This window comes from Nitratireductor pacificus pht-3B, assembly GCF_000300335.1.
Lineage (GTDB): Bacteria > Pseudomonadota > Alphaproteobacteria > Rhizobiales > Rhizobiaceae > Nitratireductor > Nitratireductor pacificus.
In genome coordinates this window covers 1-55854 of sequence record NZ_AMRM01000004.1, presented here as the reverse complement: position 1 = coordinate 55854, position 55854 = coordinate 1, and the positions used below count along the sequence as shown (strand labels likewise).

The following is a 55854-nucleotide window of genomic DNA, read 5'->3' as shown; positions in this document are numbered from 1 at the left end:
ATCGCCCTCGTGCTCGGCGCCGCGGCGCTCAGCCTGACGGCACCGGCGACCGCCCAGGAGAAGGGCGGCGTCATCAAGGTGGCGACCATCGGCGAACCGCCGACGCTCGACCCCATGACGTCCACCGCCGACCTGGTCGGCATCATCACGCAGCACATGTACGAGACGCTCTACACGTTCGACGCCAACTGGGCAGCGACGCCGCTGCTCGCCGCGGAACTGCCGGAAGTCTCCGGTGACGGGCTCGTCTACACGATCCCGCTGCGCCAGGGCATCACCTTCCACGACGGGTCCGACATGACCGCCGAGGACGTGGTCGCCTCGCTCGAGCGCTGGATGAAGATCGCCACGCGCGGCAAGCAGACGGCGGAGCGCATCGCCGGCATCGAGGCGGCGGACGACCACACCGTGCGCATCACGCTGAAGGAACCCTACGCGCCGCTGGTCTCGCTGCTTTCGCTGAACAACTCGGCGGCCATCGTCCTGCCGTCCGAGATCGCCGGCGAGGACGAGATCAAGGAACCCGTAGGCACGGGCCCCTACAAGATGAAGGAACGCAAGCCCGACCAGTACATCGATCTGGTGCGCTTCGACGAGTACAAGAGCCGCGACGGCGAGCCGAACGGCTATGGCGGCGGGCGCATGCAGTATGCGGACGGGATCGTCTTCACGCCGGTGCCCGATCCGAACACGCGCGTCGAAGGCGCAGTGGCGGGCCAGTACGACTACATCGATTCCATACCGGTCGAATCCCACCAGCGGATCGTCGACGGGCGTACCGAACCGGTCATGCTGGCGCCGTTCGGCTGGCCGGTGTTCGTCATGAACACCAAGGAAGGCGTCAATTCCGACCTCAAGGTCCGCAAGGCGATCCAGGCGGCGCTTGCCCCGCAGGACATGCTGATGGCCGCCTTCGGCACGGAGGATTTCTTCAAGGCCGAGGGCGCCATGTATCCGGACAGCTATGTCTGGCATACGGAAGCGGGGACCGACGCCTACAAGCCGGGCGGCGACACCGAGGCGGCCAAGGCACTGCTCGCGGAATCGAGCTATGACGGCTCGCCTCTGCGCATCCTCACCTCGCGCCAGTACGAGTTCCACTACACGATGGCGCAGGTGGCGGCCGAGTATCTGAAAGCCGCCGGCTTCGACGTGCAGCTCGACGTGGTCGAGTGGGCGACGCTGACCCAGCGGCGCACGGATCCGGCGCTGTGGGACATCTACATCACCCATTCGCCCTTCCTGCCCGAGCCGTCGCTGACCGGCATCATGTCCGACTCCTCGCCGGGCTGGTGGGTTTCCGACAACAAGCACAAGGTGCTCGCCGCCTTCAACTCGGAAGCCGACCCGGCGAAGCGCGCCGAACTGTGGGCGGACGTGCAGCAGGCCGTCTACGACGAGGTTCCGGCCTACAAGGTCGGCAACTTCAACGCCGTCGGCGCCCAGTCGCCGAAGCTGAAGGGCATGCGCCCCGCGCCGTGGCCCTATTTCTGGAACGCCTGGCTGGAGAAGTGACCACAAATGGCTGGCGCTCGCCCCTCAGCCTTACCCTCTCCCCGCGTGCGGGGAGAGGGAGACCTCCACGTCAAAGTCATCCTCCTTCTCCCCGTTTGCGGGGAGAAGGTCCCGGCAGGGGGATGAGGGGCGAAAGCGACGCTAACTGATACAATGTGCGGCGGAAGACGCCGCCAACAAGAAAAGAAACCGATTGAAACGCCCATGATACGCGCCGCACTCAACCGCCTGATCGGCATGCTCACGGTGATGCTCCTCGTGGTCACCATCGTCTTCGTGATCGTGCGCGTCACGCCGGGCGACCCAGCCGCCGTCATGCTCGGACCGGAAGCGACCGCGCAGGACATCGAGGATCTTCGCGCGCGCCTCGGCCTCGACGGCTCGCTGATCGAGCAGTTCGGCTCGTATGTGGCGGGCATCGCCCAGGGCGACCTCGGGCAGTCGATCTTCCTCGGCCAGTCGGTCGGAACCGCGCTCTGGCAGCGCGCCGAGCCGACCTTCTTCCTGACCGTCTTCTCGCTGCTGATCGCCATGGTCATCGCCCTGCCGGTCGGCATCGCCTCGGCCTACTGGCGCGGCTCGCTGTTCGACCAGACGATGACGACGCTCGCCATGCTGGCCGCCAGCGTGCCGAGCTTCTGGCTCGGCCTGCTCCTGATCCAGTCCTTCGCCGTCAGCTTCGGCTGGTTCCCGGCGTCGGGCTATGGCGGCCCCGGCACGACCCTGCTGGAACGCCTGCACCACCTGGTGCTGCCGGCGGTTACGCTGGGCGTGGTCAGCTCGGCGCTGATCATGCGCTTCACGCGCGCCTCGATGCTCGACGTGCTCAATGACGACTATGTGCGCACGGCCCGCTCCAAGGGCATGACCGAGTGGCGGGTGGTGTTGAAACACGCGCTCAAGAACGCCCTGATCCCGATCCTCACCGTCATCGGCCTGACCGCGGCGCTGCTCATCTCCGGCGCCATCGTCACCGAGACCGTGTTCGGTCTCCCCGGCGTCGGAAACCTCATCGTGTCGGCGGTGCTGAGGCGCGACTATCCTGTTATCCAGGGGGCGCTGCTGATCGTCGCCGGGCTCTACGTCCTGGTGAACTTCCTGATCGACATGCTGTATCTCCTCGTCGACCCAAGGGTGCGTTACTGATGGCCGGAACCGTTTCCATAGCGGGCCAGGAGCCCAATCTCATGATGCGGCTCGTGTCGCGGCCGACGGCGCTCGCCGGCCTCGTGGTGCTGGTCGTCGTCAGTCTGGCGGCCCTTCTTGCCCCATGGCTCAGCACCCATGCGCCGGGACAGCTCTCCATCGTCAACCGCCTCACGCCGCCGGGCAGCGCCTATCTGATGGGCACGGACGATCTCGGCCGCGACATCTTCTCGCGCGTGCTCTATTCGGGGCGCACCTCGCTGATGGTCGGCTTCCTGGTGGTCGGCGTCGCGTCGGTCATCGGCATCTTCCTCGGCCTGATCGCCGGCTTCTTCCGCAAGGCGGACGCGCCCGTCTCGCGCCTGATCGATGCCATGATGGCGTTTCCCGACATCCTGCTCGCCATCGCCCTGGTGGCCGCACTCGGTCCCTCGGCGGCCAATGTCGTGCTGGCGCTCGGCATCGTCTACGCGCCGCGGCTGGCGCGCGTTGTGCGCGCCTCGACGCTGGTGATCCGCGAACTGCCCTATGTGGAGGCCGCCCGCGCGCTCGCCGTGCCGACGCCGGTCATCCTCGTCCGGCACGTGCTGCGCAACGTCACCTCGCCGCTCCTGGTGCAGGCGACCTTCATCTTCGCCAACGCGATCCTCGCCGAGGCGGGGCTCTCCTTCCTCGGGGTCGGCATCTCGCCCGACATTCCCACCTGGGGAACGATGATCTCCACCGGGCGGCAATTCATGAGCACGGCGGGCTGGATCATGCTCTTCCCCGGCCTCGCCATCGTCGTCACCGTGCTGGCGCTGCAGCTTCTCGGCGACGGCCTGCGCGACCTGCTCGACCCACGCCTTGCAAAGGACATCTGATGATCGGCAACCAGTTCAAGACCGCATCCTCCCCCCTCCTCGTCCGCAAGGCGAAGATGATCGGTTTCGGCATCGCGGAAGGCGAGACGCTCGACATCATGATCGGCGCCGACGGACGCATCGCCGAGATCGCCGCCTCCATCGCGGCCGGCCCGGAGGTCCGCACCGTGGACGCCGGAGGCGCCTACCTGTCGCCGGGCTGGATGGATCTGCACGCCCATGTCTGGTACGGCGGCACGGACATCTCCATCAAGCCGGCGCAGGCGGGCGCGGAACGCGGCGTCACCACCATCGTCGATGCCGGTTCGGCGGGAGAGGCCAATTTCCACGGCCTGCGCGAGCTGATCATCGAGCCGGCGCGCGAGAACATCTACGCCTTCCTCAATCTCGGCTCGATCGGCCTCGTCGCCTGCAACCGCGTGTCGGAGCTGATGGACATGCGCTCCATCGACATCGACCGCATCGCCCATTGCATCGAAGCGAACCGCGACGTGATCGTCGGCCTCAAGGTGCGCGCCAGCGCCGTCATCACCGGCGGCTGGGACCTGACACCCGTGCGCATCGCCAAGAAGATCGGCCGCGTGCTGAAGCTGCCGCTGATGGTGCATGTGGGCGAGCCGCCGCCGCTCTATGACGACATCCTGGCGCTGCTCACCGAGGGTGACATCGTCACCCATTGCTTCAACGGCAAGTTCGGCGGGTCGATCCTCGAGGACGAGGACCTCTACACGCTGGTCGAGCAGGCGGCGGCGCGCGGCGTCGTGCTCGATGTCGGCCATGGCGGCGCATCCTTCTCCTTCGACGTGGCGACCGCGGCGCTGTCGCGCGGCCTGCCGCCGCACACCATCTCGACCGACCTGCACAACCGCTCGATGGACGGCTCGGTCTGGGACATGGCCACGACCATGTCCAAGCTCCTGTCGCTCGGCATGAAGCTGGAGGATGTCGTCACCGCCTCCACCACGCGGCCGCGCCAGGCGATCCGCCTGCCGCATGAGGGGCTGCTCGCCGTCGGCAAGCCGGCGGAGTTCACCGTCTTCGAGATGGAGAAATCGACGCTGGAGGTGAAGGATTCGAAGGGTGCCGTCAGCCGCCTGAACGAGCTCTTTGCGCCGCGCCACGCCATCCTCGGCGCCGAGGCGGTGGCCGCCAGCCGCTACCAGCCGGCCGAGGGCGCCGCCATCCATTCCTGTCCGCATTGCGGATGGGCGCTATGACCACGCTGCCAGCCGATACGATCCTCTCGGTACGCGACCTGCGCACCTGGTTTACCACCAAGCGTTTCACCGCCAAGGCGGTGGACGGGGTGACCTTCGACCTGAAGCGCGGCGAGACGCTGGCCGTCGTCGGCGAAAGCGGGTCGGGCAAATCCGTCACTTCGCTGTCGATCATGGGGCTGGTGTCGAAGCCGGGCGGCATCGCCGGCGGCGAGATCCTGTTCCGCGACCGCAAGGAGCGGGTGCACGATCTGGCGCGGCTTACCCCGAAGGCGTTCCGCGCCATGCGCGGGCGGGAGATCGCGATGATCTTCCAGGAGCCGATGACCAGCCTCAACCCGCTCTACACGGTCGGCGACCAGATCGGCGAGATGATCGCCCTGCATGAACCGGTGTCGCGCCAGGAAAAGCGCAGGCGGGCGCTGGAGATGCTCCAGCATGTGGAGATTCCCGACGCGGCGAACCGTCTCGACGACTATCCGCACCAGATGTCCGGCGGCATGCGCCAGCGCGTCATGATCGCCATGGCGCTGTCCTGCAACCCGTCGCGATGATCTTCCAGGAGCCGATGACCAGCCTCAACCCGCTCTACACGGTCGGCGACCAGATCGGCGAGATGATCGCCCTGCATGAACCGGTGTCGCGCCAGGAAAAGCGCAGGCGGGCGCTGGAGATGCTCCAGCATGTGGAGATTCCCGACGCGGCGAACCGTCTCGACGACTATCCGCACCAGATGTCCGGCGGCATGCGCCAGCGCGTCATGATCGCCATGGCGCTGTCCTGCAACCCGTCGCTCCTGATCGCCGACGAGCCGACCACGGCGCTCGACGTCACCATCCAGGCGCAGATCCTCGACCTCCTGCGCCGGCTGCAGAAGCAGTTCGGCATGTCGATCCTGTTCATCACGCACAATCTCGGCGTCGTCGCGGAGATCGCGCACGAAGTGGTGGTGATGTATGCCGGCCGCGTGGTCGAGCAGGCGCCGGTGGGCGACCTGTTCGCCCACCAGAAGCATCCCTACACCAGGGGCCTGCTCGCCTGCACGCCGCATGCCAAGCGCGATATCGGCGAAAGCGGCGAGCGCAAGGCGCTCTATTCCATCTCCGGTTCCGTGCCGCCGATCACCGCCCTGCCGCCCGGCTGCGCCTTCGCGCCGCGCTGCGACTACGCGGTCGAGGCCTGCAGCGTCGTCCCGCCGGGACTGATGGACGCCGGGCCGGACCGCCTGTCGCGCTGCCTGAGGAGTAACGAACTGTGAGTGTCGAGACCGTGCTGAACGACAAGGACACCGAGGCTCCCCTGCTCCGCATCGAGGGCCTGACCAAGCGCTTCACCGGGCGCGGCGGGCGCACCGTCCATGCGGTCGAGGATGTCAGCTTCGCGATCCGACGCGGCACCACGATCGGGCTGGTCGGCGAATCGGGCTCCGGCAAGACCACCGCCGGACGCGCCATCCTGCGTCTGATCGAGCCGACCGCCGGCAAGGCGGTGTTCGACGGGGTGGACCTCTTCGCCCTGCCGGAGCGCGAGCTGCGCGCCTATCGCCAGCGGCTGCAGATCATCTTCCAGGATCCCTTCTCGAGCCTCAACCCGCGCATGCGCATCGATGCGATCATCGGCGAGGCGCTCGACGCGCGCGGCTTTCCGCGCGGCGCGAAACGGCGCGAGCGCGTCGCCGAGCTTTTGACCCTTGTCGGCCTCTCGCCCGACCATGCGCGGCGTTTCCCGCACGAGTTCTCCGGCGGGCAGCGCCAGCGCATCGGCATCGCCCGGGCGCTGGCCGTCGAGCCGGACTTCGTGGTCGCCGACGAACCGGTCTCCGCGCTCGACGTGTCGGTGCAGGCGCAGGTGCTCAATCTCCTGAGCGACCTCCAGAAGCGGCTTGGCCTGACCCTGCTCTTCATTTCGCACGACCTGTCCGTGGTCGAATATCTCTGCGACGAGGTGGTGGTGATGTATCTCGGCCGCGTCATGGAGCGCGGGCCGGCGCGCCAAGTCTACGCCGAACCGCGCCATCCCTACACGAAGGCGCTGCTCGCCACGGCGCCGGTGCCCGACCCCACGGTCCGGCGCGTCCATGTGCCGCTTGCCGGCGACATTCCAAGCCCGCTCGACCCGCCTTCCGGCTGCGTCTTCCGCACGCGCTGCCCGCATGCGATCGAGGATTGCGCCAAAGCAGTGCCGCCGGCCGAAACCGTGGGCGAGAACCATGCCGTGGCCTGTATCCGCCACAGCGAACTCGCCGCCGCCTGACAGAACAAAGACAGATGATCATTGGAGTTTCCGCATGAGTTTTTCCGAGCTGGCCAAACGCCCGGAAACGACCCCCTACGACCGGCTCGAGGCGCTGGGCATCGTTTTGCCGCCGCCGCCCACGCCGATCGCCAATTTCGTCACGCATGTGCGGGAGGGCAATCTCGTCTTCCTGTCCGGCCAGGGACCGACCGAACCGGACGGCCGCCAGCACACCGGCAAGGTGGGCGGCGACGTGTCGGTGGCCGACGCCTATGACCACGCGCGCCTGACCGGCATCAACCTCATCTCCGTCATGCACGATGCGCTGGGCGACCTTGCGCGCGTCAGGCGGATCGTCAAACTGCTCGGCATGGTCAACGCCACGCCTGAGTTCACGGAGCATCCGGCCGTCATGAACGGCTGCTCGGACCTGTTCATCGACGTCTTCGGCGCGCGCGGCGTGCATGCGCGCTCGGCCGTCGGCTTCGGCTCCCTGCCGGGGCAGATCACCGTCGAGATCGAAGCCGTCATCGCGATAGAGGACTGAACCCATGATCCCCAACGACGACATCCGCGCCCGGCTCGGCCTGCGCCCGGCGATCAATGTGTCGGGCACAATGACCTCGCTCGGCGCGTCCATCGTCGTGCCGCAGGCGATCGAGACCGTCGCCGCCGTCCTCAGCCAGTGGACCGAGATGTCGGACCTGCAGCGTACGGCGAGCCGGACCATCGCGCGGCTGACGGGCGCCGAGGCCGGATGCATCACCGCCTCCTGTTCGGCGGGCATCACGCTCGCGGTCGCCGCCGCCATGACGGGCGCGGATCTCGCCGCCATCGAGCGGCTCCCCGATGCGACGGGCCTGAAGGACGAGGTGGTCATCCAGGCGGGCCACATGGTCAGCTACGGCGCGCCGGTGGAGCAGGCGATCCGCCTCGCCGGCGCCAAGGTCGTGCCGGTCGGGCAGGCGACGAGCGCCCATGCCTACCAGCTCGACGGGGCGATCACCGAGAAGACCGCCGCCGCCGTCTATGTCGTCTCGCATCACGTGGTCGAGTACGGGCAGATCCCGCTCGCCAACTTCATCGCCACGGCGCATGCCAAGGGTGTGCCGGTGATCGTCGACGCCGCCTCGGAATACGACCTCAGGATGTTCATCGCCGCCGGCGCCGACATCGTCCTCTACTCCGGCCACAAATTCCTCGGCGGACCGACCACCGGCATCATCGCCGGGTCGAAGGCGCTGGTCCGCGCCTCCTATCTTCAGAACCGCGGCATCGGGCGCGGCATGAAGGTCGGCAAGGAGGGCATCGCCGGCGTCATCGCGGCGCTGGAGGCATGGGAGAACCGCGACCATGCCGGTATCCGCGCCCGCGAGCGCAAGGCGCTCGACCTCTGGGTGAAGGCGCTTGCCGGACGGCCGGGCGTCACCGCGCGCATCACGCCGGACCCGACGAACAATCCGCTCGACCGGCTGCGCATCGACATCGATCCGGAAGCGGCGCGCATTACCGCCTGGGACCTTGCAGACGCGATGGCCTCGGGCGACCGGCCGGTCATCGTGCGCGACCACGAGGCCGAGCATGGCTATTTCTTCCTCGACCCGTGCAACCTGCACCCCGACGAGGAGGCCATCGTCGCCGAAAGGATCGCCGGCGAGCTGGACAAGGCCGCCGACGCCCCGCGGCCCATCGTGACGTCCTTCGCAGAACGCGCCATGCGGCTCGAGGCCGGGCTTCTGAATTGGCCGGATTGAGCGCAAATGCTATAGAGCCAGAGCCTTAAGCCGGATGGATGGAACCGTGGACGCACAAACGATGACGGAAGAGACGACGCAGAAGCGCACCCGCACCAGCGCGCTCGACCGTATTCTGCAGATTCTCGATTTCCTGCAGGATTCCGACCAGCCGGCCACCGCCTACGAGATCGCCCGTGCCGTCGGCGCGCCGCTGTCGACGGTCTACGGCATCGTCGAGGACATGGTGACCAAGGAACTGCTCGACCGGCAAGAGAACGGGGCGCTGTGGTTCGGGCCGCGCCTCTACCATTACGGCCTCACCTATGCGCGCCGGCTCGACCTGATCTCGGCCGCCACGCAGGAGATGACCGACCTGGCGCTCGGCTCGCGCGAGACGGTGCAGATCTGCGGCCGCGACGGCGACCACATGGTGGTGCTCGCCATGGTCGACGGGCCGGATCACTTCCACGTCTCCTCGCGTGTCGGCTCGCGCACGCCGCTCAACTGGTCGGCCTCCGGCCGCCTGCTGATCGGCCACCTGCCCGACGAGGAACGCCGGGCGATCCTTTCGCACGCTGCGAGGCCGTCGCCCACCGGCAATGCGGAGACCGACGTCGCCACGCTATCGGAAGCGGCGCGCACGGCGTTCGAGGAACGGTTGTCGATCCAGGCGGGCGAGTCCGACTTTTCAGTCGCCTGCATCGCCGCGCCGATCCTGGACGCCGAGGGCGCCTGCCGGGCCACGGTGTCGATCGTCGTGCCGGACCACAAGGTCGAGCAGAAGAACCCGGATCTGAAAGCGCTGGTGCAACAAAGCGCCCGCCGCATCGAGGAACGCCTCGGCTGGTCCCGGCGCGGGTGAGCAGCGGGGTGGCGCGCGCGCCTCATCCGCCTGCCGGCACCTTCTCCCCGTAAACGGGGAGAAGGAAGATGGCCGCAACGCCGACGCCCCCATCTCCCCGCAGGCGGGGGTCCGAAGGACGGGTCGAGACCCGTGGCTCGACCCCGGTCGGGTAAGGGTGAGGGGCGAGCGCCAACCAGGATCTGAAAAATCTACCCCAGCGCGCGGCTCGCCAGATAAGCCGCCTTCGCCGGCACTGAGAGCCAGGCCTTCGCCAGCGCCACGCGTTCGGGCGTGTAGTGATGCTCGACATCGAGCATGTTGACCGTGCCGACCAGCGTGTCGCCGAGCACCACCGGCAGGTTGATGACCGAGCCGCAGCCCAGCCGGCCGATCAGCTCCGCATCGGGAAACACCGTGTCGATGTCGACCAGCGTGTTGGCGACGAAGCATTCGCGGCGCTTGTGCACCGTGTCGAACCAGCGGTCGTAATGGATCGGCTTGGTGCCGGAAACGGGATATTCCACCGGATGCGAGGTGTAGGAGCGGCTGGCCGTCTCCGTCTTCATGTCCGCCGTCATGAAGGTGAAGAGTTTTGTGCCGACCACGGCGCGGGTCAGTTCGAGCAGCGCGTCGAAGGGCGCGTCGGGCGTGGCGGCAAGCGAGAGCGCGCGGTCGAAATCGGCCAGCGGGCCGGTGAAGTCGGTCATGATGCTGTCTCTGGTCAGGCGGGTTGCAGGGTGCCGCCGCTGGCGGCGTAGAGTTCGCGCGAATAGGGATCGGCAAGGCGTCCCGTCTTCAGCGCCTCGGCGTCGGCGATCTCCACTACGCGGCCATGGCGCATCACCGCCAGCCGGTCGCAGAGGAAGGAGACCACCGGCAGATTGTGGGTCACCATCAGATAGGTCAGCCCCTGCTCGCGGCGCAGCTTCTTGAGCAGGTTGAGGATTTCCGCCTGCACCGAGACATCGAGCGCCGAGGTCGGCTCGTCGAGCAGCATCACGCGCGGCTCCAGCATCAGCGCCCGGGCGATCGCCACGCGCTGGCGCTGACCGCCGGAAAGCTGATGCGGAAAGCGGAAGCGGAAACGCTGGTCGAGGCCGACGGCGGCGAGCATGTCCCTGACGCGCTGGTCGCGCCCACCGATGCCGTGCACCGCCAGCGGTTCGGCCAGGCAGTCGTCCACCGTCTTGCGCGGATGGATCGAGCCATAGGGATCCTGAAACACCATCTGGCAGGTCTTGGCAAAGGCACGGTCCGGCGCATGGCCGCGCGGCGCGCCGAGGACGGCGATCCGGCCGGTCCAGTCCGGTGCGAGACCTGTGATGGCGCGCAGGATGGTCGACTTGCCCGACCCGCTCTCGCCGACCAGCGCAAAGCTCTCGCCCTCAGCCACGGAGAAGGTCACGTCATGCACGACGGGCGTCTTGCCGTAGCTGATGGACAGGTTCTCGAGTTCGATCGCGGCCTGGGTCATGTGCCGGCTCCCGTCGTCCAGGCGCTGTGGTCGAGCACCGGCAGTTCCTCGCGGTCCTCGTCCATGCGCGGCATGGCGGCGATGAGCCCGCGCGTGTAGGGATGCGTCGCATTGTGCAGATCGCCGGCCTTGCACGATTCGACGATCTCGCCGCTGTTCATCACCAGGATGCGGTCGCAGTAGCGCGCGACCAGGTTGAGGTCGTGGCTGATCAGGATCAGCCCCATGCCCTTGCCGGTGACCAGGTCGTCGATGATGTCGAGCACCTGCGCCTGCACGGACACGTCGAGCGCCGAGGTCGGCTCGTCGGCGATCAGCAGGTCCGGCTCGGGGATCAGCATCATGGCGATCATGATGCGCTGGCCCATGCCGCCCGAGACCTCGTGCGGATAGAGCTTCGCCACGCGTTCCGGCTCGTTGATGCGCACGGCCTCGAGCATGGAGAGCACGCGCGCCCGCAGTTCGCGGCGCGGCAGCTTCTTGTGCGTCACCAGCGCCTCGGCGATCTGCTCGCCGACCGTCATCACCGGGTTGAGCGAGAATTTCGGGTCCTGCATGACCATCGAGATGCGCGCGCCGCGCAGCCGGCGCATGTCCCTCTCGCTCTGCGCGGTCAGGTCGATGCCGTCGAACACCATCTCGTCGGCGGTGACGCGGCCCGGCTTGCGGATCAGCTTCAGGATGGCGCGGCCGGTCATCGACTTGCCGGACCCCGATTCGCCGACGATGCCGAGCCGTTCGCGCCCCAGCGAGAAGGAGATGCCCTTCACCACGTCGACCGGCCCCGATGCGGTCGGGAAGGTCACGGTGAGGTTTTCCACGTCGAGCAGCGGAACGCTCATTGCTTGCCTCCCTGCTTGGGATCGAGAACGTCGCGCAGGCCGTCGCCGAGGAAGCAGAAGCCGAGCGAGACGAGGATGATGGCGAAGCCCGGCATGGTGGCGACCCACCACTGGTCGAGGATGAAGTTGCGCCCGCGCGCGATCATCGCGCCCCATTCGGGCAGGGGCGGCTGCGCGCCGAGGCCGAGAAAGCCGAGGCCGGCCGCCGTCAGGATGATGCCGGCCATGTCGAGCGTCACGCGGATGATGGTCGAGGAGGCGCAGAGCGGCAGAACGTGGCGCAGGATGACCCGCGCCGCCGACGCGCCCTGCAGCCTGACCGCCGCGATGAACTCGGAATCGCGGAAGGTGATGGTCTCCGCCCGGGCGATGCGCGCATAGACCGGCCATGCGGTGATGGCGATGGCGATGATGGCGTTCTCGATGCCCGGCCCGAGCGCTGCGACGAAGGCCAGCGCCAGGATCAGCTTGGGCATCGACAGGAAGATGTCGGTGACGCCCATCAGGATGCGGTCGGTCCAGCCGCCGAAATAGCCCGACACGGCGCCGATGACGAGGCCGACGGGCGCCGCGATCACCGCCACCATGGTGACGATCAGGAGCGTGATGCGCGCGCCGTAGACGACGCGCGAATAGATGTCGCGGCCCAGCTCGTCCGTGCCCATCCAGTGCGCCGCCGACGGCGGCGTCAGGCGGTTGGCGAGGTCCTGCCCGATCGGCGAATAGGGGGCGATCAGCGGCGCGAAGACCGCCATGACGACCAGCACAAGGATGATCAGCCCGCCGACCACGGCGAGCGGATTGCGCAGCAGCGCGCTCCAGACCCGCCAGGCGCGACCGAGATTGGCCTGCAGGCGCGAGGCCGGGGAATCGTCGAGAAGCCAGGTGCGCAGCGCGGTCATCGGCGGGCCCTCGGGTCAAGGATGCGGTACAGCACGTCGGAGACCTTGTTGATCATGATGAAGACGGCGCCGATCACCAGCGTCGCGCCGAGAACGGCGTTCATGTCGGCGTTGAGCAGCGCCGTGGTGAGGTAGTTGCCGATGCCCGGCCAGGAGAACACGGTCTCGATCATCACGGAACCCTCGAGCAGCGCCGCATAGGACAGGCCGATGACGGTGATCAGCTGGATGCGGATCGGATAGAAGGCGTGCCGCCAGATCACCCGCCGCTCGGAAACGCCCTTCACCCGCGCCGTGGTCACGTATTCCTGCCCGAGCTGGTCGAGCATGAAGGAGCGCGTCATGCGGGCGATGTAGGCGAGCGAGAAGAAGCCGAGGATCGAGGCCGGCAGCGCCAGATGATCGGCGGCGTTCCAGAAGATGTCCCATTCGCCGGCGAGCGCGCTGTCGATCAGGTAGAGGCCGGTGACCGGTTCGAGCAGACCGTCATAGAAGATGTCGACGCGCCCGGGTCCAGCCACCCAGCCGAGGCCGGCATAGAAGACCGCGAGGCCGACGAGGCCCAGCCAGAAGGCGGGGACGGAATAGCCGAGGAGGCCGAGGACGCGGATGAGCTGGTCGATCCAGCTTCCCTGCCGCGTCGCCGCCAGCACGCCCATCGGCACGCCGAGGAGGACGCCGATGATGATGCCGATCGTCGCCATTTCCAGCGTCGCGGGAAAGACGCGCGCCAGATCATCGACGACCGGCCTGCCGGTGGAGACCGAATTGCCGAGATCGCCGGTCAGCACGTCGCCGACATAGGAGAAGAACTGCACGATCAGCGGCCGGTCGAGGCCCATGGCCTGCCGCGCCGCCTCGTAGACTTCCTTGGTCGCCCGGTCGCCCACCACGGACAGAACCGGGTCGATCGGCACGACGCGACCGATGAAGAAGGTGATCGCGAGCAGGCCGAGGAAGGTGCCGGCCAGAACCACGGCGAAGGAGGCAAGGCTCAAGGCGCTGTCGCGCGCCCGCCCGATCAGCGCCGGGCCGGAGATTTTCTTGTTAACGGAGGGTTCAAACGCCATGCCGCACCCCGCGGCATGCGTCCGTCTTGCCAATGGTTCTTTTCAACCGACTGCCCCTGCAATGGTGGAGCTGTCGTCGCCGCGCGCGGCCCCATTGCTCCAAGTTCTTGTTTTCATGCGTCTTTGGCCAACCGGAAGCCGTTAGAGCTTCGCCGCGCCGCGCAAAATAGTTCTTGGATCATACAAAAAAATCTGATTACATCAAAAAAATTTTTGTGGGGGAATAATCTTTGAGCAGCCAGACGGCACGCGCCGGCGCAGAACCCGAGACCCGTATCGGCGTGCTCATCCGCGCGCGCCGGCGGCAGCTCGGGTTGACGCTGCAGCAGTTGGGCGACGCGGCGAACCTGTCGGTCGGCTATCTCAGCCAGGTGGAACGCGACAACGCGACCCCGACGCTCGGCACCCTCGCAGGGATTGCGCGGGCGCTCGGCGTCGGCCTCGACTATTTCGTCGCGCAGCCCCGCGCCGAGGATGCGCTGACCCGGGAGGAAGCGCGGCCGCGCTTCTCGATCGCCGGCTCATCCCTCATCTATGAGCGCCTCGGCACGGAGTTTCCCGGCAACCAGCTCTCCTCATTCATCCTCACCGTGCCGCCCGGCTATGTCTCGGAGACGGTGAGCCATGAGGGCGAGGAGCTGATCTACATCCTCGAAGGATCGATCATCCAGTCTCTCGACGGCCAGGAAATGGTGATGAAGGCAGGCGACAGCCTGCACTATCGCGGCAACACCCCGCACGCCTGGAAAAACCCGAACGACACGCCGGCGCGCCTTCTGTGGGCCGGCACGCTGACCCTGTTCAACGCAGCCGGGCAGCCGGCGAGCCACATCACGCTGGTCTCGCGGGACAAGGCCGGCAAGCCCGCAAGCCCATCCAGCAAGCGCAAACCCGGATCCACATCCAGAACCAAGGAGGAGAAGACATGAAGCTCTTCAAAACGGCACTGCTCGCGGCCGCACTCGCGATGCCCCTGTCGCAGCAGGCACTGGCGGCGACGCCGGACAACCTGCTCGTCGTGGCGCAGAACATCGACGACATCGTCGCCATCGACCCGGCGCAGGCCTACGAATTCTCGTCTGGCGAGCTGGTGTCCAACGTCTATGACCGCCTGGTGCAGTACGACGCCGAGGACACGACCGTGCTGGCGCCCGGCCTCGCCTCCGAGTGGCAGGCGGACGCCGACGCCAAGACGATCACCTTCACCATGCGCGAGGGCGCGACCTTCCATTCGGGCAATCCGGTGCGCGCCGAGGACGTGGTCTTCTCCTTCTCGCGCGTCATCAAGCTCAACCTGACGCCGGCCTTCATCCTGACCCAGCTCGGCTGGACGCCGGAGAATATCGCCGACATGGTCACCGCCGACGGCAACAAGGTGGTCCTGAAGTATGAGGGCGATTTCTCGCCGGCCTTCGTGCTCAACGTCCTCGCCGCGCGTCCCGCCTCCATCGTCGACGAGAAGACGGTGATGGAGCACGAGGCCGATGGCGACATGGGCAACAAGTGGCTCAACGCCAACTCCGCCGGCTCCGGCCCCTTTGCGCTGTCGGCCTACCGGCCGGGCGAGCTGGTCCGCCTGACCGCCAACCAGGACTATTTCAAGGGCGCGCCGAAGGTCGAGGGCGTCATCATCCGTCACGTCGCCGAAGCCGCGACGCAGCAGCTCCTGCTGCAGTCGGGCGATGTGGACATGGCGCGCAACCTGACGCCGGACCAGATCGGCGGCATCACCGCCGACAACATCAAGGTCGAGACCTATCCGCAGGCGGCCGTGCACTTCCTCTCCTTCAACCAGAAGACCGAGGCGCTCCAGCCGGAAGCCGTCTGGGAGGCCGCCCGCTATCTCGTCAACTACAAGGGCATGACCGACAGCTTCCTGAAGGGGCAGATGGAAATCCACCAGGCGTTCTGGCCGAAGGGCTTCCCCGGCTCCTATGACGAGACGCCCTACACCTACGACCCGGAGAAGGCGAAGCAGATCCTGGCCGATGCGGGCATCGAGACGCCGATCAACGTGACGCTCGACGTGATCAACTCGACACCGTTCACCGACATGGCGCAGTCGCTGCAGGCGGGCTTTGCCGAAGGCGGCATCAACTTCGACATCATCCCCGGCACCGGCTCGCAGGTCATCACCAAGTATCGCGAGCGCAGCCATCAGGCGATGCTGCTTTACTGGGGTCCCGACTTCATGGACCCGCACTCCAACGCCAAGGCCTTCGCCTACAACCGCGACAATTCGGACGGCAACTACCAGGCCACCACCACCTGGCGGAACGCCTGGGCCGTACCGGCCGAGATGAACGACAAGACCTCGGCGGCGCTCTCTGAATCCGATCCCGAGAAGCGCAACGCGATCTATGTCGAATTGCAGAAGGAGGTGCAGGCGAAGTCGCCCATCGTCATCATGTTCCAGGCGACCTACCAGGTGGCGATGGACAAGAAGGTCGAGGGCTATGTCAACGGCGCCACGTCGGACTTCGTCTACTACCGCCTCGTGACCAAGAACTGACGCTTCTCCAACATCCCAAGGCCGCCCTCTCCGGGCGGCCTTTTCACGTATCGGTCAATCTCCCGGGAGTTTCCTGATGTCCAACACTTCCGCCCAGCGCCTTGCAGCCCTGCGCGAGCGCATGCGCGAAACCGGCACCGATCTCGTGGCGATCGGTCCGTCCAGCCACATGATGTACATGTCGGGCCTCGACCCGCATGGCGACGAACGGCCGGTGATGCTGCTCGTGGCGGCCGATCATGCCGGCCTCCTCATGCCGGCGCTGAATGTCGACAGCTCACGGCAGAAGACGGGCCTGCCGTTCTTCGCCTGGCGCGACGATGACGGGCCAGGCGAGGCGCTCGCCGCGCTTCTGAAGGCCTCCAGCCTGCCGGAAGGCCCGAGCGTGGTGCTCGACGAGACGATGCGCGCGGATTTCGCGCTGCTCCTGCTCGACGCCCTGCCCGGCGCGAGGCGCCGCTTCACCGACGACACGGTCGGCCATCTGCGCGCCCGCAAGGACGAGGACGAGTACAGGCGCCTTAAGGCAAGCGCCGTGCTCAACGACAGGGCGGCCATGGCCGGGTTCGACGCGCTGCGGCCGGGGATCAGCGAGCTGGAGGTCGCCGCCGCGATCCGCGACGTCTACAAGGCGGCGGGCGCCGTGCCGGTCTTCACCAGCGTCTGCTTCGGCGGCAACGGCGCCTTCCCGCATCACCACACCGGCGAGACCCGGCTGAAGGAAGGCGACGCCGTGCTGATCGACACGGGCGGGCGGCTCGCCGGATACCCCTCCGACATGACCCGCGTCGGCTTCTTCGGCGCTCCTTCAGAGGAATTCGGGAAGGTGCACGCCGTGGTCGACCGGGCGGTCGAGGCAGCCCTCGCGGCAGCGAGACCCGGCGTCGCGGCGAAGGCGGTGGACAAGGCGGCGCGTGATGTCATCGTCGAGGCCGGCTATGGTGCGTATTTCACCCACCGCACCGGCCACGGGCTCGGTATCGACATCCACGAGCCGCCCTATCTGACGGCCACCTCGGAGACGGTGCTGGACGAGGGCATGGTGTTCTCCATCGAACCCGGCATCTACCTGCAGGGCAAGTTCGGCCTCAGGCTGGAGGAGATCGTCATCCTGCGCGCCGACGGGCCGGAGATCCTGTCCGACATGCCGCGCACGGCACAGATCAGGACATAGGCGGGTTCTCTTTCCGCCAGGCATGAAGGCGGCGACCGGGGGCAATCCCGATCGCCGCTTTTCTTTGGGCTGAAGGTTTGATAGGTCCTCAGCCGCCGGGCATCGCCCGGCACCGGTCGCAGCCTACCCGGTCAATAAAACAAGGATCACACCATGAAGACACTCGTCGTCTGCTCCGGCGGACTCGATTCCGTTACCCTTGCCGACAAGGTGGCGCGAGAGAACACGCTCGTCGGCCTGATCTCCTTCGACTACGGCCAAAGGCACCGCACGGAACTAAACCGCGCGCGGCGCGCCGCGGAGCGGCTTTCCGTACCCTTCGACCTCATCGACATCAGCGCCTTCGGCAGGCATCTCGCCGGCTCGGCCCTGACCGACGAGATCGACGTGCCGGACGGCCACTACGCCGAAGAGACCATGCGCATCACGGTCGTGCCCAACCGCAACGCCATCATGCTGACGGTCGCCTTCGGCATCGCCTCGGCGCGCAAGGCCGACGCGGTGGCCGCCGCCTTTCACGGCGGCGACCACTTCATCTATCCCGATTGCCGCCCGGCCTTCACCGACGCTTTCCAGGCCATGCAGAACGCGGCGCTCGACGGCCTCGGCAGGATCGAGCTCTACACGCCGTTCGTCGATCGCAGCAAGGCGGAGATCGTCGCCGAGGGCGCGCGTCTCGGCACGCCCTTCGCCGAGACCTGGTCCTGCTACAAGGGCGGCGCGCGGCATTGCGGGCGCTGCGGCACCTGCGTCGAGCGGCGCGAGGCGTTCCATCTGGCGGATGTTGCTGACCCGACCGGCTATGACGACGCGGATTTCTGGCGCGCGGCGACGCGGGGAAAGGCAAACCATGTACCGGGTTAGCAAGGAGTTCCATTTCTCCGCCTCGCACCGCCTCGCCAACCTGCCCGACGATCATCCCTGCGCCCGCCTGCACGGGCACAACTACATCGTCGTCGTCGAGCTCGCCGGCGCGCAGCTCGACAATCAGGGTTTTGTGCGCGACTACCGCGAGCTGGCCCCGCTGAAGCAGCATATCGACACGGTGCTCGACCACCGCCACCTGAACGAGGTGTTCGGCCATGACGGCGTGACGGCGGAGTTTCTCGCCAGGGCGCTCTACGACTGGTGCAAAGCGCGCTGGCGCGAGGTGTCGGCGGTGCGGGTCAGCGAGACGCCGAAGACCTGGGCGGAATACCGCCCGTGAGCACGCTGCGCATCGCCGAGATCTTCGGCCCGACGATCCAGGGCGAAGGCGCCCTGATCGGCCTGCCGACCGTGTTCGTTCGGGCCGGCGGCTGCGACTTCCGCTGCTCGTGGTGCGACAGCCTGCACGCGGTCGACAACGCCTACCGGCACGACTGGATCCCGATGCAGACCGCCGAGGTCTGGGAGCGCGTGCGCGCATTGTCGGGCGGCCAGCCACTCACCGTCTCCCTGTCGGGCGGCAATCCGGCGATCCAGCCTTTCGGCTTGCTGGTCCGCACCGGCCGGGCGCAGGGCTATCGCTTCGCCATGGAGACGCAGGGGTCGGTGCCGCGCGAATGGTTCGCCGCGCTCGACACGCTCGTACTCAGCCCCAAACCGCCCTCTTCCGGCGAGACGATGGACTGGCAGCGCTTCGAGGAATGCATCGCGGCCGCCCGCGATGCCGCGGTCGTTCTGAAGATCGTGGTGTTCGACGACGATGACTACGCCTGGGCGCGCCTTGTGGCGCAGCGCTATGCATCGCTGCCGCTCTACCTGCAGCCCGGCAATCACACGCCGCCGCCGCCCGATGCGGAGGATGCGGCGATCGACATGGATGGCGTCCTCGACCGCATGCGCTGGCTGGTCAAACGCGCCGCCGCCGACCGCTGGTTCACCCCGCACATCCTGCCGCAGTTGCATGTCCTCCTGTGGGGCAACAGGCGCGGCGTCTGAGACAATGGAGGCCTCGATGACGAGAGATGCCCTGTACGACACGCTCACCCTGCTCGGCGGCAAGACCGAGCTGCCGCAATCGCCCGAAGAGGCCGTACTCGAGCGGGTCGCCAATCCGCAGGCGGATGCGCGCTATGCGGTCAGGTTCACCGCGCCGGAATTCACCTCGCTGTGCCCGCTGACCGGCCAGCCCGATTTCGCCCATCTGGTGATCGACTACGTGCCGGGCGGCTGGCTGGTGGAGAGCAAGTCGCTGAAACTCTATCTCGGCGCCTTCCGCAATCACGGCGCCTTTCACGAGGACTGCACCGTCGGCATCGGCCGGCGGCTCGCAACGCTCCTGGAACCCGAATGGCTGCGCATCGGCGGCTACTGGTATCCGCGCGGCGGCATGCCAATCGACGTGTTCTACCAGACCGGCGAGGCGCCGCGCGACGTGTGGCTGCCCGACCAGGGCGTGCCGCCCTATCGCGGGCGCGGCTGAGGCCGCTAAAGCATTTTGCAGTCGGGTGGAATCACCTGACGTCCGCATAAATGCGGAAAACAACGAGATAGAGCAGTTCATCGTTTTCATGGAACGATGAACTGCTCTAGTCGCTGAATTCGGCGATGCCCTGACGCCGCCGGTCGACCACCAGGCGGGTGATGTCCGGTCGCGAATAATGGCCGGCGACATCGAAGTTCTGCCGCTCGCCGCGCACGCGGGCATGGTCGAGCGTGGCAACCACCAGCGCCTCCCGCCCGACCACCGGCTCGACGACGAATTTTCCGTCGGGACCGACGATCGTGCTGCCGCCATTGGCGTAGAACTCCGCCCCGTCCGCCAAAATCTCGGAGCGCAGCGGCGTGTCCTCGGGAAAATCTTCCGGGCGCATCAGGCTGGAGCAGGCGAGCACATAGCCGCGCAGTTCCCTGGCGATGAACAGCGGGATGTCGCAGGTGTTGTGCAGCCCGCCCGGCCAGACACTGACATGCAGGTCCTCGCCCTGTGCGTAGAGCGCGGCGCGCGACAGCGGCATCCAGTTCTCGTAGCAGTTCAGCCCGCCGACGCGGAAGCGGTGCAGATCGTGGACGCGCAGGCCGTGCCCGTCGCCCGGCGCCCAGGCGAGGCGCTCCTCGAAGGTGGGCTGGAGCTTGCGGTGCACCGAGCCGATGCGGCCCTCGGCATCGATATAGACCAGCGTGCAGTAGAGGCTGGCGCCGCTGCGGTCGGGCGCCCGCTCCATGATGCCGAGATAGATGGCGATGGCATGGTCGCGCGCGAGGCCGCACAGCGCGGCAAGATCGCCGCGTTCGATCACCACGCCCTGGTCGAGATACTCGGCGAAGATCGCCTTCTGCCGCGGATCGTTGAAGCGCGCGCCGTCGGTGCGCTCGATCCAGAAGGGATAGCCCGGCACCAGCGCCTCGCCGAAGACGACGAGCTGGGCGCCCTGCGCAGCGGTAGCCTCGACGGCGGCCTCCACCCTCGCCAGCGTTTCGGCGCGGCGCAGCCAGACCGGCGCGATCTGCGCCAGCGCCACGGTCAGTGCATCCCGTTCGCTGATGGTGCCCGTTTGCGGCGCGACAACAACGTCCATTCGTCCCTCCTCCCAAGCCATCCGGCAGGGGCGCAACAAGCGGCTTCGCAGGCGAGAAAGTCAAGCCTGCACGACCGGGTTCAGGCGATCGACGCGGCAGGCGGGAGACTATCGTTCTGTTCGGCGTGCGGCGTGCCGCGGATCGCCGCCAGGGCCTGCTTCATGAACAGCTCGGCGGCCGGCGAAAGAACCCTTCCCCGGCGTCGGATGAGATAGATCGTGCGCGCCATGTCAGGCTTGCGCAATGCGCGGACGACCAGCTGCCGGCGGATGTCGCGCGGCAGGATGACCGGCGTCACCGCCGTCACGCCGATCCCCTCGCGCACCATCGCGGCGACGATGTCGGCCTTGTTCGCGCGGTAGCGCGTCTCCAGCAGCGTGTCGGAGAGTGACGGCACCTTCTCCAGCACGGCACGGATGCAGTCGTCGTTGCCGGCGTGGATGAAGACGCTGCCCTTCAGGTCCGCCCAGCAGACCGGGTCGGGCTTGCCGGCAAGCGGATGGTCGGGCGGGCAAACCAGCGCCACCGGCTGCGACACCACTTTCTGGTGGCTGATGTCCGCGTCGGGCAGGATCTGGCCGACGATGCCGAAATCGATCTCCTTGGAGGCGACGCGGCGGTGAATGCCGTGCGAGTTCTCGCTGATCACCTCGACATTGATGCCGGGATAGTCGCGCGAGAACTGCGCCACGATGGCCGGCAGCCACTCGGCGGAGACGGAGGGAAGCGCCGCGACGCCGACCCGCCCGCGCCGCAGATGCACCATCGCCTGCATGTCGGCGATGGCCGCATGGAAGTCACGCAGAAGCCGCCTCGCGGTCGGGAAGAACTCGACGCCGGCTTCGGTCAGAGTCACGCGCCTGGTGGTGCGATGGAACAGGGTCAGCCCGACATCGTCCTCGAGCTGGCGGACGGAGACGGTGAGTGCCGATTGCGAGATGGAAAGCGCGTTCGCCGCGCGGGTGAAGCTGCCCAGCTCGGCAACCGAGACGAAGGCCCTGATATGGCGGAGATTGATGTTCGTCCGCGGCTCCAAAGTCCTGCTTTCCATCCCCTCAGCCGCCGGCGGCATGCACGCGGTGGAGCCTTGCTGCCGTGCGGCGTGTCGCGGGCCGGAGGATCGGCCTTCGCGTCGTGGCCGAAGGATCGGCCCTGGCGGGGCGGGCGTCAATCCTTGACGATCGCCTGGGCGACGATTTCGATCAGCACGCCCGGCCCGAGATCGGCCACGCCCAGCGTGGCGCGCGCAGGCAATGCGCCGGCTTCGAAGAAGGCCAGCCATGCCTTGTTCATCTCGTCCTTCAGCGTCATGTCGGTGATGTACACCGTGGCGTGCAGCACATGCGCGCGGTCGGAGCCGTGCGCCAGAAGCAGCGCGTCGATGCGAGCCAGCGCCGCCGCCGTCTGCGTTGCCATGTCGTCGGTCGGCCGGCCGCCGGTGACGCCGGCCAGAAGCAGCGTTCCATTGTGCTCGACGACGCGGTGGAAGGTGGGAGTGGGTTCGGCCCGCTTGATCATGATGGGCAATGCTCCTTGCGTGAAAGAATGGTTCGGTTCAGGCGTTCTGGAGACGCGGCGGGGCCTGCGTCCAGCCGTCGACGGCGAAGGTGTTGAGCTTCAGCACGCGCTTGCGCGAAAGCAGGGCGTCGATATCCTCGTGGACCTTGGAATGGCCAGGCTTCATGCGGTGCCTGTCGATGCAGGACTGGTCGCGCCACAGCTCCGTCAGGACATAGGACCCGTCCTCGCCGGAGACGGGCTGACACAGCTCCATGCGCTCGCAGCCGTCATCCGCGATGGTGTCGATGCAGCTCTCGGCCATCAGCTTCATGAACTGCGGCCGGTTTTCCGCCGCCACTTCATATTCGATGATCAGGACGATCTGCGGCGTCAGTTCTGTCGATGTCACGTTCGGTCTCCATTCTGGTTGAGAGAGTCTGGCTGGTTGAAAATTCGGTTGAGCGAAGGGGAACCGGCGCCGCGCGCCAGTCTGGGCCGGTTCCGCGATGTGGTGGTTGTCAGTTGGCGTTCAGGCCCTTCGCCGCTTCGGCGGCATAGTCGTTGGTCCATGAGGCGGCCACGTGCTCCGGCAGGACCGGGTCGGCGTTCTCCACCTTGGCGGCGAGTTCGTTGACGCGGTCGACCATCTCGCCGTTGATCTCGATGGACGCTGGGAAGGCGCTGGCGTAATCCGCCCAGGCGTCGGCGTAGAGGGCATCGTCGATCCTGGCGTGGTACTTGGCATGCACCTTGTCGCGCACCGCTTCGGCCGTCGCCGGGTCGCGGATCGCCTTGTGGGCCTTCTGCATCGCCCGCAGGAAGCGGACCGTCTGGTCCTCGTGTTCCTTGATCCAGCTCTCGAGGCCGGTATAGGTCAGGTAGAGGAAGCCGTTGTAGGCAGGCACCTGGCCGCCCGACATGTGGAACAGCATCACCCCGTCATGCTCGCGGATCGCCTGGACGGCGACGGGCGAGGAATGGGTGATGGCGTCGACGCGGCGGCGGGCGAAGGCGGCAAGCGTCGTGTCGCCGACACCGAGAACGGTCAGCGTCATGTCGCGTTCGGGATCGACGCCCGCCTCGCCGGCGAGAAACCGCACCAGCTGCGCGCTGCCGCCGGCCGCCGAGGCGACGGCGATGGTGATACCCTTCAACGCCTTCAGGCGTTCCTCGTAGGTGCTGTCCCTGGTCAGGCCGGTCTTCTCGAACCATTGGCGCGTGGCGACGATGTTGGAGGCGTGCTGGTCCATCGCAGCGCCGAGCATGGTCATGTCGGTGCCACCGGCCCGGCCGCGCAAGATGGAGACGGAGGACGAGATGCTGAACTCGACCTCGCCGCTGACCAGCGCCGCATAGACCTTGGTCGCGCCGCCGAGAATGGTCAGCTCGACGTCGAGGCCCTCCTCCTCGTAATAGCCCATCACATCGGCGACGAAGGCCGGTACGAACAGTAGGCCGTCGCTCGACAGACCGACGCGGATCTTGTCATTCGCCAGCGCAGCGCTCGCGCAAAGAGCCATTGCGCCGGCAAACACCCCCGCGACGGCTAGGCGTATCCTGTTGTAGTCCATTGTCATTCCTCCCGTTGGGTTGTTCCCGCCTGTCTTCAGACAGCTCCCTCGAGCTCCTGTTCGGCGGATTTCCATGGCATCAGGCGGCGTTCCAGCAGCCTGACGGCCGTGTTGAAGATCACTGCCAGCACCATGATCGCCACCAGCGCGGCGAACACGCCGGCGGTGTCGAACTCGCCTTGGGCGCGCACCAGAAGCGCGCCCAGTCCCTTGTTCGACGCCATCAGCTCCCCGACGATGGCGCCGATCAGTGAATAGGGCACGGAGATACGCAGGCCGGCGAAGACCCAGGTGATCGCCGAGGGCAGCACCACGCGCCGCAGCACCTGCATCTCGTTGGCGCCCATCAGATAGAGGATCGAGATCAGCTCGCGGCTGACATTGCGCACGCCCGTATAGGTGTTGAGGAACACCAGAAAGAAGACGATCGCCGCCGTGAAGGTGATCTTCATGTCCATGCCGATGCCGATCCAGAGGATGAACAGGGGCGCCAGCGCCACTTTCGGCAGGCTGTAGAAGGTGGTGATGATCGGATCGAGCAGCCTGGCAAGGAAAGGCCGGCGGCCGAGGATCGTGCCGACCACGATGCCGAAGACGCTCCCCAGCAAAAGGCCGGCGCAGGCCTCCGTCGCGGTGATGCCCATGTGGTAGAAGATGTCGCCGCTCCATATCCACCCGCCGAGGCGGCGGAAGATGGCGCTCGGCGCGGAGATGAAGAAGGGCGCGATCAGCCGCCCGGAGGCGAATTCCCACAGGGCGAAGAAGCCGCCGATCATCAGGAGCCGGATGAGGTTCAGCTTGACCCGCTCGCGCGTGCGCGCCTGGCGCGCCTTGTCCATGCGCCGCTTGCGGTCCTCCGCCACCTTCTCGTCGCTCGCCGGCGCGTAGCCGATCTCGGCATTGGTCATGATGCCTCTCCCCGGGTTTCTTGCAGCGTGGGCATGATGAGATCCCAGAGCTCGGCGGTCATTCTCGTGTAGAGCGGATCGTGGCGCAGCGTCGTCAGGTTGCGGTCGCGCGGCAGCGGCGTGTCAGCAATGTGCCGGATGTGACCGGGCCGCGGCGAGAACACCACGGAACGGTCCGACAGGGCGACCGCCTCGTCGAGATCGTGCGTCACGAACAGGATGGTCTTGTTCAGCGAGCGGCTGATGCGCAGCAGCTCGATCTGCATGTTGAGCCTGAGCTGCGCGTCGAGGGCGGCGAAGGGCTCGTCGAGAAGCAGCGTCTCCGGGTCGTAGGCCAGGAGACGCGCCAGAGCGGTGCGCTTGCGCATGCCGCCCGAGAGCTGGGAGGGATAGGACCGCTCGAAACCCTGCAGGCCGACCAGATCGATCAGCTGCTCGACCCGCGCCTCGCGCGTCCCCCGGGCAAGGCCGCGGATTTCGAGCGGCGTGGAAATGTTGCCGACCACGTCGCGCCAGGGCAGGAGATGATCGTTCTGCGTCATGTAGCCGGTCTTCAGATTGTAGCCGTCGACCAGGCTCCCATTGTAGTAGACCTCGCCCGAGGTAGGGTGGAACAGGCCGGCGGCCATGTTCAGAAGCGTGGATTTGCCACAGCCGGACGGCCCGACCAGCACCACGAACTCGCCCCTGGCGACGCTGAGATTCACATTCTCCACCGCACGCACCGTGCGGTCGGAAAGTTCGAACGTCTTCGAGACGTTCTCGAAGCGGATCAGCTCATGACGCGTGTCATGCCCGAACCCCGCAGGCTGCGCAGAAACCAATGTCATTCCTCCCTGGTCGGCGCTCCGGGCGGGGAAGCCGCCACGGCGCCGGTTTGCCGAGAAACGGCTCGACGGGAGGAAGTCTACGGACAGCGCGTCCGATAAGACAAATACAATCTGGATGGAAATTAATAAGCCAAACCGAATAATCGCCAAGCCGGAAAGGAACGGCTAATTCTTTGTTATCTCTACAACTTTCATTTCCCAAGCACCACTTTACCGGATCAAACCTTGAGAACTGCTACGGACGCCTCGCTGTTGTGAACATACTCGTTGGCGTCCGGCTGGCGCTGAACCAGCAGGATGAACAGGAGGTCCGTGACGGCGAGCTGCGCGTCGCGCGCGGTGATCGCCGACGAGCGTGCCCGCTCCTCGTCCGCGACCGTGTGCAGGCGGATGTCGGCCAGCCGCATCAGCGGATTGTCCTGCAACCCCGTCACGGAGATCACGGCCGCGCCGCGCGCCTTGGCGAGTTCGGCGATGCGCAGGGTCTCGATGCTCGTCCCCGAATAGGACAGGGCGAAAACGACGTCATCGCTCCCCAGCGTCGAGACATTCGCCATCTGTACATGGCTGTCACTGACGTGCAGCGCATAACGGCCGAGCTTCTGCAGCTTGTAGGAGAAATCGCGGGCGACCAGCGACGATGCACCGACGCCGGCGATGTGGATGCGGCGCGCGCCGTCCAGCATTGCCAGCGCCTGCGCCATCGCATCCTCGCCGTTGGCGGCGATGGTTTCCTGCATGGACAGAAGCTTGCTGCCGATCAGCTTCTGCAGCACCGTCGCATAATTGTCGTCCACCTCGATGGTGCTGTGAATCATGCCGGGCGGCACCTGCCATTCCTGCGCCTTCGCGCGGCTGACGGCGAGCTTGAGATCCTGATAGCCAGCGAAGCCGAGCTTCTGGCTGAACTTGACGACGCTCGACTGGCTGCGCCCGGTTTCCTCCGCCAGCGCCGCGGAGGAGAGGCGCAGCATGCCATCCGGATTGTCGATGATGAACTGACCGATCTGCTGGTCGGCGGGCGCCATGGTTTCCAGCTTCGCGGCGATGATCTTGAGAATTGACATCCGTTTCCTTCGGAGCTTCGCGCCGGCAACCGGCGACTGGACACGGCCGATGAAATCAGCGAAGGAATAATATATTCCGCCGACCGTCGATACAATGGAATACTCTGGGGAACGGTCGCGACGGTTCCGGCATCCCATTCCGAGAGGCCCAGCCATGGACAGACTGCGGATCATTGGTGGACGAAGGCTGCAGGGCGCCGTCGCGGTATCGGGCGCCAAGAATGCGGCGCTGCCGCAGATCGCCGCCGCCCTGATCAGCCCGCATCCGGTGGAACTGACCAACCTGCCCGCCGTTTCGGACGTGGACAACATGCTGGGCGTGGCGCAGCTCTACGGCGCCCGGATCGAGCGCGACGCGCATGCGACGACGATCGACGCCGGCGCGCTGGTCCCGCGCGAGGTGGCCTACGACACGGTGCGTCGGATGCGCGCGACGGTGCTGTTCCTCGCGCCGCTTCTGGCGCGGTTCGGCGCGGCGCGCGTGTCGCTGCCCGGCGGCTGCGCCATCGGCGCGCGGCCCGTCGACCTGCATCTCAAGGCGCTGACCGCGCTCGGCGCGGAGGTCGCCGTCGAGAATGGCGTGATCGTGGCATCGGCCGCAGGCGAACTCCCGGGCGGCCGCGTGGTGCTCGGGTCGCCTTCCGTTGGCGCGACGCAGACCGCCATGATGGCGGCCACCGCCGCAGCCGGCGAGAGCGAGATCGTCAACGCGGCGCGCGAGCCGGAAGTGGCGGACCTCGCCGCCTGCCTCGTCGCTATGGGCGCCAGGATCGAGGGTGCGGGCACACACCGCATTCTGGTTCAGGGGCGCACGGAATGGCGGCCGGCGAAGCATCACGGCATTCCCGATCGCATCGAGGCGGGAACCTACGCTGTCGCGGCGGCGATCACCGGCGGCCAGCTCGAGCTGACCAATGCACGGATGGAACATCTGGCAGCGGTGATCCAGGTTCTGGAGACGATGGGCGCCAGCGTCTGGCCGAGCAATCGCGGCCTGGTCGTCACCGGCGACGGGGCGTTGCGCACGGCCGACATCACGACGGAGCCCTATCCGGGCTTCCCGACCGATCTGCAGGCGCAGTTCATGGCGCTTGCCTGCTGCGCGCCGGGCACCTCGCTGATCCGCGAAACCATCTTCGAGAACCGCTTCATGCATGTGCCGGAACTGATGCGGCTCGGCGCGGACATCACCCTGCAGGGCACCACGGCCGCCGTGCGCGGCGGCACACCTCTCAAGGGCGCGCAGGTGATGGCGACGGATCTGCGCGCCTCCGTGTCGCTGGTCCTGGCCGCGCTGGCGGCGGAAGGCGAGACGGTGATCAACCGGGTCTACCATCTCGACCGGGGCTATGAGCAGCTCGACAGGAAGCTGGCGCAGTGCGGCGCCGAGATCGAACGGTTGCGCGGCTGACATCATGGGCAAGACCACGGAAAACACGCAGTATTTCCTCGGCGTCGACGGCGGCGGGACGGGCTGTCGCGCCCGCATCGAGAACGAGGCCGGCTCCGTGCTCGGCCAGGGGCTTTCCGGGCCGGCCACGACGCGGCTCGGCATCGAGGAAGCCTGGGCCTCCGTCTCTCGGGCCTTCTCCGCGGCCATCGCGGAAGCGGGACTGGATGACGCCGGCATCGCCCGCATTCATGCCGGCATCGGGCTTGCCGGCATGAGCCGCAAGGGATCGCTGGAGGCCCTCAACGCGCTCGACCATCCGTTCGCCAGCATCGCCTTCGTCAGCGACGGCATCGGCGCCTGCCTCGGCGCGCATTCGGGCCGAGACGGGGCGATCGTCATCGCCGGGACCGGTTCCGTCGGGCTGGGCTTCGTCGATGGGCGCGACCTGCGCCTCGGCGGCTACGGCTTCCCGATCTCGGACGAAGGCAGCGGCGCGGATATCGGGCTGATGGCGCTGCGGCTCGCCCTGCAGGCGCATGACGAACGCATCGAGCGCGGCGCGCTGCTGGCTGAGGTGATGCAGCGCTTTGGCGGCGACCCCGCCGAGGTCGTTCACTGGATGGACCGCGCGACCGCGACCGACTACGCCACCTTCGCGCCGATGGTGCTGCGCCACGCCGACCAGGGCGACGCCGCAGCGCGGCGCATCGTCCAGACCGCCGCCGGGCAGATCGACATGCTGGTGCGCGCGCTGTTCGACAAGGGCGCGCCGCGCGTGACCCTGCTGGGCGGCCTCTCCGGGCCGCTGGAGCCATGGCTTTCCCCCGATGTCCGCCGGCGGCTGAAACCGGCCGACGGGGACGCCGTTTCCGGGGCGATCATCCTGGCCCGGAGGGCGGCGGGACCGTCTGTCGGATAGGAATACATTATTCCTTAATATGATTGACAGTTGGAATTTTCAATTATAACCCTTTGAGGCAGGACAACAGGGAAGGCGCGAAGAAAAACACGGCGCCGCAGTCGATGCCCTGCCGCCGCACAAGCGGCGGCTCTTAGGCATGCCGCTTGCCGGCGCGGTCTTCTCCTCCCTGCTGGAAATGCCAATTCCGGTCGCCCGCGATCCGGCCGGTGTCTTTCGAGAAGAAGTCATGCACGAGCAAGCGTTGATGTCCGAACTGGACAAACTGGTGTCGGAGGGCCGCAACCCGAAGACCATGCAGATAGACCTGCAGTCGACTTCCGACATTCTCGGGCTGATCAATGACGAGGACGGCAATGTCCCGCTGGCCGTCAGGAAGGTGATCCCCGAGATCGCCGCCGCGGTCGACAGGATCGTTGCATCCTTCCAGAAGGGCGGCCGCCTGATCTATATGGGCGCCGGCACCAGCGGGCGGCTCGGCATTCTCGACGCATCCGAATGCCCCCCCACCTTCAGCGTTCCCGAAGACATGGTGTTCGGCCTGATCGCCGGCGGCCCCGAGGCCATGACCCGCGCCATCGAAGGCGCCGAGGACGATCCGGAGCAGGGCCGGCAGGCATTGGCCGATGTGGGTCTGACCGCGCGCGACGTGGTTGTCGGCATCGCCGTCAGCGGGCGCACCCCCTTCGTCATCGGCGGCCTCACCTATGCCAGGGAGATCGGTGCGGCGACCGTCGCGCTCTCCTGCAATCCCGATTCCGTCATCGGCGGCATCGCGGAACTGGCCATTGCGCCGGTCGTCGGCCCCGAGATCCTGACCGGCTCGACGCGCATGAAATCGGGCACGGCGCAGAAGCTCATTCTCAACATGCTTTCCACGGCAAGCATGATCCGCATGGGCAAGATCTACCAGAACCTGATGGTCGACCTGACGGTGAGCAACCAGAAGCTGCTGGCCCGCGCGGTGCGCATCGTCGTCGAGGCGACGGGCTGCAGCGTCGCGGAGGCGGGCGCCTGCCTCAAGGCCACCGGCAACGATGTGAAGCTGGCCATCCTCATCGTCATCACCGGCATGGAGGTGAACGAGGCGCGCGCCGCGCTGGCGCGTGCCGGCGGCTTCCTGCGCCAGGCAATAAACGAGAGACAGCGGGAAGCTGCGGAGCTTAATAATGGTAATGGCTAAGGCGACCGGCTGACCGGCCGCAGGGCAATCATCTTTCTCAGAGGGAGAAGCACCATGGGACTGCCGTTTTTCCAGACAGGGGCCGCCAGAAGGATCGCCTCCGGCGTCGCGCTCGCCGCGATGCTCGGCGCCGCCACGCTCACCGCGCCTGTCGCCGCCGCGACGCTGCGCATGGCATGGTCGCAGGACGCGACGGGCCTCGACCCGCACAAGCAGACGGCGTTTTCCTCGATCCGCCTGCTTGAACTGATCTACGAGCCGCTGGTGCGCCTCGACAGCGATCTGACCATCATTCCGGCGCTCGCCCAGTCCTGGGAATTCGCCGAGGACGGCAAGACGCTGACCTTCAAGCTCGATCCCGACGCGAAATTCCAGAACGGCGAGAAGGTCACCTCGGCCGACGTCAAGGCCTCGTTCGAGCGCCTGATGGCGGAGGAGACGGGTGCTGCCGCGCGCGCGAACTTCCTCTCCATCGCGAGCATCGACACGCCCGACGAGACCACCGCCGTGTTCAACCTGTCGCAGCCGGACGTGCCGATCCTGACCGCAATGACCAGCATCAACGCCGCCGTCGTTCCGGCCAGCGAGATCGCGTCCGGCGGCATCGGCACCAAGGCGATCGGCTCCGGCCCCTTCAAGCTGGAATCATGGGAGCCGAACGCCAAGGAAGTCCTCAGCGCCAACAAGGACTGGGCCGGCGGCACGGTCTCCGTCGACGGCATCGACATCAGCGTCCTGCCCGACGAGACGGCGATCCTCGCGGCGCTGCGCACGAAACAGGTGGATTTCGCCCTGATAAACGATCCGCTGGTGGCCACGCTGGTTCCCAACGAGGCGAGCCTGACGCTCGACCGCACGCCGGTGCTCAACTACCACGTCCTGCAGCTCAACCCGTCGCGCTCGCCGATGACCGAGCTGGGCGTGCGCCAGGCGATCTCCTGCGCCATCGACCGGCAGGACGTGCTCGACACGGCGCTGCTCGGCGAAGGCAAGGTGGCCGGCCCGCTGACCATGCCGGCCTACGCCACCGATCCGGCCGAACTCTTCTGCTACGAGCGCGACGTCGAGAAGGCGAAGCAGCTTCTGGCCGATGCCGGTCATGCGGAGGGCTTCTCGGCCACCGTCATCGCCGCCACGGGCGAGCCGCCGACAGCGGCTGCTGAAGCGCAGGTCATCCAGTCGCAGCTCGCCGAGATCGGCATCAAGCTCGATATCAAGATGATGGAGCTGAACGTCTATATCGACACCTGGCTGAAGGGCGATTTCGACATGGCCGTGGCGCTCAATGGCGGCCGGGCCGATCCCTATTCCATGTACAACCGCTACTGGACCAAGGACGGCAATCTGCAGAAGGTGGCGAACTATATCGACGACACGCTCGACGACCTGATGCAGAAGGGCCGCGTCGAGACCGACCCGGCGAAGCGCAAGGAGATCTTCGCCGCGTTCGAGAAGCACCTCGCCGAGATGTCGCCATGGGTCTGGCTCTACACGTCCTACATCTACACCGCGCAGCAGCAGAACGTGGACGGCTTCGTCGCGACGCCGACCGGCTCGCTGTTCGGCCTGAGCGCGGTGACGATCAAGTAGCGCCGCGCCGCTGGCGCAGCGCCTGTTTCTGACGGGGTGGCCGCTTCATGAATTACCTCACCCGCCGGCTGGTGACCTTTCCGCTGGTCATGCTCGGTGTGTCCATCCTCGTCTTCGTCTCCATCCGTCTCGTGCCGGGCGACGCCATCACGGCGATGCTCGGCACGGAGGCGGGCCTGCTGACGCCCGACCAGCGGGCGGCGCTCGAAGCCTATTTCGGCATCGACCAGGGCTGGCTGGTGCAATATGGGCGCTGGCTCGCGGGGGCGCTGCAGGGCGACCTCGGCATCTCCGTCACCTACGGCAAGCCGGTGCTCGACGTCATCCTCGAGCGCTTTCCGCTGACGCTGGAGCTGGCGCTCCTGTCCATGGCGATCGCGCTGCTCGTCGGCCTGCCGGCCGGCGTCTTCGCCGCCACCCGCAATGAACGATCCTCCGACCTCGTGGTGCGCATCCTCGCCATGATCGGCCAATCGACGCCGAACTTCGTCGTCGGCCTGTTGATCATCTTCGTCCTGTCGGTCGGCTTCGGCGTGCTGCCCGTCATGGGCACCTTCACCCCGTTCTTCGAAAACCCGCTGCAGAATCTCGGCCAGATGATCCTGCCCGCCATCACGCTCGGCTTCGCCTTCGCCGCCTCGGTCACCCGCATTTCACGCTCGGCCATGCTCGACGTGCTGAGCGAGGATTATGTGCGCACGGCGCGCTCGAAGGGCGTTCCCGCGCTCGGCGTCATCTGGCGCCATGCCCTGCCCAACGCGCTGATCCCCGTGGTCACGCTGAGCGGCGTCGAGTTCGGCTATCTCCTGGGCGGGGCCGTCATCGTCGAGCAGATCTTCGCCCTGCCCGGCCTCGGGCGGATGGTGCTCGACGCCATCCTGCAGCGCGACTACGCCCTCGTGCAAGGCAGCGTCCTGTTCATCGCCCTCAACTTCATGATCGTCAATCTGATCGTCGATCTCACCTATGCGCTGCTCGATCCGCGCATCCGGCTGGGAGACCGCTGATGAGCCTCCTGCGCGCCATCCTCGCCCATCCGAGCGGCCGCATCGGCGGTGTGATCGTCGGCGTCTACCTGCTCATCGCCCTGCTCGGCCTTCTCGGCATGACGCCGCACGACCCGCTGATGCAGTTCCGCGTCGACCGGCTGCATGCGCCGGACGCCGTCTACTGGATGGGCACGGACCTGTTCGGCCGCGACGTCGCCAGCCGGCTGATGCTTGGCATCAGCCAGTCCTTCGTCGTCGCCTTCGCCTCGGTGGCGCTCGCCGCCACGGCAGGGACGGTGCTCGGCCTCGCCGCAGCCTGGTTCGGCAAGGGCTGGGACGGCCTCATCATGCGCGTCATGGACGTGCTGCTCGCCTTTCCGGCGATCCTTCTGGCGCTGCTCATCATCGCCGTGGTCGGCCCCGGCACCTGGACCAGCGTGGCGGCCATCGCCATCGTCTACACGCCGATCTTCACCCGCGTCGTGCGCGGGCCCGCCCTGTCGCTGAAGACGCGCGACTTCGTCGATGCGGCGCGCACCTTCGGCTCTAGCCGGCATTACATCCTGACCCGGCACCTGATGCTCAACCTAGTCGCGCCGCTGACCGTGCAGGTCACGCTGGCGCTCGCCTGGGCGCTCCTGACGGAGGCGGGGCTGAGCTTCCTCGGCCTCGGCACGCAGCCGCCTGCCTCGTCGCTGGGCCTGATGCTGAGCGACAGCCGTAACCTCATTGAGATGGCGCCCTGGCTGCTGATCTTCCCCGGGTTGGCGATCATGATCGGCATTCTCGGCTTCAACCTGCTCGGGGACGCCCTGCGCGACATCCTCGATCCGAAGATGCGGAGGGCCGCCGCATGACGCCGCTGCTTTCCGTCCGCGACCTGCATGTGGGCTTCGGGCGCGATCCCGCCGCACACGAGATCGTCCGAGGCGTCAGCTTCGATCTCGACGCCGGCGAGACGCTCGCCATCGTCGGCGAAAGCGGATCCGGCAAATCCGTGACGGCGCTGTCGATCAACCGTCTGATCGACTTCGGCGGCGGGCGCATCACGCGCGGCGCCATCGACCTGAGACGCGCCGACGGCGGCGTCATCGACCTCGCCGCGGCGCCGGAACGCGCGCTGACGAAGATCCGCGGCGGCGAGATCGGCATGATCTTCCAGGAGCCGATGACCTCGCTCAACCCGGTGCTGACCATCGGCGAGCAGATCGAGGAATCGTTCCGCCTGCATCGCGGCCTGACGGGTCGCCAGGCGACCGCCGCCGCGAAGGACGCGCTCGACCGCGTGCGCATTCCCGACGCGGCGCGGCGCCTGAAATACACGCCGCACCAATTGTCCGGCGGCATGCTGCAGCGTGTGATGATCGCCACCGCGCTCTCCTGCAATCCGCGCCTGCTCATCGCCGACGAGCCGACCACGGCGCTCGACGTGACCGTCCAGGCACAGATCATGGCGCTGCTGGCGGAGCTTAAGCGCGAAACCGGCATGGCGATGATCTTCATCACCCACGATATCGGTCTGGTCGCCGGCATCGCCGACAAGGTGATGGTGATGCAGGCCGGCGAGGCGGTGGAGCAGGGCGCGCTCGACGCCGTCCTCGACACACCGCAGCACCCCTATACGAGGCACCTGCTCGGCGCCGTGCCGCATTTCGAAGCCGGCCGCGCCGCGCGCAGCGATTACCGCCGGCCGGAGCCGCCCGTGGCACCCCCGGCGCTCACGGTCGAGGGGCTGACGGTGCGCTTCCCGGTGACGGGCGGCCTGCTGCGCCGGCGGACCGGCAACGTCCACGCCGTCGACGGCGTCGATTTCGACCTGATGCCCGGCGAGACGCTGGCCATCGTCGGCGAGAGCGGCTCGGGCAAGTCGACCACGGCGCGCGCCATTCTGGGCCTCGTGCAGCCGACACGCGGCGCCTTCGCCGCCAACGCCAATACGCGGGAGAGCGGCAACAGGGCGCCGGTGCAGATGGTGTTCCAGAACCCCTATGCCTCGCTCAACCCGCGCCTGCGCGTCGACAGCATTCTCGCCGAACCGGTGATCGCCGCCGGCGGGCGGCTCTCCGCGGAAACGACGGCGCGCATGACGATGCTGTTGGAGCGCGTCGGCCTGCCGCTCGATTCGCTGCAGCGCTATCCGCACGAGTTCTCCGGCGGCCAGCGGCAGCGGCTGTGCATCGCCCGGGCGCTGATGCTCAACCCCTCCGTCGTCGTGCTCGACGAGGCGGTTTCGGCGCTCGACGTGTCCGTTCAGGCCAAGGTGCTGGAACTGCTGGTCGATCTGCAGAAGGAGTTCGGCCTCGCCTATCTGTTCGTCTCGCACGACATGGCGGTGGTCGAGCGCATCGCCCACCGCATCGCCGTGCTCTATGCCGGGCAGATCGTCGAGATCGGCGATGCGCGCTCCGTCCTCTCGGCACCGCGCCATTCCTACACGAAGCAGCTCATCGCCGCCGTTCCCAGCATCGACCGGCGGCACGAGACCTTCGCGCTCGACCTGCGTCAGGTTCCCTCGCTGATCCGCCCGCTCGGCTTCGAACCGGAAGAGGCCGCATGGCAGCGTTTCGGCGCGGACCATCTGGCGCGGGCGGAGGGCTGAGCGATGAACGGCGCGCGCGAGGGGAACGAGCTGGCCGAGCGCTTCGACCGCGCCTTCGCCCCCCTCGATGAAGCCGTCCGCGCGGCGCGCATTCCCGGCGGCGTGCTGGGCATCGTCGAGCGGGACGGCGCGCGGCTGGTCCGGGCGACGGGCTTCGCGCAGACCGTGCCCGACCGGCGGCCGATGCGCGAGGACACATGGTTCGACCTCGCCTCGCTGACCAAGGTCATCTTCACCACGCCGCGCATCCTCACCTATGCGCGCGACGGCGTGATCGACCTCGACGCGCCGCTCACCACCGTCCTGCCGGACCTGCGCCAGTACGACGCCGGCGCCTGGGAGCGGCAGGTGACCTTTCGCCAGTGCCTCGGGCACCAGACGCCGTTTCCCGCCGTCGAGCCGATCTACACCTATGGACGCGACGCGGACCTCCTGCGCGCCTTCGTCCTCCAGCGCCAGTGGCGACGGCTCGACGAGCCGGTCTATTCCGACATCAACTTCATCCTGCTGGGCTTCGCCATGGAGCGGCTGGAGCGCCAGCGGCTCCGCGCCTTCGATCCCGGTTCCGGCTTCGCCTTTTCGGCAGCGCCGGAGACCTGCGCGGCGACAGAGGACTGCACCTGGCGGCATCGGGTGCTCTGCGGCGAGGTGCATGACGACAATTGCGCCGCCCTCGAGGGCGCCGGGCATGCCGGCCTGTTCGGCACGGCCAGTTCGGTGCTCGACTTCGCGCACGGCCTGCTCGGGAAGGATCTCGCCGGCGACGCTTCGGTGGGGCTGATGCGGGCGCCGCTCTCCGGCAGGCGCACCCATGGCTGGGAACGGCCCTATCCCGGCTGGTCCGGCGGCGCGCTCTGCAGTTCCGGCACCATCGGCCATACGGGTTTCACCGGAACCGGGCTGTGGGTGGATTTCGAGCGCGGGCGCGCCTGGACCCTGCTCACCAACCGCATTCACCCGACCCGGCATTTCGACAGCGGCATCGCCGAACTGCGGCAGGCAGTCGGCGACCTCGTCAGCGGAGAGAACCGATGATCGCCGGCGCCAACACCCCTTCGCGCCCCCCTCTGGCCTGCCGGCCATCTCCCCCTCGAGGGGGGAGACCGGCTGGCATTTCGGATTTCGCCAACCATCGGCTGGAAGCACTGACCGCCAATGACGAGACGATCTCCCCCCTTGAGGGGGAGATGCCCGGCAGGGCAGAGGGGGGTGCCGCGCCCACTTCCACGAACCGCTCACCCAACATCAGGACATGACCATGGAACAGACTTTCGAACCCATCTGGGCCGTCGGCCTGATGACAGGAACCGTCCTCGACGGCAACATCGACGTGGCGATGCTGAAGACCGACGGCGAGCGGGTCGCACAGTTCGGTGCCTACACGCTGGCGCCCTACCCCCGGTCCACCCGCGATCTGCTGGAGGAGACGCTGAACCAGGCGCGGGCCTGGAATTTCGACGGGCCGGAACCGGCGATCTTCGCCGAGGCGGAAGCGGTGCTGACCCGCGCCCAGTCCGAAGCGGTGCGGGACCTCGTCGAGAGCCAGGGCCTCGCCATGGCGGATATCGGCATCGTCGGCTTCCACGGCCAGACGGTGCTGCACCGCGCGCCGCAGGCGGGCCGGATCGGCGAGACGCGACAGCTCGGCGACGGGGCGCTGATGCAGTCCATCCTCGGCTGCAAGGTGGCGTATGATTTCCGCTCCGCCGACATGCGGGCCGGCGGCCAGGGCGCGCCGCTTTCGGCCGCCTATCACGCGGCGCTGCTGCGCGACCTCGACACGAGCGGCAAAACGGCCGTGCTCAATCTCGGCGGCGTCGCCAACGTGACCTGGTGGGACGGCAAGGAGCGCGTCGTCGCCTTCGACACCGGCCCGGCCAACGCGCCGATCAACGATTTCGTCAAGGGCCTCGGGCTGGGCGAGATGGACCGCGACGGCGCGCTGGCGCTCTCGGGAAGCGTCGACGAGACACGGCTCGCCGAGCTCCTGAAGCATCCCTACCTCGCCGCGCCCTACCCGAAATCGCTCGACCGGTTCGATTTCGGGGCCTCGATGGCAGACGGTCTTGACGCGAGGACGGGTGCCGCGACCCTTGCCGCCTTCACCACCTCGGCGGTGGGCAAGGCGCTCGACCTCCTGCCGAAGCGGCCACGGCGTCTGATCGTCTGCGGTGGCGGCCGCCACAATCCCGCGATCATGCAGATGCTGGGCAGCCGTGCCGCCGTCGAGGCGGTGCCCGCCGAAGCGGCCGGCTGGCGCGGCGACGCCATCGAGGCGGAGTGCTTCGCCTTCCTGGCCGTGCGCGTCCTGCGCGGCATGCCGATCAGCTTTCCGACCACGACCGGCGCGCCCGAACCGCTCCGCGGCGGACGGCTCGCCGCCTGACCTTGCCGCTGCATGGCCGCAGGCGCGCGCGGCAACAAAAAAACCGGGCCAGAGTGGCCCGGTTTTCGTTTGTACGGCGATGGCCGCAATCCGGCTACATCAGCTTGAACTTGAAGCCTGCGCGAACCGTGTGCGCGGAGGGTTCCACTTCGAACAGCCCGCCCGAACCAAAATCCTCGCTTCCGTAATCGGAGTAACGGTATTCGAGGTTGATGGTGGCGCGCTCGGTCACCGCGGTCTCGATGCCGCCGCCGACGGAGAAGCCGCTCGCACCCCAGTCGTAGACCGAGCCAAGGCCCGAAACGTCGACATCGAAATGCTGGTAGCTGTAGCCGCCGAGCGCGTAGACCAGCGTTCCGCCGCCGATCTTGTAGCCGATGCGCGCGAGGACGTCGAAGCCATAGTCGGCTTCAAGCGAGGCGGAGAAGCCCGGCCCCTTGAGGTCCGTCGACACCGTCGCGTAGCGGGCGTCCGCCAGCACGCCGGCGACCCAGTTGCCACCGAACTCCCGATCGTAGCCGACCGATACCTCGCCGAGGAAGCCCTCGGCCCCGACACCGTTGAAGCCGACGCCCAGGCCTCCGATGCCCACGTCGTGAACGAGGCCGCCGGCGCCGAGAGCGGCGCCGATGGTCAGGCCGTTCCAGTCATAGGCGGGGGTCTCGAACGCCGCGCCGCCGCCATTGTTCATGCCGAAGCGATAGTTCAGGCCGGCATGGAAAGCATGCGAAGACGGGGAAACCTTCAGGAAGCCGCCCGTGTCGAAATCCTCGGATCCGAAATGCGAATAGCGATATTCCGACTTCAGCGTCCAGTTGCCGTCGAGCGCGGTCTCAAGACCAGCGCCCACGACGAAGCCGCTGTTGCTCCAGTCGTATTCGAGACCCGCCGGGTTCGAGGAGACGTCGAAATGCTGCCAGGTGTAACCGCCGAGGACATAGGCGAGCGTGGACGGCGAAATCAGATAGCCGGCGCGCAGGCCGACATCGAAGCCATAGTCGCCCTTCACCTCGATCGAGCCCACGCCGAGGTCGAGGCGCGAGCCGATATTGCCGAAACGGCCATTGGCGAAACCGCCCAGGAGGAACCGGGGGGAAACCATGTAGTCGTAACCGACCGTCAGTTCGCCGAACAGGCCTTCGCCGCCGATCCCGTTGAAGGATGCCGGACCCGCCGGAATTTCCACTTCGCCGATGCGCGCGCCGGCGCCGGCGCCGATGCCGAGATAGAGACCCGACCAGTTGTAACCCCCGGTGGTGCCGCCGGAGAGATCGGCCGACAAGGCAGGCTGCGTGAGTGCCGCGACGCCCAGGCAGGCGGCTAGTAATGCGTTGCTGCGTGATAACATTCAGTTTCCCCAAATCCAGTACCCGGGCGCTGCCTCCCATGGCGAAACATGCGAGTCCATGCACCAGAAGTTGTGGCGCTGACGGAGGGGAAGGTTGTGTTCATAATTGTCATGACGCTGCGTCATTTGCGCCACACCCGTTCGGGTCATGCGGCGGCCCGCCGAGACGATCGTACACAGAGACGATGCAGGTTCCCTGTCTTTCAAACGAATCCATTGAAAGCGACGCGTATCAGCGCCTGCCGGAGCCTTCGCCGAGCCGCTTCTGGAGGAAGATCCTGCTGCGGCCTGCCGGAAAGTCGTCGAGCGCGCCGAAGGGGTGGTAACCCTGCCTCAGGTAGGCCTTGGCCGCGCTCGGGTTGAAGGTGTCGATGAACGCGCCGTGGCACCCGCGCGCGATCGCCTCCCGCTCGGCCTGCTCCAGCATCCGACCGGCCATGCGCTGGCCGCGGAGGCTCTCGGAAACCCAGAGCCGCTGGACATAGAGCCAGCCCCAGGCGGTGTAGCCGGAGATTCCGGCGGCGACGGTGCCCGTGCCGTCGCGGACGAAGACCGAGAGCTGGCGCTTGCCGGAGGCGCCGACATCGGCATCGTTGAACGCCGAAAGGTGCGTCTCGATGAAACGCTCGTCCTTGGGGTCGGGATTGTCGGTCGTCTCGAAGGTCAGGTGCATCGGGGCTCCAGGCGCAGGCAGATGCCGTCGGCGCCGGCATCATCACATCTCAAGGGACAGGGCCATCGCGCTGCCCTGCGCAACGGGTGTATCTCTTTGTTTTTTCGCGTTTATGCAGACGTCATGTGATTCCATCTGACTGCAGAACGCTATATCGCGCCGCGCGTTCCTCACGGCAGGAGGCTCTTCATGTCCCGCGCGCCCACCCAGTAGCGGGGACCGGGGCCCAGAAGCTTGGCGCGATCCTGGGGGTTGGAAAGCTTGCACTGCGAAAGCGACAGGCAGCCGCAGCTGATGCAGTCCGCCAGGCCGTTCTTGAGGCGCTCCAGTTCGGCGATCCGCTCGTCGATGCGCTCGCTCCACACGCTGGACAATTTTTCCCAGTCGGCTCCCGTGGGGATGTGATCGGTGGGCAGCTTGTCCAGCTCGGTCCTGATCTCCTCAAGCCGCAGGCCCACGCGCTGGGCGAAGACGATGAAGGCGATCCGCCGCAGCACGGCGCGTTCATAACGTCGATGGCCGGAGCCGGCGCGTTCAGACCGGATCAGCCCACGTTCCTCGTAATAGCGCAGCGCCGAGGCGGCCACGCCGCTGCGCCTCGAGACTTCCTGTATCGTCAGAAATGCCGCCATCCCGCAGACATCGCATGGACGACGCTTGACTTCAAGCTTACTTGAACTTTTATCACGGAGCGGATTCAACGATCTGGAGACGCATCAGTGACCTCAACGGACAAGACTTCCTCCCGGGCCGGGCCGCGCGAATGGCTCGGGCTGGCGACCCTCGCCCTTCCGACGCTGCTTGTCGCCATCGACATGACCGTGCTCCATCTGGCGGTACCGTCGATCACGACCGCGCTCGAACCCTCCTCGACGCAGATGCTCTGGATCGTCGACATATACGGCTTCATGATCGCCGGGCTGCTGATCAGCATGGGAACGATCGGCGACCGCATCGGCCGCCGGCGCCTGCTGATGATCGGCACCGCGGCCTTCGGCGTCGCCTCGATGCTTGCCGCCTTCGCCGCCTCGCCGGAGATGCTCATCCTCGCCCGGGCGCTGCTCGGCATCACCGCTGCGACGCTGATGCCCTCCACCCTTTCGCTGATCACCAACATGTTCGCCGACGACGGACAGCGCGGCCTCGCCATCGCCCTGTGGTCCAGCGTGTTCATGGCCGGCACGGCGGCCGGGCCGCTGCTCGGCGGCGTCCTGCTCGAGCATTTCTGGTGGGGCAGCGTGTTCCTCCTGAACGTTCCCCTGACGCTGGTCGTCTTGATCGCCGCGCCGCTGCTGTTGCCCGAGCATCGATCCGAGAAACTCGGCCGCATCGATCTGCCGAGCGTGGCCCTGCTGCTGGCCGGCATGCTCGGCGGGGTCTACGGCATCAAGCAGATTGCCGCCCATGGCGCGGACCTGCAGGCCTGGGCCTTCGTCCTTGCCGGCGCGGCGCTCATCTTCATTTTCGCAAGGCGGCAGTTGCGGCTTTCGAACCCGATGATCGATCTCACCCTGTTCAGGATACCGGCCTTCTCGTCCGCGCTCGGCATCCAGTTCCTGGCGATCTTCTCCGTGGGTGCTCCCTATTTCCTCGGCTCGCAATACCTGCAACTCGTGCTCGGCCTTTCACCGCTCGATGCCGGCCTTGCCATGCTGCCCGCGACCGTGGCCGGCATCGTCGGCGCCATCGCCGCATCGAAGCTGGCCATCGTCATGCGGCCGGCCCTCGTCATCGCCCTCATGCTGGGTGTGGGCGCCGCAGGGCTGGCGTTGCTGGCCGGCACCGGAAACCCGCCCGGCCTGCCACTCCTCGTCACCGGACTGACGCTCGCCACCATCGGCTCCAGCGCCACCATGACCCTGACGGTCAACCTGATCGTCAGCGCAGCGCCTCCCGAGCGCGCCGGCGAGGCCTCCGGCCTCTCGGAGACGAGCGGGGAGTTCGGCATGGCGCTGGGCATCGCCGTTCTGGGAAGCCTCAGCGTCGCGGTCTACCGGTCGCAGGTCGCCGGCGACTTGCCCGCCGACCTGCCGCCGAACCTCGCGAACGCGGCGCAGGATTCCCTCGGCATGCTTGCCGCCGCCCTCAACGAAACGGCCCACCCCGTCGCCACTCAGCTCTCCAGCCTCGGCAACGCGGCCTTTGCGAACGGCATGGCTGCGGTCGCCCTCGCCGGAAGCGGCCTCATGGTCGTGCTGGCGGGGATATCGATGGCATTCCTCCGGCGGGCGCGGAGCGATTGAGGGGAGGAGCGGCGCCGCGGACTGAAAGTGCGCCCGCGGCGTCTTCCGAAGGGATGCGCCTGCTTGGCGCTCCCATCAAAGGGACGCAGTCATGCCGCCATCGACGAAGATCATCGAACCGTTCAGATAGCTCATGTCCGGGGAGGCCATGTTCAGAATGGCAGCCGCGATCTCGCGGGGTGCCGCGACCCGCTGCAGGCCGGAGACATTGCTGCGGCTCCAGAGCCCGATCGCCGCGTTCCATGCGGCATCCGGAGCGTCCATGAAGCCCGCCTGCCGGCGGATCATCTCGGTGTCGGTGGCGCCCGGGCAGATCCCGTTCACCCTGAGGCCCCTGCCGGCATATTCCAGCGCCGCGGTCTGCACCAGACCCGCCAGCGCCCGCTTGCTTGCATTGTAGGCGCCGAGACCGGGGCGCGCCCCGTCGATGTTGACCGAGGAGGTCACGATGATCTGGCCGCCGCGATCGAGCATGTGCGGAATCTGCGCCCTCATCGACAGGAAGACGCCGCGCACATTCGTATCCTGCAGGTCGTCCCATTCGTCCGCCCCGATCTCGTGCAGCGGCTTGCTGAAGCTGATGCCGGCATTGTTGAGCGCCAGGTCTATCCCGCCGAACTGCGCCACGGCGCGCCGGACGAAATCGTCGATGTCGTCCTTCTCGCGCACATCCGCCCTGATGTAGAGCGCTTCGCCGCCGGCTTCACGGATGGTGTTCTCCACCTGCGCGCCCAGGGCCTCGCGCCGCCCGCAGAAGACGACCCGCGCGCCCTCCGCCGCAAAGGCTTCGGCGGCCGCCCGGCCGATCCCCGACGTCGCGCCCGTGATCATCACCACCTGATCGGCGAAACGGCGCCTGCCCTCGAAGACCGGCGCGGCCGGCGGGCGCCCCGCCCCGGCCAGCGCCATGCCGCCCGTGATCCCGATCGCCGCACCCGCCAGGGTGCCCGCCGCAGCCGCACCCAGCACACGCCGCCGTCCGGGGCTTGCCGGTTTGTCCGTTCCGGTTTCAGTCATCTCTCGCCAGCCGCCTTGTCCGGGTTACGCATTGAAGTCGCGCAAGGCTAGAACGCGGCTGCAGCCTACGACAATCCGGCCTTAACTGCATGAGCCGTGAAGCATCGCTTCACGATAGAGGCGCCCCGGCCCCGGGGCCGCCCGGTGGCTCAAAGCGACATATGCGCCTCGAGAGAGGGGCGCTGCCGCATCATGTGCTCGACGAAGACCTTGAGCTTCGGCAGGCTCTGGGCGCGGCCGGGATAGTAGAGAAACAGGCCGGGGCTTTCCGGACAGAAGGCGTCCAGCACGGTTTCCAGTGCGCCGCGCCTGACATGGCCGCGCACCAGCGGCTCCGCCAGATAGGCAAGGCCAAGGCCCTTCAGCGCCAGGGAGGGCAGCAGCGTCTCGTCGTTGAGCGTCAGCGGGCCGGGTACGTCAATCTCGACCTCGCGGCCATTCTCGACGAACTCCCAGCGATAGAGCGCGCCCGAACTCTGCAGGCGATAGCGGAGCGCGCGGTGAGCGCCGAGATCGGCAGGCGTCAAGGGCCTGCCGTGCCGGGCGAAATAGGAGGGGGCGCCGACGACGCAGTATCGGAACGGCGGCGTCAGCCGGGCGCCGATCATGTCGGCGTGAACCAGCTCTCCGAGCCTTATGCCGGCGTCGAAACCTTCCGAGACGATGTCGACGAAACCCGAATCCGCCACTATCTCGATGCCGATTTCAGGATAGGCCGCGCAGAACTCCGGCAATGCCGGCTCCAGCACCGGTGCGATCACCGAGCGGGGCGCGGTGATGCGCAGCAGACCGGAGGGGCGCTCGCCGAGGGAGCGGGCAGCCTCGAAAGCCGCGTCGAGATTCTCCATGGCCGGCTTCGCCCGCTCGATGAAGCGCTGACCGGCTTCCGTCAGGCCGACGCTGCGCGTCGAGCGCGAGACCAGCGCCACGCCGACACGCGCTTCAAGCGCCTTCACCGCCTGGCTGACGGCAGAGGGCGACACGCCGAGATCGGCCGCCGCCGCGCGAAAACTGCGGCGCTCGGCGACCCTCAGGAAAGCCGAGACGCCATCCAGCCCGCGGCCGGTCCTTGTAAAGCTCTTCTTCATTCGAAGAAGTGATTACCACGGCCACACTTAACGGTGAACAGGGCCATTCAACGCGAGAACCACCTCGACTTCCTCGTCGAACATGCCGCCGGTCGGCACGAAGCCGAGCTTTTCGTAGAATTTCTGCGGTCCGCCCGCGCCAAGGCCGAAGCTCGTGTAGAGTTCCCGTGCGCCGCGCGCGCGCAGGCGGTCCGCGACCTTCTCGATCGCCCGCTTCCCGAATCCCCGGTTCTGGAACGGCCCAGCGATCATGAAGCGCCACAGATAGGGGCCCGGACAATCGATCCCGTCGTCCCAGTCCGAACCCTCGTGCAGCATCACGAAGCCGATCAGGCACTCATCCGCGTAGACCCCGCGGAACCATGCCGATTCCGAACAGAAGCCTTCCGCGATCGACGTTCCGTTGTCGGCGACGAAATCCCTCTGTTCCTCCGAGAGCGTATCGCTCAGTTCGCATATCTCCGACACATTCGCTGAGGTAACCCGGCGGAGTGTGATCTCGGCATCGCTGCCTGGTGCTTCTTCCTGCATGATCGTCCTGATGAAAACAAAAAAAGCCGTGCCTCGGCGAAAGCCCCGTCCGGGCGCGCCCGAGAGCAGGCTGCCTCTACAGCCAGCGATGCGGTATGTCGATATGTGTGCTTGCGCGGGGCGGGCCACTGGAGAGCGCCGGGCAGCGATGGGACCGATTGCCCGCTGGAGCATTCTGCAGCCAGGCGGGTTCACCCCACGTCCGCGTGAATGCGGAGACACTGGGCCGGTCTAGACCCGTTCAACGTTTCACAGAAACGCCGAACGGGTCTATCTTCTTGTTTTTCCGCATTTATGCGGACGTCAGGTGTTTCCACCTGACTGCAGAATGCTCTAGGCCGGGATGCGCCGCTCCTTGAAGCCGCGCCGGACAATGACCGTGACCAGTATGATCGCCGCGATCGCCGGCAAGGCTTCGCTGACCACCAGCGGCACCAGCGCAACGGCAACGGCACCGACAGGGATAGCCAGCTTGCGCCAATGCGCCGGGGTGAAGCGGTCACGCACGATCCACATCATCAGCATGTAGATCGCCACCGGGATCGCCACCGACAAGCTGGCGGTGAACGCGCCGATCTGGGCATGTCCGCTCGCCACCTCGTGGACGACCGCGAAGCCCGCTCCGGCAGCGGCGCCGGCGGCGAAGATGATGAAATGGCCGTATCCCCAGAACAGTGCGCGGCGCAGCGCATCGTCCCTCAGATGCTCCTCGTCCGTGAAATACAATCCCCACATCGAAAAGGTGATCACGGCCGCGGTGACCGCGAACAGGATGGAATGCCACGAGGCGGGCGACCCCTGTTCGTCAAGCACCAGCATGGCGACGATCGCCAGGAAGCACTCTCCCAGAACGATGATGTTGAGCAGCCCGTACCGCTCGATGATGTGGTGCCGGTGCCAGGTCGTGTCGCCGTAGAAATATTCGGACAGCGCGGGCACCGCCAGTTCGCCGATGATGCCGATCACCAGGAACGGGGCATACATGCCCGCCTGCGGTGCGAGCATCAGGACCGTGGCGATCCAGTAGCACTGCATCACAAGGATGCCGACGCCGTAGCCGAGAGCGGTCTTCCGACGCTCGGGGTCGCCGGCCGCGGCGGCGAACCAGAACAGGGCCATGGCGACGCGCATGACGACATAGCCGGCCAGGCACAGGATGATCGGATTGTGCGAGAAGATCGCCGGTATCCCCGCCGCGACCATCAGGGCGCCGAACATCGCGACCATCGAAAGCACCAGGAAGCCCGGCGAGCCGTTGTCATAGGCCGAGGCGAACCAGGTGTAGTTCATCCAGCTCCACCAGATAGCGAAGAAGGCGAACAGGAACTGGGGAATTGCCTCCAGCGCATGACCTTGCGCAATTCCATGGTGGAGGCCGATCGCGGCGGCCGCAATGGCGATGACCGATGCCAGGTCGAACATCAGCTCCAGCGTCGTAGCGGCCCTGTGAGGTTCGTCCTTATGGCGCGGAGCGAGGTGGAAATAGTTCATGAAGCCTGTCCCGTCACAGGCATTCTGCCCTTGGACGCAGGATGCCGATCTAGGCAACGCCTGCTGAACGCGCCGCCCCCTGGGACAAACTGAGCACGCTGACAGCCGGCAAGTCCATAGCTTTGTGGAATCTGCGTGTGGGAGCGGCCGCGGCAACCGGACGGTTGACTGGCCATTGGGCAGCGCGTAATTGAAGCCCGGCTCGGGACGACCCGCGCCGTTGAACTGCATTCCGGGACGACCCGGCCACTCAGAGGAGGGCCGGATCATGGCCGGACCAATCGAGCAATTCGAGATATCCCGCATTCTGCCGATTGAAATCGGCGGTCTCGACCTGAGCTTCACGAACTCCTCCGCCTACATGGTCGCCATCGTCGGGCTCGCCACCGGGTTTCTCCTGTTTGCAACGTCTGGAAGGCGCCTCGTGCCCGGGCGTCTGCAATCGTCGGCGGAGGTGCTGTACGAATTCGTATCGAAGACGCTCCGGGAGAACGCGGGAGAAGAAGGCATGCGCTTCTTTCCCCTGGTGTTCTCACTGTTCATGTTCGTCCTGTTCGCCAACCTGATCGGCATGTTCCCCTATGCCTTCACGGTCACCAGCCACATCATCGTCACCTTCGCGCTGGCGATGATGGTTTTCCTCACCGTCACCGTCTACGGCCTGTGGCGCAACGGGCTGGGCTTCTTCCGGCTTTTCCTGCCATCCGGCGTGCCGCTCGTGCTCGCGCCGATCATCGTCCCGATCGAGGTCGTTTCATACCTTTCCCGCCCGGTGAGCCATTCGGTGCGTCTTTTTGCGGTCATGCTTGCCGGGCATATCACGCTCAAGGTCTTTGCAGGCTTCGTCGTGTCGCTTGGCGGGCTGGGTGCGCTCGGACTGGCAGGTTCGCTGCTCCCCCTTGCGATGACCATCGCACTGACGGGTCTTGAACTGTTGATGTCGGTCATTCAGGCCTACATCTTCACGATGCTGACCTGCATGTATCTCAACGACGCGCTCCATCCCGGCCATTGATGACGGCGCCGGGCGCACCTATCTATCCGAGACGAGGACGACCTCTCTCATCCAGAACACACCGACCGGGACGGCCCGGCTCTTGAAAGGAGGGCCGTGCCATGGCCTGGATGTATCTTGTTCTCGCTGGCCTGCTCGAAATCGTGTGGGCATTCTTCATGAAGAAATCAGCGGGTTTCACGCTGCTGGTGCCGAGCGCCATCACGATCGTGACGATGATCGCGAGCTTTGCGCTTCTGTCCATATCGATGAAGACACTGCCGCTGGGCACCGCCTATACGATCTGGACCGGGATCGGTGCCGTGGGGGCGTTTGCCGTTGGCGTGATCGTGCTGGGGGAGGCCGCCAATCCGATGCGGCTCCTGGCCGGCGCGCTGATCGTGGCCGGGATCGTCCTCATGAAGCTGTCGAGCACAGCAGCATAAGGGCCGCATCACGGCCGAGTCAGTAGAGCAACTCGGGATATCCCCCATCAGGATTCTCCTAGGATGCCATAAACCAGGCCAATGACGGATAGTCCCACGATATCGGCGATGCCATGTGCAACCATCAGCGGCCAGAGCTTTCCGATCAGCCGGTACAAGGCGAACATCGCAGCTCCCAGGAGCGCCATCGTGAACGCGATATCCAGTCCTTGATAGGTATGAAATCCTGCGCGAACCAGGACGCTGGCGACCATGGCTGCAACCCGCCAGTCCTGACGGACGGCCAGCACGATGCCGACGAGAAACAGCTCCTCGTAAACACCGTTCAGAAGTGCATAGCCTATCGTCAATAACCAGCCACCTGCCGTCGCCGGCGCGACCAACTGCGTTGCAACAGGCACGTCTTCCGGGGATGGCGCGGTCCCTTCGGTCGGGTTCGGCGGCGCTCCTTGCAGCCCATCCAGCACGATCGCGACCAGGTCCTGGCCCAGACCGAGCGCCAGGAAGATCGGGATGCCGAGAAGCGTCGCGTAAACCGTAATCCCCCAGGAAAGCCTCCTGATCGACCATCCGGCAACGTAATAAAGGTAAAGCAGCGCCAGCGTCAGCCGTGAGGTCTGAAACAGCAACATCTGAAAATTGTCCGTGTCGCTGTATGCGGTCACCGCATACGTCTCAACCGACAGCCACGCCGAAGACGAAAACCACAGGAACTCACCGAACATGATGGCCCCCGTGATCAGAATGTGAATTCCTGCAAGGCCCTGATCGGCTGCCCTGGTGTTGTCTGCATTCATGGTCGTGCCTGTTCCTGGCGCTCACGGCGACATCATGCCTGTCGAGCCACCCGGCGAGACCCTGCAACCTGTCCTTGCTATAGGCAAATTGCCGGAGCTTCCGGCCGTCTCCGTCCACCAGGATCGACAAGGAGTCGACGCGGAGCGCCTCAGTTCAGCGTCGGTTTATACGCGCGATGCCGCTGCGCCAGCACATCGCAATGAACATCGGAACGTTCGGGCAGCCCTACTGATGGGAAAACGGCAGATTCGCGAGTGCAACGGCCACAAACGGATCCCGCCCTCCCGTCAGCGGGAGATGCAGCGCAACCACCGAAGGCTAGGCATTTGAAAAAATGAATGAAAAAGATGGATGCTGGCGGAGAGAGAGGGATTCGAACCCTCGATACGGTTTCCCGTATACACGCGTTCCAGGCGTGCGCCTTCAACCACTCGGCCACCTCTCCGGCAGCGCGCTTCCGCTCTCGCGGTCGCGCGCCGAGGGTGATCTAGTCGATCTGATCGCGAATGCCAAGTCCGCCGTGTCACAGATTTGCAATTTGCCGCCGTCATCCGCAACGCATCTCCCGCGATCGCCGTTCTCAACTTTCCGTGCGGGCGATTGCCATCGCCGGCCGCGCCGCCTATCTCTGCGGAAGAATGAAGCGCGGCCCGCCGGCCGCCTGCAGGAGGCATTGATGTTCCGCTGGTTGTTCCGGGTGCTGGCCATGGTTGCCCTGGCGGTTGCCGTCATCATGGCGGTGATCGATGCGACACGCTCCATCGCGGCCTCGGCGCTGACCTTCACCCCGCTCGGCGAAAGCTGGTATTCCGTCTCGCCGGACACGCTCAACCTGTCGCAGGCCGTGGTCCAGCGCTACACGTCCCCCGTCCTGTGGGACCCGGTCGCGATCTTCATCCTGACGCTGCCCGGCTGGCTCGTCTTCGCAGCCCTTTCGCTGCTGTTCTATGCGATCGGGCGCCCGGGGCGACGGACAGTCTCCCTGGCGTGACCGCCCCGCGGCAGGAAACCAGAAAGGAACCGAGACCATGTCAATTCTCAGCACCCTGATGGGCAACAAGAAGCTCTCCATGCCCTCGGCGCAGGATGCCCTGCCCGGGCGCCCGGACCCGATCGCCACCGCCGCGCGGCATTTCGTGTCCGGCCATGCGCTGAAGGGTCCCTATCCGGAAGGCACCGAGAGCGCGCTATTCGGCATGGGCTGCTTCTGGGGCGCCGAGCGGCTGTTCTGGCAGCGCGACGGCGTCTGGGTCACTGCCGTAGGCTATGCCGGGGGCATCACGCCCAATCCCACCTATCGCGAGACCACGACCGGCCTGACCGGCCATGCGGAAGTCGTGCTCGTGGTCTACGACCCGCAGCGGATCTCCTTCGCCGAACTGCTGGCGCTGTTCTGGGAAAGCCACGACCCGACCCAGGGCATGCGGCAGGGGAACGATGTCGGCACCACCTACCGCTCGGCGATCTTCACCACCTCCGCGGCACAGCTCGCCGAGGCGCGCGCCTCGCGCGATGCCTATCAGGCGGCGCTGCGGGATGCCGGGCGCGGCGCGATCACCACGGAGATCGACACGGCGCCGGCGTTCTACTTCGCCGAGGAGGAACACCAGCAATATCTGGCCAAGAATCCGAACGGTTATTGCGGCCTGCAGGGCACGGGCGTCGCCTGCGCGGTCGCCCCGGCAGCGGGCTCCTGAGAGTCCGGACAGGTTTTTCCGAACGGTCAAAATTCCAGGTGAAGTTTCGCCTTGGCTGTGCAAAGGTGGCGGCAAGGGGGAGAAAAACGCTCCCGCTCGTGCCGTTCCGGACCGCTGACGCGGCCTGGATGCTCGTTTGAGCGCAAGGGCAGCGCGGAATGATCTCCGTGGCCGGCGCGGCATCGCAAGCAACACGGCAACCGACAGGGTGTGGATCACATGAAGCGTATCGTCCTTGGCCTCCTGGCCACCACCGCCATGACCGCAGGTGCTTTCGCGGCGGATTTCGCGCCGGCCCTCATCTACGATCTGGGCGGCAAGTTCGACAAATCGTTCAACGAGGCCGCCTATAACGGCGCCGAGCGGTTCAAGACGGAAACCGGCGTCGAATATGTCGAGTTCGAGATTTCCAACGACGCGCAGCGCGAGCAGGCACTGCGCCGCTTCGCCGAAGACGGCCGCAACCCGATCGTCATGGCCGGCTTCACCTGGGTCGACTTCCTCAACAAGGTGGCGCCCGACTATCCGGACGTCAATTTCACCATCATCGACGACAAGGTCGATCAGCCGAACGTGCGCTCGATCACCTTCAAGGAGCAGGAAGGCTCCTATCTGGTCGGCATGATGGCGGCGCTCGCCTCCAAGACCGGCACCGTCGGCTTCGTCGGCGGCATGCAGGTGCCGCTCATCGGCAAGTTCGAGTGCGGCTATGTGGGCGGCGCCAAGGCGGCCAATCCCGACGTGAAGGTGATCCGTAACTACACCGGCGACACGCCGGCCGCCTGGAACGACCCGACCAAGGGCGGCGAGATCACCCGCACGCAGATGGACCAGGGCGCCGACGTGATCTACCACGCGGCAGGCGGCACCGGCGTCGGCGTGCTGCAGGCGGCGGCGGATGCCGGCAAGCTCGGCATCGGCGTCGATTCGAACCAGAACGGCCTGCAGCCGGGCCATGTGCTGACCTCGATGGTCAAGCAGGTCGACGTGGCGGTCTACGATTCCTTCATGGACGCCAAGAATGGCGAGTTCACCTATGGCGTGCAGGATGTCGGCCTTGCAGAAGAAGGCGTCGGCTACGCGATGGACGAGCATAACGCCTCCCTCGTCAGCGACGATATGAAGACCGCCGTCGAGGCCGCCAAAGCGAAGATCATCGCCGGCGAGATCGAGGTGCACAACTTCCTCACGGACAACGCCTGCCCCTACTGAAGCCGGCGGCGCAACCGTCCGAAGAAATCGAGAAAGGTCCGGTCGCGGCCCTTTTTCTTTTGCGATGCCTGCCGTTATAAGGAGGCAGCATCCGCGCTCCCTCCGTTTCCCGCCAGGAGTTCTCCATGTCCGACCTCGCACCGGTTCTCGATCATCTCGACCGCTCCATCGACCAGAGCCTCGAGCGGCTGTTCAGCCTGCTGCGCATCAAGTCGATCTCGACGGATCCGGCCTTCTCCAGCGATTGCCGCGAGGCGGCGGAATGGCTGGTCGAAGACCTGAAGTCGATCGGTTTCGAGGCAAGCGTGCGAGACACGGCCGGGCACCCGATGGTGGTGGCGCATCACGAGGGCGAAGGCCCGCATGTCCTGTTCTACGGCCATTACGACGTGCAGCCGGTGGACCCGCTGGACCTGTGGAACGACGATCCGTTCTCGCCTTCCGTCAAGGAGATCGAGCCCGGCCGCAAGGCGATCATCGGACGCGGCGCTGCCGACGACAAGGGTCAGCTGATGACCTTCGTCGAGGCCTGCCGCGCCTACAAGGCCGTGCACGGCAAGATGCCATGCCGCATCAGCATCCTGTTCGAGGGCGAGGAGGAGTCCGGCTCCCCCTCGCTGAAACCCTTCCTCGAGGCGAACGCCGCCGAGCTGACGGCCGATTTCGCGCTCGTCTGCGACACCGGCATGTGGGACCGCGAAACGCCGGCGGTCTGCGTCGGCCTGCGCGGCCTCGTTGGTGAAGAGATCACCATCCATGCCGCCGACCGCGACCTGCATTCGGGCGAATTCGGCGGCGCCGCGGCAAACCCGATCACCATCCTCGCCCGGGCGCTTGCCGCCATCCATGACGAGAACGGCCGCGTCAGCATTCCGGGCTTCTATGACGGGGTCGAGGAAACGCCTGAGAACATCCTGAAGAGCTGGGCTGGCCTCGGCGAAACGGCGGAAAGCTTCCTCAACCCGATCGGCCTGGCAAAGCCCTTCGGCGAACAGGACCGCTCTGTCCTCGAACTCGTCTGGGCGCGTCCGACCGCCGAGGTCAACGGCATCACCGGCGGTTACACCGGCGCGGGCTTCAAGACCGTGATCGCCGCAAAGGCTTCGGCGAAGGTCTCGTTCCGCCTGGTGCACAAGCAGGACCCGGACAAGATCCGCGCGGCCTTCCGAGCCTTCATCGAGGCGCGCATCCCGGCCGACTGCTCGGTCGAGTTTCACAAGCACGGCGGCGGGCCGGCCTTCCAGCTCGACTACAACATGCCGCTGGTCGTCAAGGCACAGGGCGTGCTGACGGAGGAATGGTCGAAGCCCGCTGTCGCCGTCGCCATGGGCGGCTCGATCCCGATCGTCGGCGACTTCCGCCGCATGCTCGGCATGGAATCGCTGCTGGTCGGCTTCGGCCTGTCGGACGACCGCATTCATTCGCCCAACGAAAAATACGACCTCACCTCGTTTCACCGCGGCCAGCGCTCCTGGGCGCGCATCCTCGATGTCCTGAGCAAGTGAACCAGAAAACCGGGAAGCCGACATGACCATTCGCCTGCACAGGAACGACCTGCCGAACCTCGACCGCTACCGCGTGGAGGCCGTCGCCATCGATACGGAAACGTTGGGCCTCAAGCCGCATCGCGACCGGCTTTGCGTGGTGCAGCTTTCGCCCGGTGACGGCACGGCCGACGTGGTGCAGATCGAGGCGGGGCAGAAGAGCGCGCCGAACATCGAGGCCCTGCTCGGCGACAAGGCGATCACGAAGCTGTTCCATTTCGGGCGCTTCGACATCGCCGTTCTCTACAACGCCTTCGGCGTGATGGCCGAACCTGTGTTCTGCTCGAAGATCGCCTCGCGTCTGACCCGGACCTATACGGACCGGCACGGGCTGAAGGACCTGTGCAACGAACTGCTCGGCGTCTCCCTGTCGAAGGTGCAGCAGTCGTCCGACTGGGCGGCGGAGGAACTGTCGCTCGAACAGCTGGAGTACGCCGCCTCGGACGTCCTCTACCTGCACGGCCTGCGCGAGAAGCTCATGCAGCGGCTCGCCCGGGAGAACCGGACGGCGCAGGCCGAGGCCTGTTTCCGTTTCCTGCCGACCCGCGCCAGGCTCGACCTGATGGGCTGGGAGGAAGAGGACATTTTCGCCCACAGCTGAGCCATTTCGTTCATTTTGACTTAACTGCGCCTTAAACCGCTGGCCTTTACTCTCCGCTGACCCGCATTGCGGGCTGTTTGAGTTGTGCGCCGGGCTTCGTGCCCAGCGCGGCGTTGGCGGGGCAGGAACAGGCATGGCGCGGGATACGCGAAGACGCAGGATCGAACCGACTTTCGATGCGCCGCAGGCGCGCCGGGGCGGCGGGGACCTGTCGCTCGGCGAGAGCGATCGCGTCGTTCCTTCACGCCAGCAGCGCAAGCCACGCAAGTCCACGGCGAAAAGGACCCCGGCGAGGAAGACGGGACGCGGCGGCGGCCGGCGCCGCGGAGGTGGCGGCGGGCGCGGCTTTTTCGGCTTCCTGCGCGGCGCGGTCTACTGGATGCTGGTGCTGGCGCTGTGGGGCGGCATCGCCGGCGCGGGCATCGTCGCCTATTACGGCGCCAAGATGCCGGCAGCCACCACATGGCAAATTCCCGACCGGCCGCCGAACGTCCGGATCGTTTCCTCCGACGGCGCCCTGATCGCCAATCGCGGCATGACCGGCGGCGAGGCGGTCGGCCTGCACGAGATGTCGCCGCACATTCCGCAAGCGGTCATCGCCATCGAGGACCGCCGCTTCTACTCGCATTTCGGCGTCGATCCGATCGGCCTCGCCCGCGCGATGAGCGAGAACGTCATGGCCGGGCGCCTGACCCAGGGCGGCTCGACGCTGACCCAGCAGCTCGCCAAGAACCTGTTCCTGAAGCCCGACCGCACCATCGAGCGCAAGGTGCAGGAGGTGCTGCTGGCGCTGTGGCTGGAGCAGAAGCACTCGAAGGACCAGATCCTCGAGATGTATCTGAACCGCGTCTATTTCGGTTCCGGCGCCTATGGCGTGGAGGCGGCGTCCCGGCGCTATTTCAACAAGTCGGCGCGCGACGTGACGCTGTCGGAAGCGGCGCTGCTCGCCGGCCTTCTGAAGGCGCCGTCCCGCCTGTCGCCGGCGCGCGACCCGCAGGCCGCCGAAACGCGGGCGCAGGTGGTGCTTGCCGCCATGCGCGACCAGGGCATGATCGGCGACAGCGAGATGACCACGGCGATGAGCCAGCCCGCCACGCGCGCCGCCGCCTACTGGACCGGGTCCGAGCATTATGTGGCCGACCGCATCATGGAAGAACTGCCGACGCTGATCGGCGACGGCGGCGCCGACATCGTCGTCGAGACGACCGTCAGCCTCAAACTGCAGAAGCAGGCCGAGAAGACGATCCGCCAGCTGATCGACGAGAAGGGCGGCAAGCTGGCCGTCAGCCAGGGCGTTCTGGTGTCGATCGACACGAGCGGCGCGGTGCGCGCCATGGTCGGCGGATACGACTACGCCAACAGCCAGTTCGATCGTGCCTCGGAAGCGCGGCGGCAACCCGGTTCAGCCTTCAAGCCGTTCGTCTACATGGCGGCGCTGGAGCAGGGCCGCACCCCCGACAGCGTGCGCAACGACGCGCCGATCAAGATCGGGAAGTGGACGCCGGAGAACTACAAGGGCAAGTATTACGGCCCCGTCACCCTGTCGGAAGCGCTCGCCCGCTCGCTCAACTCGGTGGCGGCGCAGCTCGCCATGGAGACCGGGCCGAAGGCCGTAGTCGAGGTGGCGCAGCGCATGGGCATCGAATCCAGTCTCAATGCCAACGCATCGATCGCGCTCGGCACGTCCGAGGTGACGCCGCTGGAACTGACCGCCGCCTATCTGCCCTTCGCCACCGGCGGGCTGCGGCCCGAGGTGCATTTCGTCAGCCGCGTGACCACGACTTCCGGCAAGGTGCTCTACGAGCACGGCAAGCCGCGCCCGACGCGCGTGGCGAGCGCGGAGGTTATCGGCATGATGAACGCGATGATGCAGGGGACCATCGCCTACGGCAGCGCCCAGGCGGCCGATATCGGTCGCCCTGCCGCCGGCAAAACGGGCACCACCCAGCAGTCACGCGACGCCTGGTTCGTCGGCTACACCGCCGACCTTGTGACCGGCGTCTGGTTCGGCAACGACGCCTCGAAGGCGACCAAGGCGACGGGCAGCTCGATGCCGGTTCCCGCCTGGCGCGCCTTCATGGAAGAAGCCGAGAAGGGCCTCCCGGTCAGGCAGCTTCCCGGCTCCTGGACGCCTGGCCGGCCGGCTGCCGGCGTGGCCGCGACGCAACCCGCCGCCCGGCCCGTGCCGACGGCGGCGGTGGG

The 55854-nt window shown here is 66.6% G+C and carries 55 protein-coding genes, 1 tRNA gene and 1 pseudogene (1 of these 57 only partly in view); 35 read left to right on the top strand and 22 right to left on the bottom strand.

The window, feature by feature from the left end; all coding sequences use genetic code 11:
* From NA2_RS04520 to NA2_RS04475, 10 genes and pseudogenes are all read left to right on the top strand, one after another.
* Positions 1-1515, top strand: partial view of an ABC transporter substrate-binding protein gene (locus NA2_RS04520; protein WP_008594670.1) — the 3' portion only. The gene continues 15 nt to the left of window position 1, outside the view; the window shows 1515 of its 1530 coding nt (coding positions 16-1530); its start codon lies beyond the left edge, outside the window; it ends in the stop codon at positions 1513-1515.
* Between the two features lie 204 nt (positions 1516-1719).
* Positions 1720-2661 (top strand): ABC transporter permease, encoded by a 942-nt coding sequence (locus NA2_RS04515; RefSeq protein WP_008594668.1) that lies wholly within the window; start codon positions 1720-1722, stop codon positions 2659-2661.
* On the top strand, positions 2661-3524 hold the full coding sequence (locus tag NA2_RS04510) for an ABC transporter permease (protein ID WP_040676764.1): 864 nt from the start codon (positions 2661-2663) through the stop codon (positions 3522-3524). The genes NA2_RS04515 and NA2_RS04510 overlap by 1 nt, the downstream gene beginning before the upstream one ends.
* Positions 3524-4741 carry an amidohydrolase/deacetylase family metallohydrolase gene (locus NA2_RS04505; RefSeq protein ID WP_008594663.1) on the top strand — a complete coding sequence of 406 codons (1218 nt, stop codon included), beginning with the start codon at positions 3524-3526 and terminating at the stop codon, positions 4739-4741. Before NA2_RS04510 ends, NA2_RS04505 begins: the two co-directional genes overlap by 1 nt.
* Positions 4729-5295, top strand: coding sequence for an ATP-binding cassette domain-containing protein (locus tag NA2_RS04500; RefSeq protein ID WP_081582607.1), 567 nt, complete (start codon positions 4729-4731; stop codon positions 5293-5295). The genes NA2_RS04505 and NA2_RS04500 overlap by 13 nt, the downstream gene beginning before the upstream one ends.
* Positions 5286-5999 (top strand): annotated as a pseudogene (locus NA2_RS04495) (ABC transporter ATP-binding protein); the annotation flags it as partial. The gene NA2_RS04500 and the pseudogene NA2_RS04495, both read left to right, overlap by 10 nt.
* Positions 5996-6994: an ABC transporter ATP-binding protein gene (locus NA2_RS04490; RefSeq protein ID WP_008594661.1), complete on the top strand. Its 999-nt coding sequence runs from the start codon at positions 5996-5998 to the stop codon at positions 6992-6994. The pseudogene NA2_RS04495 and the gene NA2_RS04490, both read left to right, overlap by 4 nt.
* Positions 6995-7028: 34 nt before the next feature.
* Entirely contained in the window at positions 7029-7523 is a 495-nt protein-coding gene (locus NA2_RS04485; RefSeq protein WP_008594660.1) for a RidA family protein, read from the top strand.
* Between the two features lie 4 nt (positions 7524-7527).
* Positions 7528-8730: an aminotransferase class V-fold PLP-dependent enzyme gene (locus NA2_RS04480; RefSeq protein ID WP_008594659.1), complete on the top strand. Its 1203-nt coding sequence runs from the start codon at positions 7528-7530 to the stop codon at positions 8728-8730.
* A 34-nt stretch (positions 8731-8764) separates the two neighbouring features.
* On the top strand, positions 8765-9574 hold the full coding sequence (locus NA2_RS04475) for an IclR family transcriptional regulator (RefSeq protein ID WP_040676759.1): 810 nt from the start codon (positions 8765-8767) through the stop codon (positions 9572-9574).
* Between the two features lie 191 nt (positions 9575-9765).
* Here NA2_RS04475 and NA2_RS04470 read toward each other — a convergent pair whose 3' ends face one another.
* The 5 genes from NA2_RS04470 to NA2_RS04450 are packed head-to-tail and all read right to left on the bottom strand — an operon-like array spanning position 9766 to position 13844.
* Complete coding sequence (locus NA2_RS04470; protein WP_008594655.1) at positions 9766-10263, bottom strand: GAF domain-containing protein; 498 nt, start codon at positions 10261-10263, stop codon at positions 9766-9768.
* Positions 10264-10277: 14 nt separating this feature from the next.
* A complete protein-coding gene (locus NA2_RS04465) occupies positions 10278-11030 on the bottom strand; it encodes an ABC transporter ATP-binding protein (protein WP_008594653.1) in 753 nt (250 codons plus the stop codon).
* A complete protein-coding gene (locus NA2_RS04460) occupies positions 11027-11872 on the bottom strand; it encodes an ABC transporter ATP-binding protein (RefSeq protein ID WP_008594651.1) in 846 nt (281 codons plus the stop codon). Before NA2_RS04460 ends, NA2_RS04465 begins: the two co-directional genes overlap by 4 nt.
* A complete protein-coding gene (locus tag NA2_RS04455; protein ID WP_008594650.1) occupies positions 11869-12774 on the bottom strand; it encodes an ABC transporter permease in 906 nt (301 codons plus the stop codon). The genes NA2_RS04460 and NA2_RS04455 overlap by 4 nt, the downstream gene beginning before the upstream one ends.
* Positions 12771-13844: an ABC transporter permease gene (locus NA2_RS04450; protein ID WP_008594647.1), complete on the bottom strand. Its 1074-nt coding sequence runs from the start codon at positions 13842-13844 to the stop codon at positions 12771-12773. Before NA2_RS04450 ends, NA2_RS04455 begins: the two co-directional genes overlap by 4 nt.
* Before the next feature lie 230 nt (positions 13845-14074).
* On the opposite strand from NA2_RS04450, the gene NA2_RS04445 reads away from it, so the two are divergent.
* From NA2_RS04445 to queF, 7 genes are all read left to right on the top strand, one after another.
* Positions 14075-14773 carry a helix-turn-helix domain-containing protein gene (locus NA2_RS04445; RefSeq protein WP_008594645.1) on the top strand — a complete coding sequence of 233 codons (699 nt, stop codon included), beginning with the start codon at positions 14075-14077 and terminating at the stop codon, positions 14771-14773.
* Positions 14770-16356, top strand: coding sequence for an ABC transporter substrate-binding protein (locus NA2_RS04440; RefSeq protein ID WP_008594643.1), 1587 nt, complete (start codon positions 14770-14772; stop codon positions 16354-16356). The genes NA2_RS04445 and NA2_RS04440 overlap by 4 nt, the downstream gene beginning before the upstream one ends.
* Positions 16357-16432: 76 nt before the next feature.
* On the top strand, positions 16433-17530 hold the full coding sequence (locus tag NA2_RS04435; protein WP_008594639.1) for a M24 family metallopeptidase: 1098 nt from the start codon (positions 16433-16435) through the stop codon (positions 17528-17530).
* A 153-nt stretch (positions 17531-17683) separates the two neighbouring features.
* Entirely contained in the window at positions 17684-18394 is a 711-nt protein-coding gene (gene queC, locus NA2_RS04430; RefSeq protein WP_008594636.1) for a 7-cyano-7-deazaguanine synthase QueC, read from the top strand.
* The gene (gene queD / locus NA2_RS04425; protein WP_008594635.1) at positions 18381-18737 is read left to right on the top strand and encodes a 6-carboxytetrahydropterin synthase QueD; all 357 of its coding nucleotides are present in this window, start codon (positions 18381-18383) and stop codon (positions 18735-18737) included. Before queC ends, queD begins: the two co-directional genes overlap by 14 nt.
* Positions 18734-19453 (top strand): 7-carboxy-7-deazaguanine synthase QueE, encoded by a 720-nt coding sequence (gene queE, locus NA2_RS04420; RefSeq protein WP_008594633.1) that lies wholly within the window; start codon positions 18734-18736, stop codon positions 19451-19453. Before queD ends, queE begins: the two co-directional genes overlap by 4 nt.
* A gap of 16 nt (positions 19454-19469) precedes the next feature.
* On the top strand, positions 19470-19937 hold the full coding sequence (gene queF / locus NA2_RS04415; protein ID WP_008594631.1) for a preQ(1) synthase: 468 nt from the start codon (positions 19470-19472) through the stop codon (positions 19935-19937).
* Positions 19938-20043: 106 nt separating this feature from the next.
* On the opposite strand, the gene NA2_RS04410 is transcribed toward queF, so the two are convergent.
* From NA2_RS04410 to NA2_RS04375, 8 genes are all read right to left on the bottom strand, one after another.
* Positions 20044-21033, bottom strand: coding sequence for a carbon-nitrogen hydrolase family protein (locus tag NA2_RS04410; protein WP_008594630.1), 990 nt, complete (start codon positions 21031-21033; stop codon positions 20044-20046).
* 80 nt (positions 21034-21113) lie between these two features.
* Positions 21114-22070: a LysR family transcriptional regulator gene (locus tag NA2_RS04405; RefSeq protein WP_008594628.1), complete on the bottom strand. Its 957-nt coding sequence runs from the start codon at positions 22068-22070 to the stop codon at positions 21114-21116.
* A gap of 131 nt (positions 22071-22201) precedes the next feature.
* Positions 22202-22552, bottom strand: coding sequence for a RidA family protein (locus tag NA2_RS04400; protein ID WP_008594626.1), 351 nt, complete (start codon positions 22550-22552; stop codon positions 22202-22204).
* 37 nt (positions 22553-22589) lie between these two features.
* On the bottom strand, positions 22590-22943 hold the full coding sequence (locus NA2_RS04395) for a putative quinol monooxygenase (protein ID WP_008594624.1): 354 nt from the start codon (positions 22941-22943) through the stop codon (positions 22590-22592).
* A 109-nt stretch (positions 22944-23052) separates the two neighbouring features.
* Complete coding sequence (locus NA2_RS04390) at positions 23053-24105, bottom strand: ABC transporter substrate-binding protein (protein WP_157188130.1); 1053 nt, start codon at positions 24103-24105, stop codon at positions 23053-23055.
* 35 nt (positions 24106-24140) lie between these two features.
* Complete coding sequence (locus NA2_RS04385) at positions 24141-25013, bottom strand: ABC transporter permease (RefSeq protein ID WP_008594620.1); 873 nt, start codon at positions 25011-25013, stop codon at positions 24141-24143.
* Entirely contained in the window at positions 25010-25843 is an 834-nt protein-coding gene (locus NA2_RS04380; protein WP_051011536.1) for an ABC transporter ATP-binding protein, read from the bottom strand. The genes NA2_RS04385 and NA2_RS04380 overlap by 4 nt, the downstream gene beginning before the upstream one ends.
* Positions 25844-26061: 218 nt before the next feature.
* On the bottom strand, positions 26062-26910 hold the full coding sequence (locus NA2_RS04375) for a MurR/RpiR family transcriptional regulator (protein ID WP_008594616.1): 849 nt from the start codon (positions 26908-26910) through the stop codon (positions 26062-26064).
* A gap of 154 nt (positions 26911-27064) precedes the next feature.
* Between NA2_RS04375 and murA the strand changes: the two genes are divergently transcribed.
* From murA to NA2_RS04330, 9 genes are all read left to right on the top strand, one after another.
* On the top strand, positions 27065-28321 hold the full coding sequence (gene murA / locus NA2_RS04370) for a UDP-N-acetylglucosamine 1-carboxyvinyltransferase (RefSeq protein WP_008594615.1): 1257 nt from the start codon (positions 27065-27067) through the stop codon (positions 28319-28321).
* Positions 28322-28325: 4 nt separating this feature from the next.
* Positions 28326-29222, top strand: coding sequence for a glucosamine kinase nucleotide-binding domain-containing protein (locus tag NA2_RS04365; protein ID WP_008594614.1), 897 nt, complete (start codon positions 28326-28328; stop codon positions 29220-29222).
* A 229-nt stretch (positions 29223-29451) separates the two neighbouring features.
* A complete protein-coding gene (gene murQ, locus NA2_RS04360; RefSeq protein WP_040676792.1) occupies positions 29452-30405 on the top strand; it encodes an N-acetylmuramic acid 6-phosphate etherase in 954 nt (317 codons plus the stop codon).
* Positions 30406-30459: 54 nt separating this feature from the next.
* Positions 30460-31995, top strand: coding sequence for an ABC transporter substrate-binding protein (locus NA2_RS04355; RefSeq protein ID WP_008594609.1), 1536 nt, complete (start codon positions 30460-30462; stop codon positions 31993-31995).
* A 47-nt stretch (positions 31996-32042) separates the two neighbouring features.
* Entirely contained in the window at positions 32043-33002 is a 960-nt protein-coding gene (locus tag NA2_RS04350) for an ABC transporter permease (protein ID WP_008594607.1), read from the top strand.
* The gene (locus NA2_RS04345; RefSeq protein WP_008594605.1) at positions 33002-33841 is read left to right on the top strand and encodes an ABC transporter permease; all 840 of its coding nucleotides are present in this window, start codon (positions 33002-33004) and stop codon (positions 33839-33841) included. The genes NA2_RS04350 and NA2_RS04345 overlap by 1 nt, the downstream gene beginning before the upstream one ends.
* Positions 33838-35583 carry an ABC transporter ATP-binding protein gene (locus NA2_RS04340; RefSeq protein ID WP_008594602.1) on the top strand — a complete coding sequence of 582 codons (1746 nt, stop codon included), beginning with the start codon at positions 33838-33840 and terminating at the stop codon, positions 35581-35583. The genes NA2_RS04345 and NA2_RS04340 overlap by 4 nt, the downstream gene beginning before the upstream one ends.
* A gap of 3 nt (positions 35584-35586) precedes the next feature.
* The gene (locus NA2_RS04335; protein ID WP_008594601.1) at positions 35587-36618 is read left to right on the top strand and encodes a serine hydrolase domain-containing protein; all 1032 of its coding nucleotides are present in this window, start codon (positions 35587-35589) and stop codon (positions 36616-36618) included.
* 223 nt (positions 36619-36841) lie between these two features.
* Positions 36842-37969, top strand: coding sequence for an anhydro-N-acetylmuramic acid kinase (locus NA2_RS04330; protein WP_008594599.1), 1128 nt, complete (start codon positions 36842-36844; stop codon positions 37967-37969).
* Between the two features lie 94 nt (positions 37970-38063).
* Here the strand turns inward: NA2_RS04330 and NA2_RS04325 are convergent, their stop codons facing one another.
* The 3 genes from NA2_RS04325 to soxR form a co-directional block, all read right to left on the bottom strand.
* Positions 38064-39317, bottom strand: coding sequence for an outer membrane protein (locus NA2_RS04325; protein ID WP_040676750.1), 1254 nt, complete (start codon positions 39315-39317; stop codon positions 38064-38066).
* Between the two features lie 232 nt (positions 39318-39549).
* Positions 39550-39990, bottom strand: coding sequence for a GNAT family N-acetyltransferase (locus tag NA2_RS04320; RefSeq protein ID WP_008594594.1), 441 nt, complete (start codon positions 39988-39990; stop codon positions 39550-39552).
* Positions 39991-40160: 170 nt separating this feature from the next.
* Positions 40161-40622: a redox-sensitive transcriptional activator SoxR gene (gene soxR / locus NA2_RS04315; RefSeq protein ID WP_008594592.1), complete on the bottom strand. Its 462-nt coding sequence runs from the start codon at positions 40620-40622 to the stop codon at positions 40161-40163.
* A gap of 87 nt (positions 40623-40709) precedes the next feature.
* Between soxR and NA2_RS04310 the strand changes: the two genes are divergently transcribed.
* Positions 40710-42233 (top strand): MFS transporter, encoded by a 1524-nt coding sequence (locus tag NA2_RS04310; RefSeq protein WP_008594590.1) that lies wholly within the window; start codon positions 40710-40712, stop codon positions 42231-42233.
* Positions 42234-42308: 75 nt separating this feature from the next.
* Here the strand turns inward: NA2_RS04310 and NA2_RS04305 are convergent, their stop codons facing one another.
* The 4 genes from NA2_RS04305 to NA2_RS04290 all read right to left on the bottom strand — a co-directional run bounded on the left by NA2_RS04305 (position 42309) and on the right by NA2_RS04290 (position 46360).
* The gene (locus tag NA2_RS04305) at positions 42309-43250 is read right to left on the bottom strand and encodes an SDR family NAD(P)-dependent oxidoreductase (RefSeq protein ID WP_051011535.1); all 942 of its coding nucleotides are present in this window, start codon (positions 43248-43250) and stop codon (positions 42309-42311) included.
* Positions 43251-43399: 149 nt separating this feature from the next.
* Positions 43400-44338, bottom strand: coding sequence for a LysR family transcriptional regulator (locus tag NA2_RS04300; protein ID WP_008594585.1), 939 nt, complete (start codon positions 44336-44338; stop codon positions 43400-43402).
* A gap of 27 nt (positions 44339-44365) precedes the next feature.
* On the bottom strand, positions 44366-44869 hold the full coding sequence (locus tag NA2_RS04295) for a GNAT family N-acetyltransferase (protein WP_008594583.1): 504 nt from the start codon (positions 44867-44869) through the stop codon (positions 44366-44368).
* Positions 44870-45202: 333 nt separating this feature from the next.
* Entirely contained in the window at positions 45203-46360 is a 1158-nt protein-coding gene (locus NA2_RS04290; RefSeq protein ID WP_008594581.1) for a low temperature requirement protein A, read from the bottom strand.
* Positions 46361-46628: 268 nt separating this feature from the next.
* Here NA2_RS04290 and NA2_RS04285 point away from each other — a divergent pair, with 268 nt between their 5' ends.
* On the top strand, positions 46629-47375 hold the full coding sequence (locus NA2_RS04285; protein WP_008594580.1) for a F0F1 ATP synthase subunit A: 747 nt from the start codon (positions 46629-46631) through the stop codon (positions 47373-47375).
* 101 nt (positions 47376-47476) lie between these two features.
* Positions 47477-47800, top strand: coding sequence for a DMT family transporter (locus tag NA2_RS04280; RefSeq protein WP_008594578.1), 324 nt, complete (start codon positions 47477-47479; stop codon positions 47798-47800).
* A 47-nt stretch (positions 47801-47847) separates the two neighbouring features.
* Here the strand turns inward: NA2_RS04280 and NA2_RS04275 are convergent, their stop codons facing one another.
* The gene (locus NA2_RS04275; RefSeq protein ID WP_008594576.1) at positions 47848-48597 is read right to left on the bottom strand and encodes a CPBP family intramembrane glutamic endopeptidase; all 750 of its coding nucleotides are present in this window, start codon (positions 48595-48597) and stop codon (positions 47848-47850) included.
* Between the two features lie 356 nt (positions 48598-48953).
* A tRNA-Ser gene (locus NA2_RS04270) sits at positions 48954-49043 on the bottom strand.
* Positions 49044-49274: 231 nt separating this feature from the next.
* Here NA2_RS04270 and NA2_RS04265 point away from each other — a divergent pair.
* From NA2_RS04265 to NA2_RS04240, 6 genes are all read left to right on the top strand, one after another.
* Positions 49275-49589 (top strand): hypothetical protein, encoded by a 315-nt coding sequence (locus tag NA2_RS04265; RefSeq protein WP_008594574.1) that lies wholly within the window; start codon positions 49275-49277, stop codon positions 49587-49589.
* 37 nt (positions 49590-49626) lie between these two features.
* On the top strand, positions 49627-50295 hold the full coding sequence (msrA, locus tag NA2_RS04260; RefSeq protein ID WP_008594572.1) for a peptide-methionine (S)-S-oxide reductase MsrA: 669 nt from the start codon (positions 49627-49629) through the stop codon (positions 50293-50295).
* Between the two features lie 219 nt (positions 50296-50514).
* Positions 50515-51507, top strand: a complete 993-nt coding sequence (locus NA2_RS04255) for a BMP family lipoprotein (protein ID WP_008594571.1) — start codon at positions 50515-50517, stop codon at positions 51505-51507.
* 125 nt (positions 51508-51632) lie between these two features.
* Positions 51633-53012 (top strand): M20/M25/M40 family metallo-hydrolase, encoded by a 1380-nt coding sequence (locus NA2_RS04250; protein WP_008594568.1) that lies wholly within the window; start codon positions 51633-51635, stop codon positions 53010-53012.
* 22 nt (positions 53013-53034) lie between these two features.
* Positions 53035-53652: a ribonuclease D gene (locus tag NA2_RS04245; RefSeq protein WP_008594566.1), complete on the top strand. Its 618-nt coding sequence runs from the start codon at positions 53035-53037 to the stop codon at positions 53650-53652.
* A 133-nt stretch (positions 53653-53785) separates the two neighbouring features.
* On the top strand, positions 53786-55854 hold a 2069-nt coding region (locus NA2_RS04240; RefSeq protein ID WP_008594563.1), incomplete at its 3' end, for a transglycosylase domain-containing protein.

What these genes read in the sequence shown, in the direction of transcription:
- NA2_RS04275 (WP_008594576.1), bottom strand. Translation starts at nt 48,597, where the DNA reads ATGAATGCAGACAACACCAGGGCAGCCGATCAGGGCCTTGCAGGAATT.
- NA2_RS04510 (WP_040676764.1), top strand. Translation starts at nt 2,661, where the DNA reads ATGGCCGGAACCGTTTCCATAGCGGGCCAGGAGCCCAATCTCATGATG.
- NA2_RS04465 (WP_008594653.1), bottom strand. Translation starts at nt 11,030, where the DNA reads ATGACCCAGGCCGCGATCGAACTCGAGAACCTGTCCATCAGCTACGGC.
- NA2_RS04485 (WP_008594660.1), top strand. Translation starts at nt 7,029, where the DNA reads ATGAGTTTTTCCGAGCTGGCCAAACGCCCGGAAACGACCCCCTACGAC.
- NA2_RS04410 (WP_008594630.1), bottom strand. Translation starts at nt 21,033, where the DNA reads ATGGACGTTGTTGTCGCGCCGCAAACGGGCACCATCAGCGAACGGGAT.
- NA2_RS04390 (WP_157188130.1), bottom strand. Translation starts at nt 24,105, where the DNA reads ATGGACTACAACAGGATACGCCTAGCCGTCGCGGGGGTGTTTGCCGGC.
- murA (WP_008594615.1), top strand. Translation starts at nt 27,065, where the DNA reads ATGGACAGACTGCGGATCATTGGTGGACGAAGGCTGCAGGGCGCCGTC.
- NA2_RS04350 (WP_008594607.1), top strand. Translation starts at nt 32,043, where the DNA reads ATGAATTACCTCACCCGCCGGCTGGTGACCTTTCCGCTGGTCATGCTC.
- NA2_RS04450 (WP_008594647.1), bottom strand. Translation starts at nt 13,844, where the DNA reads ATGGCGTTTGAACCCTCCGTTAACAAGAAAATCTCCGGCCCGGCGCTG.
- NA2_RS04330 (WP_008594599.1), top strand. Translation starts at nt 36,842, where the DNA reads ATGGAACAGACTTTCGAACCCATCTGGGCCGTCGGCCTGATGACAGGA.
- NA2_RS04250 (WP_008594568.1), top strand. Translation starts at nt 51,633, where the DNA reads ATGTCCGACCTCGCACCGGTTCTCGATCATCTCGACCGCTCCATCGAC.
- NA2_RS04290 (WP_008594581.1), bottom strand. Translation starts at nt 46,360, where the DNA reads ATGAACTATTTCCACCTCGCTCCGCGCCATAAGGACGAACCTCACAGG.
- NA2_RS04345 (WP_008594605.1), top strand. Translation starts at nt 33,002, where the DNA reads ATGAGCCTCCTGCGCGCCATCCTCGCCCATCCGAGCGGCCGCATCGGC.
- queF (WP_008594631.1), top strand. Translation starts at nt 19,470, where the DNA reads ATGACGAGAGATGCCCTGTACGACACGCTCACCCTGCTCGGCGGCAAG.
- NA2_RS04245 (WP_008594566.1), top strand. Translation starts at nt 53,035, where the DNA reads ATGACCATTCGCCTGCACAGGAACGACCTGCCGAACCTCGACCGCTAC.
- NA2_RS04380 (WP_051011536.1), bottom strand. Translation starts at nt 25,843, where the DNA reads ATGACATTGGTTTCTGCGCAGCCTGCGGGGTTCGGGCATGACACGCGT.
- NA2_RS04460 (WP_008594651.1), bottom strand. Translation starts at nt 11,872, where the DNA reads ATGAGCGTTCCGCTGCTCGACGTGGAAAACCTCACCGTGACCTTCCCG.
- NA2_RS04285 (WP_008594580.1), top strand. Translation starts at nt 46,629, where the DNA reads ATGGCCGGACCAATCGAGCAATTCGAGATATCCCGCATTCTGCCGATT.
- NA2_RS04400 (WP_008594626.1), bottom strand. Translation starts at nt 22,552, where the DNA reads ATGATCAAGCGGGCCGAACCCACTCCCACCTTCCACCGCGTCGTCGAG.
- NA2_RS04325 (WP_040676750.1), bottom strand. Translation starts at nt 39,317, where the DNA reads ATGTTATCACGCAGCAACGCATTACTAGCCGCCTGCCTGGGCGTCGCG.
- queD (WP_008594635.1), top strand. Translation starts at nt 18,381, where the DNA reads ATGTACCGGGTTAGCAAGGAGTTCCATTTCTCCGCCTCGCACCGCCTC.
- NA2_RS04340 (WP_008594602.1), top strand. Translation starts at nt 33,838, where the DNA reads ATGACGCCGCTGCTTTCCGTCCGCGACCTGCATGTGGGCTTCGGGCGC.
- NA2_RS04300 (WP_008594585.1), bottom strand. Translation starts at nt 44,338, where the DNA reads ATGAAGAAGAGCTTTACAAGGACCGGCCGCGGGCTGGATGGCGTCTCG.
- NA2_RS04435 (WP_008594639.1), top strand. Translation starts at nt 16,433, where the DNA reads ATGTCCAACACTTCCGCCCAGCGCCTTGCAGCCCTGCGCGAGCGCATG.
- NA2_RS04385 (WP_008594620.1), bottom strand. Translation starts at nt 25,013, where the DNA reads ATGACCAATGCCGAGATCGGCTACGCGCCGGCGAGCGACGAGAAGGTG.
- NA2_RS04475 (WP_040676759.1), top strand. Translation starts at nt 8,765, where the DNA reads ATGGATGGAACCGTGGACGCACAAACGATGACGGAAGAGACGACGCAG.
- NA2_RS04305 (WP_051011535.1), bottom strand. Translation starts at nt 43,250, where the DNA reads ATGACTGAAACCGGAACGGACAAACCGGCAAGCCCCGGACGGCGGCGT.
- NA2_RS04320 (WP_008594594.1), bottom strand. Translation starts at nt 39,990, where the DNA reads ATGCACCTGACCTTCGAGACGACCGACAATCCCGACCCCAAGGACGAG.
- NA2_RS04455 (WP_008594650.1), bottom strand. Translation starts at nt 12,774, where the DNA reads ATGACCGCGCTGCGCACCTGGCTTCTCGACGATTCCCCGGCCTCGCGC.
- murQ (WP_040676792.1), top strand. Translation starts at nt 29,452, where the DNA reads ATGCACGAGCAAGCGTTGATGTCCGAACTGGACAAACTGGTGTCGGAG.
- NA2_RS04295 (WP_008594583.1), bottom strand. Translation starts at nt 44,869, where the DNA reads ATGCAGGAAGAAGCACCAGGCAGCGATGCCGAGATCACACTCCGCCGG.
- NA2_RS04255 (WP_008594571.1), top strand. Translation starts at nt 50,515, where the DNA reads ATGAAGCGTATCGTCCTTGGCCTCCTGGCCACCACCGCCATGACCGCA.
- NA2_RS04335 (WP_008594601.1), top strand. Translation starts at nt 35,587, where the DNA reads ATGAACGGCGCGCGCGAGGGGAACGAGCTGGCCGAGCGCTTCGACCGC.
- NA2_RS04265 (WP_008594574.1), top strand. Translation starts at nt 49,275, where the DNA reads ATGTTCCGCTGGTTGTTCCGGGTGCTGGCCATGGTTGCCCTGGCGGTT.
- NA2_RS04515 (WP_008594668.1), top strand. Translation starts at nt 1,720, where the DNA reads ATGATACGCGCCGCACTCAACCGCCTGATCGGCATGCTCACGGTGATG.
- NA2_RS04440 (WP_008594643.1), top strand. Translation starts at nt 14,770, where the DNA reads ATGAAGCTCTTCAAAACGGCACTGCTCGCGGCCGCACTCGCGATGCCC.
- NA2_RS04470 (WP_008594655.1), bottom strand. Translation starts at nt 10,263, where the DNA reads ATGACCGACTTCACCGGCCCGCTGGCCGATTTCGACCGCGCGCTCTCG.
- NA2_RS04375 (WP_008594616.1), bottom strand. Translation starts at nt 26,910, where the DNA reads ATGTCAATTCTCAAGATCATCGCCGCGAAGCTGGAAACCATGGCGCCC.
- NA2_RS04365 (WP_008594614.1), top strand. Translation starts at nt 28,326, where the DNA reads ATGGGCAAGACCACGGAAAACACGCAGTATTTCCTCGGCGTCGACGGC.
- NA2_RS04500 (WP_081582607.1), top strand. Translation starts at nt 4,729, where the DNA reads ATGGGCGCTATGACCACGCTGCCAGCCGATACGATCCTCTCGGTACGC.
- NA2_RS04480 (WP_008594659.1), top strand. Translation starts at nt 7,528, where the DNA reads ATGATCCCCAACGACGACATCCGCGCCCGGCTCGGCCTGCGCCCGGCG.
- NA2_RS04355 (WP_008594609.1), top strand. Translation starts at nt 30,460, where the DNA reads ATGGGACTGCCGTTTTTCCAGACAGGGGCCGCCAGAAGGATCGCCTCC.
- msrA (WP_008594572.1), top strand. Translation starts at nt 49,627, where the DNA reads ATGTCAATTCTCAGCACCCTGATGGGCAACAAGAAGCTCTCCATGCCC.
- soxR (WP_008594592.1), bottom strand. Translation starts at nt 40,622, where the DNA reads ATGGCGGCATTTCTGACGATACAGGAAGTCTCGAGGCGCAGCGGCGTG.
- NA2_RS04505 (WP_008594663.1), top strand. Translation starts at nt 3,524, where the DNA reads ATGATCGGCAACCAGTTCAAGACCGCATCCTCCCCCCTCCTCGTCCGC.
- NA2_RS04280 (WP_008594578.1), top strand. Translation starts at nt 47,477, where the DNA reads ATGGCCTGGATGTATCTTGTTCTCGCTGGCCTGCTCGAAATCGTGTGG.
- queC (WP_008594636.1), top strand. Translation starts at nt 17,684, where the DNA reads ATGAAGACACTCGTCGTCTGCTCCGGCGGACTCGATTCCGTTACCCTT.